Annotated in this window: 51 protein-coding genes and 1 tRNA gene (1 of these 52 running past the window's edge); 21 read left to right on the top strand and 31 right to left on the bottom strand. The window is 63.1% G+C overall.

Annotated elements, in window-relative coordinates; translation table 11 throughout:
• Positions 1-396: 396 nt before the first annotated feature.
• From msrQ to I3253_RS14350, 4 genes are all read right to left on the bottom strand, one after another.
• Complete coding sequence (gene msrQ, locus I3253_RS14340; RefSeq protein WP_197918677.1) at positions 397-993, bottom strand: protein-methionine-sulfoxide reductase heme-binding subunit MsrQ; 597 nt, start codon at positions 991-993, stop codon at positions 397-399.
• Entirely contained in the window at positions 993-1,208 is a 216-nt protein-coding gene (locus I3253_RS20485) for a GDCCVxC domain-containing (seleno)protein (protein ID WP_232237081.1), read from the bottom strand. Before I3253_RS20485 ends, msrQ begins: the two co-directional genes overlap by 1 nt.
• Positions 1,208-2,107, bottom strand: a complete 900-nt coding sequence (gene msrP, locus I3253_RS14345; RefSeq protein ID WP_197918555.1) for a protein-methionine-sulfoxide reductase catalytic subunit MsrP — start codon at positions 2,105-2,107, stop codon at positions 1,208-1,210. Before msrP ends, I3253_RS20485 begins: the two co-directional genes overlap by 1 nt.
• A gap of 63 nt (positions 2,108-2,170) precedes the next feature.
• Positions 2,171-3,664, bottom strand: coding sequence for an FMN-binding glutamate synthase family protein (locus I3253_RS14350; protein ID WP_197918678.1), 1,494 nt, complete (start codon positions 3,662-3,664; stop codon positions 2,171-2,173).
• 124 nt (positions 3,665-3,788) lie between these two features.
• On the opposite strand from I3253_RS14350, the gene I3253_RS14355 reads away from it, so the two are divergent.
• The 3 genes from I3253_RS14355 to I3253_RS14365 all read left to right on the top strand — a co-directional run bounded on the left by I3253_RS14355 (position 3,789) and on the right by I3253_RS14365 (position 5,917).
• Positions 3,789-4,226 carry a DUF302 domain-containing protein gene (locus I3253_RS14355; RefSeq protein WP_197918557.1) on the top strand — a complete coding sequence of 146 codons (438 nt, stop codon included), beginning with the start codon at positions 3,789-3,791 and terminating at the stop codon, positions 4,224-4,226.
• Between the two features lie 112 nt (positions 4,227-4,338).
• Positions 4,339-4,713 (top strand): hypothetical protein, encoded by a 375-nt coding sequence (locus I3253_RS14360; protein ID WP_197918559.1) that lies wholly within the window; start codon positions 4,339-4,341, stop codon positions 4,711-4,713.
• 7 nt (positions 4,714-4,720) lie between these two features.
• Positions 4,721-5,917 carry an HlyD family secretion protein gene (locus I3253_RS14365; protein ID WP_197918561.1) on the top strand — a complete coding sequence of 399 codons (1,197 nt, stop codon included), beginning with the start codon at positions 4,721-4,723 and terminating at the stop codon, positions 5,915-5,917.
• Positions 5,918-6,070: 153 nt separating this feature from the next.
• Here I3253_RS14365 and clpB read toward each other — a convergent pair whose 3' ends face one another.
• A complete protein-coding gene (gene clpB / locus I3253_RS14370) occupies positions 6,071-8,686 on the bottom strand; it encodes an ATP-dependent chaperone ClpB (RefSeq protein WP_197918563.1) in 2,616 nt (871 codons plus the stop codon).
• Positions 8,687-8,928: 242 nt separating this feature from the next.
• On the opposite strand from clpB, the gene I3253_RS14375 reads away from it, so the two are divergent.
• The 3 genes from I3253_RS14375 (at position 8,929) to I3253_RS14385 (ending at position 11,413) form a co-directional block, all read left to right on the top strand.
• The gene (locus I3253_RS14375) at positions 8,929-9,189 is read left to right on the top strand and encodes a hypothetical protein (protein ID WP_197918565.1); all 261 of its coding nucleotides are present in this window, start codon (positions 8,929-8,931) and stop codon (positions 9,187-9,189) included.
• Between the two features lie 65 nt (positions 9,190-9,254).
• Positions 9,255-9,950 (top strand): orotidine-5'-phosphate decarboxylase, encoded by a 696-nt coding sequence (pyrF, locus tag I3253_RS14380; RefSeq protein WP_197918567.1) that lies wholly within the window; start codon positions 9,255-9,257, stop codon positions 9,948-9,950.
• Positions 9,951-10,159: 209 nt separating this feature from the next.
• Positions 10,160-11,413, top strand: coding sequence for a DNA polymerase IV (locus I3253_RS14385; protein ID WP_197918569.1), 1,254 nt, complete (start codon positions 10,160-10,162; stop codon positions 11,411-11,413).
• A gap of 10 nt (positions 11,414-11,423) precedes the next feature.
• On the opposite strand, the gene I3253_RS14390 is transcribed toward I3253_RS14385, so the two are convergent.
• Positions 11,424-12,494: a winged helix-turn-helix domain-containing protein gene (locus I3253_RS14390; protein WP_232237079.1), complete on the bottom strand. Its 1,071-nt coding sequence runs from the start codon at positions 12,492-12,494 to the stop codon at positions 11,424-11,426.
• A gap of 108 nt (positions 12,495-12,602) precedes the next feature.
• Complete coding sequence (locus I3253_RS14395) at positions 12,603-13,466, bottom strand: N-formylglutamate amidohydrolase (protein ID WP_197918573.1); 864 nt, start codon at positions 13,464-13,466, stop codon at positions 12,603-12,605.
• Between the two features lie 149 nt (positions 13,467-13,615).
• Here I3253_RS14395 and I3253_RS14400 point away from each other — a divergent pair.
• Both I3253_RS14400 and ykgO read left to right on the top strand, forming a co-directional pair.
• Positions 13,616-13,690 (top strand) — tRNA-Val (locus tag I3253_RS14400).
• A 77-nt stretch (positions 13,691-13,767) separates the two neighbouring features.
• Positions 13,768-13,893: a type B 50S ribosomal protein L36 gene (gene ykgO / locus I3253_RS14405; RefSeq protein WP_008562923.1), complete on the top strand. Its 126-nt coding sequence runs from the start codon at positions 13,768-13,770 to the stop codon at positions 13,891-13,893.
• A gap of 74 nt (positions 13,894-13,967) precedes the next feature.
• Here ykgO and I3253_RS14410 read toward each other — a convergent pair whose 3' ends face one another.
• Both I3253_RS14410 and I3253_RS14415 read right to left on the bottom strand, forming a co-directional pair.
• Positions 13,968-15,176, bottom strand: a complete 1,209-nt coding sequence (locus tag I3253_RS14410; protein ID WP_197918578.1) for a peptidoglycan-binding protein — start codon at positions 15,174-15,176, stop codon at positions 13,968-13,970.
• 122 nt (positions 15,177-15,298) lie between these two features.
• Entirely contained in the window at positions 15,299-16,519 is a 1,221-nt protein-coding gene (locus I3253_RS14415) for a phenylacetate--CoA ligase family protein (RefSeq protein ID WP_197918579.1), read from the bottom strand.
• A 117-nt stretch (positions 16,520-16,636) separates the two neighbouring features.
• Between I3253_RS14415 and I3253_RS14420 the strand changes: the two genes are divergently transcribed.
• A complete protein-coding gene (locus I3253_RS14420; protein WP_197918580.1) occupies positions 16,637-17,503 on the top strand; it encodes a hypothetical protein in 867 nt (288 codons plus the stop codon).
• 100 nt (positions 17,504-17,603) lie between these two features.
• Here the strand turns inward: I3253_RS14420 and I3253_RS14425 are convergent, their stop codons facing one another.
• From I3253_RS14425 to I3253_RS14455, 7 genes are all read right to left on the bottom strand, one after another.
• Positions 17,604-18,428: an ABC transporter ATP-binding protein gene (locus I3253_RS14425; protein WP_197918581.1), complete on the bottom strand. Its 825-nt coding sequence runs from the start codon at positions 18,426-18,428 to the stop codon at positions 17,604-17,606.
• A gap of 71 nt (positions 18,429-18,499) precedes the next feature.
• Positions 18,500-19,780, bottom strand: a complete 1,281-nt coding sequence (locus I3253_RS14430; protein WP_197918582.1) for an ABC transporter substrate-binding protein — start codon at positions 19,778-19,780, stop codon at positions 18,500-18,502.
• Between the two features lie 85 nt (positions 19,781-19,865).
• Positions 19,866-20,942 carry a branched-chain amino acid ABC transporter permease gene (locus tag I3253_RS14435; protein WP_197918583.1) on the bottom strand — a complete coding sequence of 359 codons (1,077 nt, stop codon included), beginning with the start codon at positions 20,940-20,942 and terminating at the stop codon, positions 19,866-19,868.
• Positions 20,942-21,196: a hypothetical protein gene (locus I3253_RS14440; protein ID WP_197918584.1), complete on the bottom strand. Its 255-nt coding sequence runs from the start codon at positions 21,194-21,196 to the stop codon at positions 20,942-20,944. Before I3253_RS14440 ends, I3253_RS14435 begins: the two co-directional genes overlap by 1 nt.
• 6 nt (positions 21,197-21,202) lie before the next feature.
• On the bottom strand, positions 21,203-22,207 hold the full coding sequence (locus I3253_RS14445) for a branched-chain amino acid ABC transporter permease (RefSeq protein ID WP_197918585.1): 1,005 nt from the start codon (positions 22,205-22,207) through the stop codon (positions 21,203-21,205).
• A gap of 119 nt (positions 22,208-22,326) precedes the next feature.
• The gene (locus tag I3253_RS14450; RefSeq protein ID WP_197918586.1) at positions 22,327-23,148 is read right to left on the bottom strand and encodes an ABC transporter ATP-binding protein; all 822 of its coding nucleotides are present in this window, start codon (positions 23,146-23,148) and stop codon (positions 22,327-22,329) included.
• Complete coding sequence (locus tag I3253_RS14455; protein ID WP_197918679.1) at positions 23,145-25,082, bottom strand: AMP-binding protein; 1,938 nt, start codon at positions 25,080-25,082, stop codon at positions 23,145-23,147. The genes I3253_RS14450 and I3253_RS14455 overlap by 4 nt, the downstream gene beginning before the upstream one ends.
• Before the next feature lie 228 nt (positions 25,083-25,310).
• Here I3253_RS14455 and I3253_RS14460 point away from each other — a divergent pair, with 228 nt between their 5' ends.
• From I3253_RS14460 to I3253_RS14470, 3 genes are all read left to right on the top strand, one after another.
• Positions 25,311-27,224 (top strand): hybrid sensor histidine kinase/response regulator, encoded by a 1,914-nt coding sequence (locus I3253_RS14460; protein ID WP_197918587.1) that lies wholly within the window; start codon positions 25,311-25,313, stop codon positions 27,222-27,224.
• Positions 27,225-27,229: 5 nt separating this feature from the next.
• Entirely contained in the window at positions 27,230-27,934 is a 705-nt protein-coding gene (locus tag I3253_RS14465) for a response regulator transcription factor (protein WP_197918588.1), read from the top strand.
• A gap of 483 nt (positions 27,935-28,417) precedes the next feature.
• The gene (locus tag I3253_RS14470; protein WP_197918589.1) at positions 28,418-28,645 is read left to right on the top strand and encodes a WGR domain-containing protein; all 228 of its coding nucleotides are present in this window, start codon (positions 28,418-28,420) and stop codon (positions 28,643-28,645) included.
• A 10-nt stretch (positions 28,646-28,655) separates the two neighbouring features.
• Here the strand turns inward: I3253_RS14470 and I3253_RS14475 are convergent, their stop codons facing one another.
• A complete protein-coding gene (locus I3253_RS14475; RefSeq protein ID WP_197918590.1) occupies positions 28,656-29,852 on the bottom strand; it encodes a hydantoinase/carbamoylase family amidase in 1,197 nt (398 codons plus the stop codon).
• Between the two features lie 125 nt (positions 29,853-29,977).
• Here I3253_RS14475 and I3253_RS14480 point away from each other — a divergent pair, with 125 nt between their 5' ends.
• Positions 29,978-30,637, top strand: coding sequence for a histidine phosphatase family protein (locus I3253_RS14480; RefSeq protein WP_197918591.1), 660 nt, complete (start codon positions 29,978-29,980; stop codon positions 30,635-30,637).
• A gap of 52 nt (positions 30,638-30,689) precedes the next feature.
• Here the strand turns inward: I3253_RS14480 and I3253_RS14485 are convergent, their stop codons facing one another.
• Positions 30,690-30,872: a zinc-finger domain-containing protein gene (locus tag I3253_RS14485; RefSeq protein ID WP_197918592.1), complete on the bottom strand. Its 183-nt coding sequence runs from the start codon at positions 30,870-30,872 to the stop codon at positions 30,690-30,692.
• Positions 30,873-30,978: 106 nt separating this feature from the next.
• On the opposite strand from I3253_RS14485, the gene I3253_RS14490 reads away from it, so the two are divergent.
• Positions 30,979-31,914: an ABC transporter ATP-binding protein gene (locus I3253_RS14490; protein ID WP_197918593.1), complete on the top strand. Its 936-nt coding sequence runs from the start codon at positions 30,979-30,981 to the stop codon at positions 31,912-31,914.
• A 36-nt stretch (positions 31,915-31,950) separates the two neighbouring features.
• Here I3253_RS14490 and I3253_RS14495 read toward each other — a convergent pair whose 3' ends face one another.
• The 4 genes from I3253_RS14495 to serB form a co-directional block, all read right to left on the bottom strand.
• Positions 31,951-32,265, bottom strand: coding sequence for a YciI family protein (locus I3253_RS14495; RefSeq protein ID WP_197918594.1), 315 nt, complete (start codon positions 32,263-32,265; stop codon positions 31,951-31,953).
• 27 nt (positions 32,266-32,292) lie between these two features.
• A complete protein-coding gene (locus tag I3253_RS14500) occupies positions 32,293-32,721 on the bottom strand; it encodes an SRPBCC family protein (RefSeq protein ID WP_197918595.1) in 429 nt (142 codons plus the stop codon).
• A complete protein-coding gene (locus tag I3253_RS14505; RefSeq protein ID WP_197918596.1) occupies positions 32,718-33,038 on the bottom strand; it encodes an ArsR/SmtB family transcription factor in 321 nt (106 codons plus the stop codon). The genes I3253_RS14500 and I3253_RS14505 overlap by 4 nt, the downstream gene beginning before the upstream one ends.
• Positions 33,039-33,131: 93 nt before the next feature.
• Positions 33,132-34,007 (bottom strand): phosphoserine phosphatase SerB, encoded by an 876-nt coding sequence (gene serB, locus I3253_RS14510; protein WP_197918680.1) that lies wholly within the window; start codon positions 34,005-34,007, stop codon positions 33,132-33,134.
• A gap of 158 nt (positions 34,008-34,165) precedes the next feature.
• Between serB and I3253_RS14515 the strand changes: the two genes are divergently transcribed.
• The 4 genes from I3253_RS14515 to I3253_RS14530 all read left to right on the top strand — a co-directional run bounded on the left by I3253_RS14515 (position 34,166) and on the right by I3253_RS14530 (position 38,074).
• Positions 34,166-35,320, top strand: a complete 1,155-nt coding sequence (locus tag I3253_RS14515; protein ID WP_197918597.1) for a phosphoserine transaminase — start codon at positions 34,166-34,168, stop codon at positions 35,318-35,320.
• An 82-nt stretch (positions 35,321-35,402) separates the two neighbouring features.
• Positions 35,403-36,998 (top strand): phosphoglycerate dehydrogenase, encoded by a 1,596-nt coding sequence (serA, locus tag I3253_RS14520; protein ID WP_197918598.1) that lies wholly within the window; start codon positions 35,403-35,405, stop codon positions 36,996-36,998.
• Positions 36,999-37,102: 104 nt separating this feature from the next.
• Positions 37,103-37,831, top strand: coding sequence for a metallophosphoesterase family protein (locus I3253_RS14525; protein WP_197918599.1), 729 nt, complete (start codon positions 37,103-37,105; stop codon positions 37,829-37,831).
• A gap of 102 nt (positions 37,832-37,933) precedes the next feature.
• Positions 37,934-38,074, top strand: a complete 141-nt coding sequence (locus I3253_RS14530) for a hypothetical protein (protein ID WP_197918600.1) — start codon at positions 37,934-37,936, stop codon at positions 38,072-38,074.
• Here the strand turns inward: I3253_RS14530 and I3253_RS14535 are convergent.
• The 4 genes from I3253_RS14535 to I3253_RS14550 all read right to left on the bottom strand — a co-directional run bounded on the left by I3253_RS14535 (position 38,071) and on the right by I3253_RS14550 (position 42,049).
• On the bottom strand, positions 38,071-39,033 hold the full coding sequence (locus I3253_RS14535) for a PLP-dependent cysteine synthase family protein (RefSeq protein ID WP_197918601.1): 963 nt from the start codon (positions 39,031-39,033) through the stop codon (positions 38,071-38,073). The two genes, I3253_RS14530 and I3253_RS14535, sit on opposite strands and share 4 nt — an antisense overlap.
• 68 nt (positions 39,034-39,101) lie before the next feature.
• Entirely contained in the window at positions 39,102-40,130 is a 1,029-nt protein-coding gene (gene tdh, locus I3253_RS14540; protein WP_197918681.1) for an L-threonine 3-dehydrogenase, read from the bottom strand.
• 14 nt (positions 40,131-40,144) lie between these two features.
• The gene (locus I3253_RS14545; RefSeq protein WP_197918602.1) at positions 40,145-41,332 is read right to left on the bottom strand and encodes a glycine C-acetyltransferase; all 1,188 of its coding nucleotides are present in this window, start codon (positions 41,330-41,332) and stop codon (positions 40,145-40,147) included.
• 153 nt (positions 41,333-41,485) lie between these two features.
• A complete protein-coding gene (locus I3253_RS14550) occupies positions 41,486-42,049 on the bottom strand; it encodes a helix-turn-helix domain-containing protein (RefSeq protein WP_197918603.1) in 564 nt (187 codons plus the stop codon).
• Between the two features lie 138 nt (positions 42,050-42,187).
• On the opposite strand from I3253_RS14550, the gene I3253_RS14555 reads away from it, so the two are divergent.
• Positions 42,188-43,363 (top strand): acetyl-CoA C-acyltransferase family protein, encoded by a 1,176-nt coding sequence (locus I3253_RS14555; RefSeq protein WP_197918604.1) that lies wholly within the window; start codon positions 42,188-42,190, stop codon positions 43,361-43,363.
• A gap of 95 nt (positions 43,364-43,458) precedes the next feature.
• On the opposite strand, the gene pbpC is transcribed toward I3253_RS14555, so the two are convergent.
• Together pbpC and I3253_RS14565 are read right to left on the bottom strand one after the other, a co-directional pair.
• On the bottom strand, positions 43,459-45,501 hold the full coding sequence (gene pbpC, locus I3253_RS14560) for a penicillin-binding protein 1C (RefSeq protein ID WP_197918605.1): 2,043 nt from the start codon (positions 45,499-45,501) through the stop codon (positions 43,459-43,461).
• Positions 45,501-50,936 (bottom strand): alpha-2-macroglobulin family protein, encoded by a 5,436-nt coding sequence (locus tag I3253_RS14565; RefSeq protein ID WP_197918606.1) that lies wholly within the window; start codon positions 50,934-50,936, stop codon positions 45,501-45,503. Before I3253_RS14565 ends, pbpC begins: the two co-directional genes overlap by 1 nt.
• 148 nt (positions 50,937-51,084) lie before the next feature.
• On the opposite strand from I3253_RS14565, the gene I3253_RS14570 reads away from it, so the two are divergent.
• Positions 51,085-53,286 (top strand): response regulator, encoded by a 2,202-nt coding sequence (locus I3253_RS14570; RefSeq protein ID WP_197918607.1) that lies wholly within the window; start codon positions 51,085-51,087, stop codon positions 53,284-53,286.
• Here the strand turns inward: I3253_RS14570 and yaaA are convergent.
• The 3 genes from yaaA to I3253_RS14585 all read right to left on the bottom strand — a co-directional run bounded on the left by yaaA (position 53,271) and on the right by I3253_RS14585 (position 56,482).
• Entirely contained in the window at positions 53,271-54,044 is a 774-nt protein-coding gene (gene yaaA, locus I3253_RS14575; RefSeq protein ID WP_197918608.1) for a peroxide stress protein YaaA, read from the bottom strand. The two genes, I3253_RS14570 and yaaA, sit on opposite strands and share 16 nt — an antisense overlap.
• 30 nt (positions 54,045-54,074) lie before the next feature.
• Positions 54,075-56,117, bottom strand: coding sequence for a DNA helicase RecQ (recQ, locus tag I3253_RS14580; RefSeq protein WP_197918609.1), 2,043 nt, complete (start codon positions 56,115-56,117; stop codon positions 54,075-54,077).
• Positions 56,118-56,200: 83 nt separating this feature from the next.
• Entirely contained in the window at positions 56,201-56,482 is a 282-nt protein-coding gene (locus I3253_RS14585) for a YggT family protein (RefSeq protein WP_197918610.1), read from the bottom strand.
• Between the two features lie 126 nt (positions 56,483-56,608).
• On the opposite strand from I3253_RS14585, the gene I3253_RS14590 reads away from it, so the two are divergent.
• On the top strand, positions 56,609-57,110 hold the 5' portion of the coding sequence (locus I3253_RS14590) for an acyl-CoA thioesterase (RefSeq protein ID WP_197918611.1). The gene runs 47 nt beyond the window's last position; 502 of the gene's 549 nt are visible here — the first part of the coding sequence; it begins with the start codon at positions 56,609-56,611; the stop codon falls past the right edge of the window.

The raw sequence follows: 57,110 nt of genomic DNA on the forward strand, positions 1-57,110 counted from the left end.
CGCTCCGTCTGGCGTCCCAACCGCGCCTCAGCGCCGCCGGTGAAGGGGTATTTACGGTTACTCCAATAAACCCGCAACCCCTAAATTTCAAAAATGTCATCTTTTTCTGAATTTCCCGATTTTTCGTGGAAAATGAACATGTTACGCAAGGTCAGTTTCAAAAACGCCACCTGTAGGGCAATTTTATTACCCGCCGCTTACCGGCCGAAATGCTGCAACTGCACTTATCCACAGGGTGATCCACATATCAGCGCCTTTTCATTGCCGTTTCCCATCTCGCGCAGCGGTGAATCGGCGGAATTACCCGGCAAGACGGTCTTGTTTGCGAGGGTGATTCAGCGCCTCGGCAAAGCGTCGGTATTACGTCGGTATTGTGTCGTGCGAAAACCGGCGAGATCAAGCGCGCTGCATACGCTGACGCGGCACCGCGCGCAGGGCCAGCAATGCCAACACCACCCCAAGATAAACCAGCGGTTCGATCTGGAAACCCTTCACCAGAATCGTGAAATGCAGCGCCCCGAGAACAGCCGCCACATAGACCAGCCGGTGAAGCCGGTTCCAGGACCGCCCCAATCGGCGCAGCGACCAATTGTTCGATGTCAGCGCAAGCGGCAGCAAAAGCGCAAATCCGGCCATGCCGATCGTGACGAAGGGGCGTTTGACAATGTCGGCCCAGACCATGGCAAGGATCTGCACATCCAGAACCAGCCAGATCAGCAGGTGCAACAGGACATAAAAGAACGCGATCACCCCGATCGCCCGCCGGAACCGCATCAGGTTCAGCCCCACATACCGGCGCAGGGGCGTAACGCACAGACCGGCGATGATCAGCTGCAACGCCTTGCGGCCCATATCCTGTTCCATTGCCTTGACCGGGTCCACACCCAGCCCGCCAGTGACGCCTGAGTAGAACAGCCACACCGGATAGATCGCCGCCACGACATAAAGCATCCACGGAGGCAAACTGCGCAGCGATTGGTTCAGCCGGTCAATCACGCATCATCCCCGCAACAGCCTGCCCCGGACTGTACCGGGGGACAGGGCGCCGTTCCGTATGAACAGAAGACACAGCAATCCCCGGCAAGCGGCTTCAAAAGCGCCTTGCATCCGGGGCATTCCAGAAAATACTGGCAGCTGTCTGTCGGCATCTCGAACGTCTCCTCGTGCCCGCATTTCGGACAGGTCAGCAAGCTGCGGGTCAACAGCATCAAAAATACTTTCTCAGATCCATGCCTTCATAAAGGGCCCCAACCTCTTTCTCATAGCCATTGAACATCAGCGTCGGCTGACGCTTGGTCAACAGCCCGCCGCCGATGGGGCGCTCGGTGGCCTGGCTCCAGCGGGGATGGTCCACCTCGGGATTCACGTTCGAATAGAACTTGTACTCGTTCGGAAGGGCCCGGTTCCAGCTTGTGGGCGGTTCCTGGTCCACCAACGAGATGCGCACCACGGACTTGATCGACTTGAAGCCGTATTTCCACGGAACCACCAGCCGCAGCGGCGCGCCGTTCTGGTTGGGGATCGGTTTGCCGTATATGCCGTTTGCCATGATCGTCAGCGGGTGCATGGCCTCGTCCAGCCGCAACCCCTCGACATAGGGCCACTGGATGATCGGGTACCGCTGGCCCCGCATCTCTTCGGGGCGCAGCAGGGTTTCCATCGCCACGTATTTCGCGTCTGCCTTTACACCCGCCAGATCCAGCAGATCCTTGAGTTCAAACCCGTTCCACGGCACCACCATGGACCAGCCCTCGACACAGCGAAGCCGGTAGATGCGTTCCTCGATCGTCATTTTCGACAGGATGTCTTCCAGCGCGTAGTCACCGGGGCGCTCTACCATGCCGTCGATACGGATCGTCCAGGGCGCGGTGGTCAGCCGGTGCGCGTTCTTGGCCGGGTCATCCTTGCCGGTGCCGAATTCATAAAAGTTGTTGTATTGCGTGATGGCTTCATAGTTGGTCGGCTTCAGGACGGCCGCATCGGCGGGACGCGCCATTCCGGCAAGCCCAAGGCCAGCCAGGCCGGCCATGACCTGGCGGCGGTTCATATACGCCGCCTGCGGGGTCACGTCAGCTTGGGTCAGTTCATTCTTCCAGCGCCGGGCCATGGCATCCTCCGTCGTTTTTTCCGTCCTAGCTCAGGTTGGAGCGCAAAGGCCAAACACGTCGACTCACGATGGCGTGGTCGTATTGTAACCTGGATACAGTTTGTTCATCGGCACAGACCGCCCGTTGGGTTGCACGATCCGCACGTGACGGCGGCGCATCAGGCGCGGTTCGGACACGCCAACCGAATGGGCGATGGTTTCCACCTCGCTCTGGATAGCCTTGGCATAGCGCGCCACGCGCTTGTATTTCTTTTTGACCACCAGACCCTTCTGGAAACGGGGATCATGGGTGGTGATGCCCGTGGGGCAGGTGTTCTTGTTGCATTTCAGCGCCTGGATACAGCCCAGCGCGAACATGAACCCGCGCGCCGAGGCCACGTAATCGGCGCCCGACGCAATCGCCCAGGCCACATCGCCGGGATTGACCAGCTTGCCGCTGGCGATGATGCGCACCCGTTCGCGCAGGTGAAACTCGTCGCGCAGATTGACAACCAGGGGCAGCGCCTCGCGAATGGGCATCCCGACCAGATCGATCAGCGGCATGGGCGCCGCGCCGGTCCCGCCTTCGCCGCCATCGATGGTGATAAAATCGGGCGCGGCATCCGAACCACGCCGGGCTATGGTTTCGAACAGTTCGCGGAATGGCTCTTCCGCGCCCACCACCGTCTTGATTCCCACCGGCTTGCCCGTCACCTCGCGGATATGGCTGACCATGTCCAGCAGATGATCAAACGAATCGATCTCGCGGTGACGGTTCGGAGATATCCCGTCCTGCCCCACATCCAGCCCGCGAATGCGCGCGATCTCTTCGTTCACCTTGGCTCCGGGCAGGATACCGCCCTTGCCCGGCTTGGCCCCCTGCGCCATCTTGATTTCGAACATGCGGATCGTGTCATGCGCGGCCACGGCGCGCAGCTTTTCGTCGCTGAGCCCGCCATTCTGGTCGCGCACCCCGAATTTTGCGGTGCCGATCTGGAACACCAGATCACAGCCGCCTTCCAGGTGAAAGGGCGACACGCCGCCCTCGCCTGTGTTCAGCCAGACCCCCGCCTCTTTCGCGCCCCGGCTCAGTGCCTGCACCGCCGGCCTGGAGATCGCGCCGTAACTCATGCCCGAAATATTGAAGATCGACGGTGCAAGATAAGGTTTGCGCGCCGTGGGGCCGATCATCAGCGGCTCCGTGCTGGCATATTGATCGTCCAGCGGCGGGAATGGCGCGTTCACGAAAATCGGCGTGCCCGGCAGCGCCAGATTGCGTGTGGAACCAAAGGCGACCGTGTTGCTTTTGCCACCCCCGGCGCGGCCCACCCAATCCCGCTGAGCCCGGTTGAAGGGCAGTTCCTCGCGGTCCATGGCAAAGAAATACTGGCGGAAGAACTCGCCCAGTTCCGAGAACAGATGCCGGAACCGCCCAATCACCGGATAGTTGCGGCGAATGGCGTCTTCGGTCTGGGTGCGGTCGACAATGAACAGGATGACAACAGCCACGGCCATCAGCCCCGCGACCACCACAAAGATCAGCGCAAGGAATTCAACCACGCCGAAGGCTTGTTCCATAGAGACATTCATATATCATGTTCCTTGTTGATGTGGTTCTAGGCCGTCGGTTCGCAAGGGCAAGAGTGGAACGCGACCCCCTTTGCTGCAAGTCACTTTTGAGGATGAAACAGGGAGATACATGATGAAAAGGATTATGTTGGCCGCCGGGCTGGTGATCGCTGCAAGCGTTGCGGTGGCTGAAACCGCTGTCACCTATACAGTGGATCAGGAATTTGACGACGTTACCTTTGGGCTGGAAAGCGCGATCACCGATCGCGGTCTGGTGATCGACGCGGTCAGCTATGTGGGTGACATGCTGGAACGCACCAGGGCGGATGTGGGATCGGACGTGACGCTGTTTGAACAGGCCAGGGTTTACAGCTTCTGCTCGGCCAGCCTGTCACGCAAGGTAATGGAGGCCGACCCGATGAACCTGCAATTCTGCCCCTACGACATTTTCGTGATGCAGAAACCGGGCGAGGACATGACGACCATCGGATTTCGCGCCATGCCCGACGGCGTGATGCAAGAGGTCCAGACGATGCTGGACCAGATCGTGCAGGACGCCATTGCCGATTGAGACCGGCAGCGCGGCACGATCGCCGCAGTGGACGCCGCCACGCCATTTGAACTAACCTGTTTTCAGGGCCGGGCGAGCATGTGTTTTCGGCCGGCTACACGCGAGGGTTCAAATGGCCGTTGAAAGCACCGGCGAGCAAGCCGTTCCATCCTGGTTCGTTCCACCTGGCGAAAGCGACAGCTTTGCCATCATCGCGATTGTCTTCGTGATCGGGGCGATTTACGGGCTGGTGTATCTTTATGCCACCTTCGATCGCTGGGCCGAGCATCAGTCCAAGGGCACGCCGCTGGCCAAGACCATTCCCACAATGCTGGCCATCGCCCTGCTATACGAGTTGTTCCCGCTTAGCCATTTCAATGTCCTGTTGCCCATCAGCGCGATTCTGATTGCCCTGATGGCGGACTGGTCCCGGTTCCATCTGAATTTCGGGCCCGGCGGCACCCGCGCGGCTGCTCCTGAAACCGCTCACGACTCAAAAAAGGACTAGGCAGACCGTGTTCGAACTCCTTTTTACATCCTTCCCCGCGCTCATCCGTTACTGGATGCTCAAACGCCGGGGCGAGCCGATCACCGTCTGGAACATGAAAACCGCCGTGTTCATGTGGGCGGTTCTGGCCTTTGGCCTGTTTCTGGTTATTTTCTATTACCATCCAAAGACTTACGCCGCCACCGTGCCGTTTCGCACCGTGTCCGTTGTACCCCAGACAGCGGGCCCGGTTACAGAGATCGCCGTGGAAAACGGGCAGCATGTCGAGCCCGGAGATCTGCTGTTCCGGATCGACGACAGCGCACAGCAGGCTGCCCTGGCCGAGGCCAACGCACAACTGGCCGTGATTGCTGCCGCAGAGGCCAAGGCACAAGACACCCTGATCGTCGCCCAATCCGGCGTCGATTCGGCCAAAGCGCAGCTGAAGCGGCTGAGCGACAACCTGTCGGATGCGCGAATTCTTGTCAGCCGAGGCACCGGCCGTGACGACGAGGTGCAGCGGCTCGAGGCGTCCGTCGCCTCTACCGAGGCCGAATTGCGGGCCGCCGAGGCCCAGCTGGACCTTGCCCGCATCGATATCGAGGAATCGCTGCCGGCCCAAAGGCAGGCCGCGCAAACGACAATCGACAGGGCGCGGGTGGCGCTGGATTTCACCAGCGTCAAAAGCGAAATCGCTGGAACCGTCACCCAGCTGACGCTGAGCATCGGAAGCCCGGCAACCACGCTTGTTCTGCGGCCGGCCATGATCCTCATACCTGACCGCGCCAAAGACCTTCCCGTGCGCATCACCGCCGGTTTCAGCCAGGTGGCGCGCAGCACGATCTATGACGGTATGCCGGCCGAGATCGCCTGTGAAAGCAACGCCAATCTGGCGTTTCGAAATTCGGTGATGCCGGCCCGAATAGTTTCGGTCCAACCGGCGATTGCCACCGGCCAGGTGGTTCCCGACAGCCAGCTGGTAGACATGCAGATGGCGGCACAGCGCGGCACGGTTCTGGTGTTCCTGGAGCTATTGTACAAGGAACACGAGGCTCTGTTGCTGGACGGCTCGGGCTGTATGGTTCAGGCCTATACCACAAATATCGAAGGCACCGCGGGCCACATGATTGCCGCCACCGGCATCATCAAGGCCGTGGGGCTGCGCGCCAAGGTGCTTGGATCGATCCTGTCAGGCGTCGGGCTTGTGGGCGGCAGCGAACACTAACCCTCTCATATGGACCAGCCGGTCCACAGTTGCGGATAGTTTGTCCCACGCGGACACGGCCGCCCGTTGGGCGCAGGCGACTCATAGGAAACGCCGCCCCGATCAGGGGGCGGCGCTGAGTGTCAAAGCCTGACGGCCGGGCCGCGCAGGGTGTCAGTGGATCACGGCATCGTCCGGCTTGGGCCGGTCGGTGGTGCCAACCCGATCGCCGATGATCAGCCCTTCGGCCCCGGCGCTGACCGGAACGGTATCGCCATCGCGGATGTCCCCGGCCAAAAGCGCCTCGGCCAGAGGGTTCTGCAATGCGCGCTGGATCACCCGTTTCAAGGGCCGTGCGCCGAACACCGGGTCATACCCCTCGTCCGCCAGCCATTTCCTGGCTGTTTCGTCCAGAACAATGTCGATCTTGCGCCCGGCCAGCCGTTTGCGCAGACGCGCCATCTGGATGTCGACGATGCCGTCCATATCCGCACGGGCCAGACGATCAAAGATGATGGTCTCGTCCAGACGGTTCAGGAATTCGGGCCGGAAATGGGCGCGGACCGCGTCCATCACGTCGCGCTTGGCCTCGCTGGCATCCGCGCTTTCGGGCAACTGGCTGAGCGCCTGTGCCCCAAGGTTCGAGGTCAGCACAATCAGCGTCTGCTTGAAATCGACCCTGTGACCCTGGCCATCGGTCAGCACCCCGTCATCCAGCACCTGCAACAGCACGTTGAACACATCCGGGTGCGCCTTTTCGACCTCGTCAAACAGCACCACCTGATAAGGGCGCCGCCGCACGGCCTCGGTCAGAACACCGCCTTCGTCATAGCCCACATAGCCCGGAGGCGCGCCGATCAGGCGGGCAACCGAATGCTTCTCCATGAACTCGGACATGTCGACACGTACCATGGCGTTCTCGTCGTCAAACAGGAACTCGGCCACGGCCTTGGTCAGCTCGGTCTTGCCCACACCCGTCGGCCCAAGGAACAGGAAAGAGCCAAGCGGGCGGTTCTCGTCGTTCAGTCCGGCCCGGGCGCGGCGAACGGCATTGGCCACGGCGGTCACAGCGCTGTTCTGCCCGATGACACGGGCATGCAGGTCGTCTTCCATCCGCAACAGCTTTTCCCGCTCGCCTTCCAGCATTCTGGACGTGGGAACACCGGTCCAGCGCTCGACCACGGCGGCAATCTGCTCGGGGCGCACGGCCTCTTCGATGGTCATGTCGTCTTCGGTGTCTTCCGCATCGGCCAGCTTTTTCTCAAGCTCGGGGATCACGCCATAGGACAGCTCTCCGGCCTTGGCCAGATTGCCCTCGCGCTTGGCGATATCCAGATCGGCGCGCGCCTGATCAAGCTGTTCCTTGATGTCGCGGGCCGAGGCCAGCTTGTCACGCCCGGCCTGCCACTGAGCCGTCATCTCCGAGGATTTCTCCTGAAGATCGGCCAGATCCTTTTGCAGGGTCTCAAGCCGATCCTTGGAGGCCTGGTCATCCTCCAGCTTCAACGCCTCTTCCTCGATCTGCAATTGCAGGATCTGACGGTCCAGCGCGTCCAGCTCTTCGGGCTTGCTGTCCACCTCCATGCGCAACCGCGCGGCGGCCTCGTCCACAAGGTCGATCGCCTTGTCGGGCAGGAACCGATCGGTGATATAGCGGTGGCTCAGCGTCGATGCCGCCACCAGCGCGCTGTCAGAGATCCGCACGCCGTGGTGCAGCTCGTATTTCTCCTTGATGCCGCGCAGGATCGAGATCGTGTCCTCCACCGTCGGTTCGGCGATCATCACCGGCTGGAAGCGACGCGCAAGCGCGGCGTCCTTTTCCACGTATTTGCGATACTCGTCCAGCGTGGTGGCACCGATACAATGCAATTCACCCCGCGCCAGCGCCGGCTTGATCAGGTTGGCCGCATCCATGGCGCCATCCGTCTTGCCCGCGCCGACAAGCGTGTGCATCTCGTCGATGAACAGGATGATTTCGCCCGCCGCCTCGGTGACTTCGGTCAGAACGGCCTTGAGCCGCTCCTCGAATTCGCCGCGATATTTCGCCCCGGCGATCAGCGCGCCCATGTCCAGCGCCAGCAGCTTCTTGTTGCGCAGGGATTCGGGTACGTCGCCATTGACGATACGCAGCGCCATGCCCTCGGCGATCGCGGTCTTGCCGACCCCCGGCTCGCCGATCAGAACCGGGTTGTTCTTGGTCCGGCGGGACAGCACCTGCATCGCCCGGCGAATCTCGTCGTCGCGCCCGATGATCGGGTCGATCTTGCCTTCGCTGGCGGCCTCGGTCAGATCACGCGCATATTTCTTGAGCGCATCATAACCCTCTTCGGCGCTTGCGCTATCGGCGGTGCGCCCCTTGCGAATGTCATTGATCGCGCCGTTCAGCGCCTGTGCGCTGATTGCCCCGGCCTCCAGCGCCTCGCGCGCCGCGGATTTCACCATGACCAGCGCCATCAGCATCCGTTCGACCGGAACAAAGCTGTCTCCGGCCTTTTTGGCCACCTTGGCCGCTTCGTCCAGAACCCGCGCGGTGGCGTTGTCCAGATACGGCTGACCAGTGTCGCCGCTGACCTGCGGCACCTTGGCTATGGCGGCGTCCACCGCCTCGCGCACACGTTCGGGCGCGCCGCCGGCGCGCTTGATCAGGTTGGCAGCCAGCCCCTGATCGTCATCCATCAACGCCTTCAAAAGATGTTCGGGAAGCAACCGCTGATGGTTTTCCCGCATTGCGATGGTCTGGGCGGCCTGAATGAAACCGCGCGACCGCTCGGTGAACTTGCTCAAGTCCATCGTTCTTCTCCTTCTTGCAAGCGCCCTGTTGTCGGCAGCGCCCGCTTGGCGGCACGCCCCGGTCCGGGCCTCACAAGAATATCTGGTGCGCCCTGGCGTCAGGTTCAAGAGAATTGGACGAGGTTTTTCCCGGCCCAGCCCGCGCCCCTGATTTGCTGGCAAATTGCCCCCACTTCCGACCAGTTTCGCCGCAATTTCGTGGCATCCAGAGACACACGAGCAGATAATGAAGGAAAGACGCCATGTACGTCACCGATATCCAGATCACAAATCCCACCTATCGCCAGTCACTGGGCGAACTCAGCGCGGTCGTTTCCCTGCATGCCGACGCCCGCGATGTCCGCCTGTTGTGCAATGTGCCCACGCAACCTGAAAAACAGGAAGGCGAAGGCCGGCTGGCGCTGATCCGCGAGGCCCTGCGGCAGATCGGTCGGATGCCGGAAATCCGCACCGGGCGCGAAAAACTGAGCTTTGCCCCCGGCGTCTGCCCCTTCGAAGTCTAGACAAGGCTTGACGCACCCCGCCCGGGCGGCAAAAAGGGCGCAATCCCTCAATCAGGAGCGCCCCCATGCCCGATGACCGCTTGATCGTTGCCCTTGACGTGCCCGACGCGCTTCAGGGGCTTCAGTTGACTCAAACCATCGGTGATGCCGTGTCCTTCTACAAGATCGGGCTGGGAATGCTCACTGGTGGCGGGCTGGCGTTGGCCAATGAACTGAAACAGGAACACGGCAAGCGCATTTTTCTTGACATGAAGCTGTTCGATATCGGCGCCACGGTAGAGGCCGCGGTGCGCGGGCTGGCGCAGTTCGATCTGGATTTCCTGACAGTGCATGGCGACCCCTATGTCGTGCAGGCCGCCAAACAAGGCGCAGCGGGCAAGAGCCTGCGGATCCTGGGCGTGACCATCCTCACCTCTCTGGACCGGGGCGATCTGGATAGCGCATTGATCAAACCTGGCACTATCCGGGACCTTGTCCAGGAACGCGCGGGCCGGGCCTTCGAGGCAGGGGCCGACGGTGTCATTGCATCCCCGCAGGAAGCCGCACTGATCCGCGCTCTGCCCGAATCCGCCGGTCGCCTGATCGTGACCCCCGGAGTGCGCCCAGCAGGCGCCGCGCTTGGTGATCAGAAACGCGTCGCCACCCCCGCCAGCGCCATTTCGGACGGGGCCGATCATATCGTGGTGGGCCGCCCGGTCTGGCAGGCTGCCGACCCGCGCGCCGCCGCCCAGGCCATAGCGGGAGAACTGGCGCAGCTTTAGGGGCCTTGCCCCTCTGGGCCTGACGGCCCATTCACCCCAGAGTATTTCTGGAACAATGAAAAGCGCGTTGATCGGTCTTTCATTGTTCTTCAAATACTCAAGTCCGCTCGTGCGGCCGGACGATCCATTGCAAGTCTTGGCGAATTTCGGTGCCGTTGCTGGTGTCAAATGCTAATCTGTTCCCGAACCCGCCCGCAATGAGATGACCAATGCCTGCCCTGTGCCGTGACTGTCTGACCACGCTTACCTCCCAGAGGCGGTGCCCGTCCTGTGGCAGCTTGCGCATCACGCGGCATGACGAACTGTTCGATCTTTCGATCGCGCACATGGATTGCGACGCCTTCTACGCCAGTGTCGAGAAACGCGACAATCCTGAACTGGCCGACAAGCCCGTGATCATCGGCGGCGGGCGGCGCGGGGTTGTCTCGACCGCGTGCTACGTCGCCCGTATCCGCGGTGTACGCTCGGCCATGCCGATGTTCCAGGCGCTGAAGCTGTGCCCGGATGCGGTGGTGATCAAGCCGCGCATGTCCGTTTACGGCGAGGTCAGCCGTGCCATACGTGCCATGATGGACGCGTTGACCCCCGATGTCGAACCTCTGTCGCTGGACGAGGCGTTCATGGATCTGGGTGGCACCGCGCGTCTGCATGGGCACCCGCCTGCGGTGATGTTGGCCCGGCTGGTCAAACGCATGAAGGATGAGCTGGGTGTCACCGGTTCGATCGGTCTTTCCCACAACAAGTTTCTTGCCAAGGTCGCCAGCGATCTGGACAAGCCGCGCGGATTTTCCGTGATCGGCAGGGCTGAAACCGCATCCTTTCTGTCCGACAGACCCGTGCGGTTGATCTGGGGTATCGGACCGGCCGCGCAAGACAGTCTGGAGCGGGCGGGCATTCGCACTTTCACCGATCTTTTGCGGTGGGAGCAGGAGGATCTCGCTGCCCGTTTCGGCGCGACGGGATATCGCCTCTGGCATCTGGCGCGCGGGCAGGACCGGCGCCGCGTGTCGTCCCATACGCCAATAAAGAGCATCTCGAACGAGACCACGTTTTTTGAGGATACCGGCGATCCCGACATTCTGGACGGGCATCTGTGGCGCATGGCCGAGAAAGTATCTGACCGGGCCAAGGCCAAGGACAAGGCCGGGCGGGTGGTGACGCTCAAGCTCAAGCGCGCCAATCACAGCCTGATCTCGCGGCGGCTTTCGCTGCGTGATCCGACACAGATGGCCGATACGCTGTACCGCACCGCGCGCGGGCTGTTCGATCAGGTGGGCAACCAGGGGCCGTATCGCCTGATCGGTGTGGGGCTCGCCGATCTGATCGCCGCCGATCAGGCCGATCTGTCCGGCGACCTGCTGGACCCGCACGCCGCCCAGCGCACCCGCGCGGAACGCGCCACGGACGCGATTCGCAAACGTTTCGGAACGGACGCGATCCTCAAGGGGCGCGCCATGCGGTAGCGTGCTGACTTTATGCGTCGCGCAGCACCCGATCCAGGCCGATGAACCGCCGCATCCGTTCCAGTTCGGCGTCCAGCCGGCTGTCCCGCGCCGCGGTCCAGGCTATCTTGCCTTCGCGCCACAGGTTCAGCACCCGCAGTTCCCCCGTTTTGCGATCCGCCCTGACCTCGATCCGGCCAACGAAACGGTCGCCTTCCAGGATCGGGAAAACGTAATACCCCCAGACGCGCCTGGCCGCCGGCACGAACATCTCGACCCGATAGGTGAAGCCGAACAGCCGTTCCAGCCGGGCGCGATCCCGGATCACCGGATCGAACGGATTGAGGATGCGCAACCGCGCCGTGGGCGGTGACAGCCGTTCAAGCCGCGTTTCGATATCGGGTGGGGCCAGGGCGCCGAACCAATCGCCGGCAGCGGTTTGCACCTGAACCTGCTGTAATTCGACGGCTTGCGTCCCCTCCAGCCAGGCGCGCACTTCCCGCGCGTTCATCGCGTCCCAGAACCGCTGAATATCGCCGGGTGTGCCAAATCCCATCCGATCCAGCGCCGCGCGGCACAGCCAGTCCACCTGACCATTATCAGGCACCATCCGGTCACGCAAATGTGCCGGAAAGATCCGCTCGGCCAGATCGTAGTACTTGGTAAATCCCACCCGGTGGCAAGTTGCCAATTCGCCCGCATACCACATGTAATCCAGCGCCAGCTTGTGCGGCGGGCGCGACCACATTTCTTTTGGACCCTCCACCTTTGTGTCGAACGCATGGGTCGACAGGGGGCCTTCGTCGCGGATACGCGCCTTGATCGCCGCGCGTGCCGGGGCATCGGGCAGGCCCCGCACCCAGCCTGCATTCCCGTATTGCCTTTCCTTTCTGGCAAACTGGCGCTGCCACATCGGCAGGAATTCCATCGGCAACACAGAGGCATCATGGGTGAAATGCTCGAACACTGCCCGGTCCCTGGACAAAAGCTTGTTCAGCATCGGTTCGCGATAATTCTGGTTGCGGCTCCACAGGATGTGATGATGCGCGCGGGCAACCACCTGGATCGAATCCAGTTGCACAAAGCCCAAATCGTGGATCATTCGGCGCAGGTCCAGCGGGCCAGTCGGTGTGGGCGCCAATCCCTGCGCCGCGAGCCACAGGTGCCGGGCCTTCCTGTTGGGGATGCGAAGCGGCGTCACATGCGCGCCCTATTCCGCCGCAAGCGGCAATTCCTCGGGTCTGCCGATGGCTGCGATCTGTCCGATCACGCCGGACAGGCGTGTGCGAAACACATCAAAATCGGAATGCGGCTCGATCCTTGTCTCGTCCATGTAAAGCGAACGGTCAATCTCGATCTGGATTGCGTGCTGGCGACGTGACGGCCGGCCATAGTGCTGGGTTACATAGGCGCCGGCGAAGGGCGTGTTGCGCGAAACGGCAAACCCCGCCCCGGCAAAGGCCGCCTCGATCTGGTCGACAATCTCGGCATGCGCGGCGGCGCCGAACCGGTCGCCCAACACGATCTCGGGGCGGCGTCCCTGGGACCGGGCCACATTCAGCACGGCCTCGCGCGGCATCGAATGGCAATCGATCAGGATCGCCATTCCGAACATCTTGTGCGATTCGGCAAGAAGCGCACCCAAGGCATCGTGATAGGGGCGCCAGTAGGTGTCGATCCGCCGGTTGGCTTCTTCCAGGGCCAGTTTGCCGCGATAAATCGATCGCCCATTGGCGACAACACGCGGAATCACCCCCAGCCCCGAGGCCACGCGCGGATTGTGCCCCACGTTGCGCACACCGTGTATCAGGGCCGGGTCCAGTTCGTCACAGGACCGGTTCAGGTCAAGAATGGCGCGCGGCGCCCGAGCCACAAGGAATGGTGCGCCCATGTCCGGGGCGGTGTCGAACAGGCGATCGACAAACGCATCCTCGGAGGAGCGGATGGAATGAGCATTCAGCAACGATCGCCGGACGAACCATTCCGGGTAGTCGCAACCGCTATGCGGCGAAGCGAAAACAACCGCGGAACGGCGCGTCTCGGGCTGAAGAATGCGAAATGCGTCCTGGGACATTGTCACTCCTGTTCCCGAGAAATATAGCCACAAAAATGAAAGCTTCAAAAGCCCTTGATCCCCCCGTCGACTCCTTTTATAGAAGCCGCCACCGGCGCGGTTTTCCGCGCCCCCTTTTGTTAGGGGACAAGACAGTCAAGCCGGTGTATGGGTGATTAGCTCAGCGGTAGAGCACTTCGTTGACATCGAAGGGGTCACTGGTTCGATCCCAGTATCGCCCACCATGAATTCGCCGCCCCGCAACATCGGGGTGCCCGCAACCCCAAGGCGCACGCCGCGCCGCGAAATGAGGAGAAGGCCCATGAAGGTCAAGAACTCGCTCCGCTCGCTCAAGAACCGGCACCGCGACTGCCGTGTCGTGCGCCGCAAGGGCCGTGTTTACGTGATCAACAAGACCCAGCGCCGGTTCAAGGCGCGCCAAGGCTGATTGCCCGGGTCATTTGACGCGACACAAGACGAAAAAGCCGCCCCAAGGGGCGGCTTTTTGCATTCCCGAACGCTTTAGGGGCGTTTGGTGGCATTGGCATGGGCGGGCCCCCAGACCTTGGGGGTCACAAACCCGGTCTCCGGCAGGCCCCGCTTGCGCTGCATCCAGCGGATGGCATCGCGCACCTTGGGGGTGATCTCGTCAGGCAAGGGTTCCCTGAGATACCCCATCAGGTACAGCCCCTGTATCAGCTGTTCCTTTTTCTTCGGCGTGTCGATCAGACGGTCTTCCACCTGCCGGGGCGTCTCAGCCAAAGGGGCCGATACCGATTTCGTGAGCCCGGTGATTTCCCGGCGCGCAGCCTGGGCGAATTCGCCGTTCGGATAGAGGCGCAGGAACGATTCGTACCCGGCGACCGTGTGGACATTCCTTGCCTGCCGCCATGCCTTGCGTTCACCGGCCTGCTTGCCGTCTGACTGTTCGGCAAGCAGCGCGTTCAGGCGGCTTCGGGCCTCGTCTGCCTTGCCACTATCGGGGTATTTGCGCAAAAACTCCCGGAAGGCGGCGATCGTATTAGCGTCGCGCGCCGCGCGCCACGCCACCAGATCCGGGGCGTTTCGCTTTGTCTCGCGACGATCCAGAATCCGCAGCCGCGCGCGGGCGTCCCTGGCGTAAAACCCGTCGGGATACCGCTCCAGATAGTGACGATATGCCCGCGCAGTGTTGCGGGTGCGGGCCTGTTGCCAGTCATCGCGTTCCGTGGCGAACGGATCGGCCGTCTTGCGCTCGCGCAGCCGCTCGCGGGCCGTGTCGGCATAAAGACCCCCGGGATAGCGTTCCAGATACTGCCGCATTCCGTCCAGGTTTCCCCAAACGGCGCCGCTGCGCGTCCAGAACTGCCGGTCCGCAGTCACGCGGCGCGCCCGGTCCCGCAACACAGACACCTGGCTGCCGGTCAGGAAACCGCTGTCCCAGGCCCTGACCGACCGCTGCCAATCTCTGATCGCATAGCGTGTCAGGCGGCCGAAAATGCCATCCACAGGACCGGGATCAAATCCCAGGGCGGTCAGGTCAGACTGCACTTGCCGACGACCGTAGAACCCAAGCTGCAAGGCGTTTTCCGCAGCCCGCGCCCTGTCCAACGCCCCGGAATACTGGGCCGGGATTGTCCGGACGGGCATCTGTGTGAATTGATAGGCCAGTCCGCTGGCGGGATGGCCGACACTGGCACCCGCCAGAACCGTCACAATCCCCGCGGCAAGACTTAGATGTGAATATCGCATGGCACCCTCCAGAAATCGCGATCCGTGATCCCAGAAAGGCCATGCCCCGTCTGATATTCAATAACAAAGGGGCGCGATCCGATATCGCCCTCGCCTTCAATCTTTGACGGAACGCATTGAAATCAATCGTATTTCCTTTGGTCCTCGATGACAATTCCATCATTCGGAAGGCTTCCCGGCGCCACGATTTCCACCATTCCCTTCAGTTTAAGCGTTTCGGCCACAGACCGGCCAAAGGCTTCTTCGTCGCCACCCGCGCTTTCAACACGTACCGTCATCACATCCATTTCGCCCTCGCGCGTGGCAATCACCCGGGCCTTTGCGATCTCGTCATGCTTGGCCACCAGCGCGGCCACCTGTTCGGGGCGCACGAACATGCCCTTGATCTTGGCGGTCTGGTCAGCGCGCCCCATCCAGCCCTTGATGCGCATGTTGGTCCGCCCGCAAGGGCTTTGCCCTGGCAGAACCGCCGACAGATCGCCCGTGGCAAAGCGGATCAGCGGATAATCCGGGTTCAGCGTGGTCACGACCACTTCGCCCACCTCACCCGGCGCCACCGGCGTGCCGGTGCCCGGTGTCACGATCTCGACAATCACGCCCTCGTCGATGATCATGCCGTCCATGGCCTCGGATTCATAGGCAATCGAGCCAAGATCGGCCGTGCCATATCCCTGAAGACAGCTGATGCCCCGATCGGCATATTCCTGACGCAGCGACGGGAACAGCGCACCGCCGCCCACCGTGGCCTTGGTGATCTTCAGCCGCTCGCCCATCTCCTCGGCCTTGTCGAGAATGATCTTGAGGTAATCGGGCGTCCCGGCATAAGCGGTGGTGCCGATATCGGCAGCGGCGCGGACCTGCAATTCCGTCTGCCCGATGCCGGCCGGCAGCACTTTGGCGCCCACCGCCCGGGCACCGCTTTCGAACATGATGCCCGCCGGGGTCAGGTGATAGGAAAAGCAGTTCTGCACGATGTCCCCCGCGCCGATGCCCACCGCATGCAGCACCCGGCCAAAGCGGAACCAGTCGTTGCCGCTGCTGCCCGGTTCGTAGATCGGGCCGGGCGACTGGAACACGTGGGTGATTCCCGGCTGCGCCATGTCGGCAAACCCGCCGATCGGCGGCAGCGCGGACTGTGCCTTGCTCAATTCCGATTTACGCAGCACAGGCAGCGTGGACAACGCCTGCATGTCGGCAATGGCCGCCGGATCGGTGTCGGCCAACAGCGCGACATACCCCGGCAGCGCCTTGGCGCGCGCGATCTGGGCAGGCAACGCGGCGGCGAGATCGGCGGCGCGCTGATCGGCGCTTCGGGTCTCGAGGTCATCAAAAAACTTGGGCATCGGTTACGTCCTTTGGCTAGCGGGCCCTGCCGCGACAGCATGGCAAATTGATGGGATGCGCGGGCCCTGCGATAAGGTTTCCCCAAGGTTGGCCCGCAGCCGTTGGAGGAGTGGTATATGGGTGATGTCTCGGACCGCACGGACGCGGCCCAAATGGGTAATGAGTTTGACCGCCGTATCCGGTTTCTTGACGATCTCCAGATCATGGATGTCGATTTCCAGGATTTCCGTTTCGACAGTTCGGAGTTGGTGAATCGGTTCTATGACCGGATCGAAGCGCGCATTCGCGACACCGGCGAAGACAAGTGGTTTTTCCTGATCAACTATTCCGCCAGCCGTATCGAGCCCGAAGCCTGGCTGGCGTTTTCGCGGCGTGGCAAGGCGCTGAACCTGGCGCATTCCATGGGCAGCGTGCGTTATGACGCTGGCGAAGAGACCCGCCGCCAGATCGAGCGCGACGCGCAGACCGAACGGTTTGATCCCAACCTGTTTTCCGATCGTGACAGCGCGATTGCCCGGATCGGTCAGATGACCCGCACGCGCCGCGCGCGCGTCAGCCATGATCCGAACTACGCGACAGCCGATTTCGTACGCCGTGTCAGCTTTGATCCGGACGGGCCGATCATGGACGTGGATTTCGCCCATTTCACCTTTTACCACAGCCGGGATGTGGATGATTTCTATGACTATATCGAGGACCGGATCAAGGACAGCGACCGCAAGTGGTTCTTTGTCATCAATTACGAGGATTGCAAGATCCTGCCCGCTGCCTGGGTGCGCTATGCCTATCGTGGCAAGCGTCTGAACAAGGCCGCGTCGCTGGGCACCGTGCGCTATGCGCCGGGCTCGGAAACCGAGGCCGAGATTCGCCTGCGCGCCGAAAGCCAGGATTTTGACCCCAACATCCGCAACACCCGCGCCGAGGCGCTGGAGCGCATCGCCGCGATGAAGGCCGCGATCCTGGCCGGGATGGGCCGCACCTGACCCATCCTGCGAGGCAACGCCGAGCAAGCCAAGAGCGGCCCGCGGCCCTTTTCGCGCGGGAATGCGTGTGTCCATCGAAACGATCATGGTGTAACCGGGGTCAGCTGAGCCAGCGTTTGCGCCGCCGATAAGAGCGTACGTCGCGGAAGGATTTGCGCCCTTCATCCGACATGCCCAGGTAGAATTCCTTGACATCCGGGTTCTCGCGCAGTTCGGCGGCCGGCCCGTCCATCACGACGCGGCCGGATTCCAGAATGTATCCGTAATGGGCAAACCGCAGCGCCACGTTGGTGTTCTGCTCGGCCAGCAGGAACGTATAGCCTTCGTTTTCGTTCAGGGATTTCACGATGCCGAAGATCTGTTCCACCAGCTGTGGCGCCAACCCCATGGACGGCTCGTCCAGAAGGATCGTTTCCGGACGGCTCATCAGCGCGCGGCCAATCGCGACCATCTGCTGTTCCCCGCCCGACGTATAGCCCGCCTGAGATCTGCGGCGCTCCTTGAGACGCGGAAAATAGGTATAGACCATTTCCAGATCCCGGTTGATATCCGCCGTGGAACTGCCGCGCGTATAGGCGCCGGTCAACAGGTTTTCCTCGACGGTGAGGTGCTCAAAGCAATGCCGCCCTTCCATCACCTGGATCACACCGGCCTTGACCATATCGGCCGGATCACGCCCCTGGGTGCTCTTGCCCCGATAGGTGATGCTGCCCTTGGTCACTTCGCCCCGCTCCGAATGCAGCAGGTTGGAGATGGCCTTGAGCGTGGTGGTCTTGCCCGCGCCGTTCCCGCCCAGCAGCGCGGTGATACCCCCCTTGGGAACGCTCAGGCTCACGCCCTTCAAGACGAGGATCACGTGATTGTAGATCACCTCGATATTGTTGACCTCCAGAACGGTCTCTTCGGTGCCACCAGCGTCAAGCATGTCCATAGTCTTTCATGTCGAGTGTATCGGTGTCCCGGCCGTTGCACCGGCCGGGACAGGGTTTCAAACGCTTAGTTGCAGCGCTCTTCGATGTTGTTTTCGGCGGCATAAGCTGCCGAGTCCGCCTCGATCAGCGGGCCAACAACCGACGCATCCGATGCCACGAAATCGGAAATCAGGTTCCATTTCTTGGCGCTGGCATCCCACTGAGCAACAGCCGCCATGCCGTCGCCACCATGGTTTTCACACGTCACCTTGAACTCGGGTCCAAAGTTGGGAAGACCGGCTGCCGCCATCTCTGCCCCGGTGATTTCCAGAGCTTCCATCGCGTCACGCATCATCGCTGGGGTAATGCTTGACGTTCCGTTTGCCGCCTGAGCATCCTTGGCCGCTTCTGCCGCCAGGAAGGCCGCATAGACGCCACGGTTGTACAGAACCGTACCGATCTGGTCGCCCGCGCCGGCGGCTTTGCCCGCGTCGACAACGTATTTCTGGATGTCGCCAAACACCGGGAAATCCGAACCGACATTGTGGAACTGAAGTGCCTTGTAACCATTGGCCCCGTCACCGGCAGGCAACACGTCCTGCTCGGCACCCGACCACCAGATGCCCATGAAGTTCTCCATCGGGAAACGGACATTCGCGGCTTCCTGAACCGCAACCTGGTTCATCACACCCCAGCCCCAGAACAGGACAAAGTCGGGGCGTTCGCGGCGGATTTGCAGCCACTGGGATTTCTGTTCCTGACCGGGATAGTCGATCGGGATCGCGTTGAATTCAAAGCCTTCGATTTCGGCCAGCTTCTCCAGCGTCGGGATCGGCTCTTTGCCGTAGGCGCCGTTGAAGTGCAGAAGGGTGATTTTCTTGCCCTTGAGCGATCCGCCGGCAACTTCCTTGAAGTGTTTGATGCCAACCGACGCGCCGTCCCAATAGTTCACCGGATAGTTGAACACATTGCTGAACACCTTGCCGTTCTTGGCCGAAGTACGCCCATAGCCCATGGTGTGCATCGGAATGCCGTCCGCCGTGGCCTTGGGGATCAGCTGATAGGTGATACCGGTTGACAGCGGCTGATACAGCAACGCGCCCTGATCCTTGGTCGCCTCATAGCATTCCACGCCTTTCTCGGTGTTATAGGCGGTTTCGCATTCGATGACATTCACCATCTCGCCGCCGATCCCGCCGTCACGTTCGTTCAGCAGGGTGAAATAGTCGGCATAGCCGTCTGCAAAAGGGATACCGCTCGCGGCAAACGGACCGGTACGATAGCTCAGCGACGGGAATACAAGCTCCGCCATCGCGGGGGCCGCGGCCATCATGGCGGCAACGGTTGTTACGAGTATTTTCTTCATCGGGTTAATCCTCCCTTGGTTTTTCCGATGTCATTTTCCGGCGGCTCCTCTCCTGCCTCCGGTATGGATTGGTCATGGCCCCGCCTTAGTGCGGGAAGGGCCACAGCCGGAGTTTCTGCTTCGTCACCCGCCACAGCTGGGCAAGCCCGTGCGGCTCCAGGATCAGGAACATGATGATCAGCCCGCCAACGATCACAAGCTGCAAATGCGCCACGATATCGGTTGGCCAGCCCAGCCAGTCCACGCCGACAACCTTGAGCACGACAGGCAACAGCACAAGGAACGCGGCCCCGGCAAAGGAGCCAAAGATCGAACCCAGACCGCCGATGATGATCATGAACAGCACCAGGAACGACTTGGTGATGCCAAAGCTGTCACCGGCTTCCGCGGCGCCCAGATAGACGGCAAAGAACAACGCACCCGAGATGCCGACGAAAAAGCCCGACACGGCAAAGGCGCTGATCTTGGCCTTCAAGGGGCTTACCCCGATGATCTCGGCGGCGATATCCATGTCTCGGATCGCCATCCATTTGCGCCCGGCCATGCCGCGCGTCAGGTTGCGCGCGATCAGCGCGCTGGCGACCAGGAATACCAGGCTGAACAGATAGGTCGCCCAGGCTTCGGCATTGGGGCCGGTCACTTCGATTCCGAATACCGTGCGTTCGGGCGCGTTGATCTGACCCGAGGCGGAATAGTTGTAGAACCACGGCACGCGGTTGAACAGCCACACCAGGAAAAACTGCGCCGCAAGCGTGGCCACAGCCAGGTAGAACCCCTTGATCCGCAGCGACGGCAGTCCAAACAGAACACAGACGATCGCGGTAACGCCCCCGGACAGGATCACATGGAAAAAGATGCTCACATCTGGAAAGGCGGTCATCAGCTTATAGCTGGCATACGCCCCCACCGCCATGAAACCGCCCGTTCCCAGCGAGACCTGGCCGCAATATCCCACCAGGATATTCAGCCCCAACGCGGCAATTGCATAGATCAGGAACGGCAGCAGAATGGCGTTGGCCCAGTAATCGTTGATCACGAAGGGAATCACCAGAAACGCGACAATCAGCGCAACATAATATCCCACCCGGTCGAACTTGATCGGGAAGGTCTGATTGTCCTTGGCATAGCTGGTCTTGAAATCGCCGGCCTCACGATACAGCATCAGGCGCTCTCCCCGTTGAGTTCTTGTTCAATATGCGACCGGTCTGCCCGGTTCGGTTTTCTGGCATAGCCGGTGCGCTCGGAATGGCGCACCAGTTGGAAATAGGCCCACAGCCCGATCGCGGCGCCCAGCGCGGCAAGAATGGCGGCAATGGTCATCTGCTCCGAGCTTCTGTCGGCGCTGATCGCGAGGTAGCCAAAGGCCCAGAACCCGGACCAGGCGATCACATTGAGTATGGCAATCAGCTTTGTCATGTTGCGTCACACCCTCTCGATGATCTTCTCGCCGAACAGGCCCTGCGGCCGGAAGACAAGGAAGAGCAACGCCAGCACATAGGCAAACCAGTTCTCGGTTGCGCCGCCCACCATGGGACCGATCGCAAATTCGAAGAGCTTTTCGCCCACCCCGATGATCAACCCGCCCACAATGGCACCGGGGATCGAGGTAAACCCGCCCAGCATCAGCACCGGCAGCGCCTTGAGCGCGATCAGCGACAGCGAGAACTGCACGCCCGATTTGGCCCCCCACATGATGCCCGCGACCAGCGCGACAAACCCTGCGACCGACCAGACCAGCACCCAGATGAAATCAAGCGAGATGCCCACGGACAGCGCGGCCTGATGGTCGTCCGCCACGGCACGCATCGCGCGGCCATGCTTGGTGTATTGGCTGAATGCCACCAGCGCGCCCACCAGCAGGACGGCGACGATGGCGGCGGTGATGTCAAGATTGTCGATAAAGAAGCCATAGCCGAACCAGTTATACGTCGCCTCGTCGATGGCCAGGTTGATCCCTTGCGGCAAACAGGTTTCAGCCGTCAGGCAGAAATCCAGTTTCTTGATTTCGGACCCCCACATCAGGTCGGCAACCCCTTCCAGGAAGTAGGCAAGCCCGATCGTGGCCATGAAAAGGATGATCGGTTCCTGTCCCACCAGGTGGCGAAACACGAACCTCTGCACCGCCCAGGCGAGAAGGATCATCACCCCGACCGTCAGCGGCAACGAAATCGCGGACGGGAGATTCCACCCGAAGAAATGCGCATTTGTCCCCAAGGTCGCGTTGATCAGTGGCGCGAACGGGATCTGTCCGTTCTGAATACCCACCAGCGTCATGGCCGCAAACAGCGCCATCACGCCCTGGGCAAAGTTGAAGATGCCGGATGCCTTGTAAATCAGGACAAAGCCCAGCGCGACGAGGGCATAAAGCACGCCCGCCATGAGGCCGTTGAGAAAGACCTCCATCGCGAATACGAGTTGTTCAGGCATCGCTCACGCCTCCCAGTTTCAGGTTTGTTGTTGCGGTTCCGGCCTGCGGGGCCAAATTTCTTCGAAGAAATTTGCCAAGAATTTTCGGAAATTCTTGCCCACCCCGAAATGTCGTCGAGTCAATCATGCGCCACCCCCAGATAGGCGTCGATCACCGCCTGATTTGAACGCACTTCGGATGGGGTGCCGTCGCCGATCTTCTTGCCGTAATCCATCACCACGACCCGGTCAGACAAGTCCATCACCACGCCCATGTCATGTTCGATCAGGGCAATCGTGGTGCCAAATTCGTCGTTCACGTCCAGGATAAATCGGCTCATGTCCTCTTTTTCCTCGACATTCATCCCGGCCATCGGCTCGTCCAGCAACAGGATCGATGGCTCGGCCGCGAGCGCACGGGCCAGTTCGACCCGCTTTTTCAGGCCATAGGGCAACCGGCCCACCGGCGTCTTGCGAATGTGCTGGATTTCCAGGAAATCGATGATCTTTTCAACCTGCGCGCGGTTCTCGATCTCTTCCCGCTCCGCCTTGCCCCGCCACAGCGCCTGGCTCAGCAGCCCGGCCTGCATCTGGCGGATGCGGCCGGTCATCACGTTGTCCAGCACGGTCATGCCTTCGAACAGCGCGATATTCTGGAAGGTGCGGGCGATGCCCTGCTGCGCCACCTCGTAGGGCTTCATCGGCGGGCGTTTCCTGCCCTTGTACCAGACCTCGCCTTCCTGGGGCACATAAAACCCGGAAATCACGTTCAGCATCGAGGATTTTCCGGCCCCGTTCGGGCCGATAATGGCGCGGATCTCGCCCTCGCGAATGTCAAAGCTGATGTCGGTGATCGCCTTCACGCCGCCAAAGCGCAGCGTGATGTTCTTCATTTCCATCACCACGCCGCCGATGGTGCGCCCGTCCTCGGTGACGTAGCTGTCATTGCTCATGTCATTCATTCCGCTGCTACCTTGCTGGCGACCTGCACAACCTTGGCATCGCGGATATCCAGCGTTGCCTTGATCGAGCCCTTCCGGCCGTCCTCGTATGTCACTTCGGTTTCGGTGCTGATCTTGTCCGATCCGTCGTACAGCGCCTCGACAATGTCGTTGAACTTGTCGGCGATGATCGCGCGGCGCACCTTGCGGGTACGGGTCAGTTCACCATCATCGGCATCCAGTTCCTTGTGCAACACGACAAAGCGATGGATCTGGCACCCCGACAGCATCGGATCCTCGGCGACGGATTTGTTGACCGCCTCGACATGTTCCTGGATCGTGTCCAGCACGCGCGGATGCCCGGCAAGCTCCTGGTAGGAGGCATAGGCGATATTGTTGCGCTCGGCCCAGTTGCCCACTGCCGACAAGTCGATATTGATGAACGCGACACAGCGGTCCCGGCCATTGCCGAACAGCACGACTTCCAGAATATCGGGATAGAATTTCAGCTTGTTCTCGACATATTTGGGCGCGAACATGCTGCCGTCGGCCATCTTGCCCACGTCCTTGGCCCGGTCGATGATCCGCAAATGGCCCGAGCCTTCCTCTATAAAGCCGGCATCACCCGTATCCACCCAGCCTTCGGCATCCTTGGTGTCAGCGGTGGATTCGGGGTTCTTGTAATACTCCACGAACACGCCGGGGCTGCGGTAATAGATGCGGCCCTCTTCGGTGATGCGCAACTCTACATCAGGGCTGGGCACGCCCACCGTGTCGGCGCGCACCTCGCCATCGGGCTGGGCGGTGATGAACACCGTCGCCTCGGTCTGGCCGTAAAGCTGTTTCAGGTTGATGCCCAGCGAGCGGTAGAAATCAAAGATTTCCGGCCCGATCGCCTCGCCGGCCGTATAGCCCACGCGGATGCGCCCATAGCCAAGCGTATCCTTGAGCGGGCCATAAACCAGCAGGTTGCCAAGCCCGTATTTCAGCCGCTCTCCCAGGCTCACCGGCTTGCCATCCAGAATGCGCCCGCCAACTTTCTTGGCAAATTCCAGAAAGTGCAGGAACATCCTGCGCTTGAATTTGCCCGCGTCTTCCATGCGGATCATCACATTGGTCAGCTGGGTTTCGAACACACGCGGCGGGGCAAAGAAATAGGTCGGCCCGATCTCGCGCAGATCGGTCATCATCGTTTCCGCGCTTTCGGGGCAATTCACGCAGAAGCCGCACCAATAGGCCTGCCCGATCGAAAAGATGAAATCACCCACCCAGGCCATCGGCAGATAGGACAGGATCTCTTCTTCCTGGCGCAGATTGTCGAATTCCGAGCTGTTCTTGGCGCTCTCGACCACGTTGCGGTTGGACAGCACCACGCCCTTGGGCTTGCCGGTGGTGCCCGACGTGTAAAGCATCACGCAGGTGCTGTCATAATCCAGCTTTTCACGGCGACCCTTGAGATCCTCGATCCACTCGTAATAGCTGGCCCGGCCCTGTTCCTGGATATCGGTGAACCGGTGCAGCGCGTGGTGATCGTATTTGCGCAGCCCCCGGGGATCCACATAGATCATGTGCTCGAACTGGTGCAGATGCTCCTGGATGTCGATGATCTTGTCGACCTGCTCCTGGTCCTCGACCACCGCGTATTTGGCGCCGCAATGGGCCAGGATGTATTCCATCTCCTCGGATGCGCTGTCCTGGTACACGGGCACCGGCACCGCGCCCACGGATTGCGCGGCAACCATCGACCAATAGAAATGCGGCCGGTTGCGCCCGATGATGGCGATGAAATCGCCTTCGCTTACACCAAGGTTGATGAACCCCAGCGCCAGCGCCTCGATTTCCTTTTCGGTTTCCGCCCAGGTCCAGCGTTGCCAGATGCCAAACTCTTTTTCCCGATACGCGTCCTTGTCCGCAAACAAGGTGGCGTTACGCTGCAACAGCGCCGGAATGGACATCAGTCCACCCGCCGCCTGTGACGACTGTGCCAAATTCTTTCCTCCCCTTGGACCCGCCAACACGGGCCGAAGCGCCGAAGCGATTCTTCACCCACTAAGGTGCGGGTTTCACGCTGACGGTCAACTTTTTCCTGAACATTTCCCAATCCTTACGAATTGTAACAGCGGGCGATTCAGGCTTTGCGCCCGGTTTTCACGGTGCTAGCGGTAAAGACGAAGGAGACAAGAATGGAGCGTTTGGCCGGTACGTCCCAGGCGATGACGATCGCCGGGCTGAACCTGATCCAGCAGGCCCTGTCGATATATGACAGCGACCTGAAGCTGGTCGTGGCCAATGCGCGGTTTCGCGAAATGTTCCTGATACCGGACCCGCTGATGCAGCCGGGCGCGGATTTTGCCGAAACCATCCGCTTCCTGATCGACAGGGGCGAATATGGCGACATGCCCGAGGATGAGATCGCGGCATTCATTCAGGAACGCGTGGATCGCGCCCTTGCCTTCGAGCCGCATTATTTCGAACGCCAGCGCGCCGATGGCCGCTGGATCAGCGTCGAGGGCGCGCCCTTGCCGCAGGGCGGCTGGGTCGCCGTCTATACCGACATTACCTCGACCAAACGCCAGGAGGCGCTGTTGCGGGCGCGTTCCGAGGAACTCTCGGACCAGCTCTTGCAACATGCCGAGGATCTGGCCGCCGCCAACCGCGAGTTGGAAAGCACTGTCAGCGCGCTGGAGGAGGTCCGGCGCCAGCTTACCGACAGCGAGGCGCGGATGCGCCTGACCGCCGAGATGATGCCGGCCCATATCGCGCATGTCGGCCCCGACAGGCACTATACCTATTCCAACCGCCGGCTCAGTGCGGTCATTCCGGGGCGCCCGTCCAACATTGTCGGGATGCATGTTTCGGATGCGCTGGGCGACAGCGCCTTTCGCGCCATCCGCCCCTATCTGGAACGCGCCTTCAAGGGCAAGGCCTCGGTGTTCGAGTTCAACGAACACCCCAGCACGCGCCGCATTCGGGTGGCCTTTACGCCCGACGGCAACGAAGGTGACAAACGGGGTGTCTACGTTCTGTCGATGGACATTACCGAGGAAACCCAAACCCGTGTGGCGCTGCAACAGACCCGCCGCCGCGAGATCGCAGCCCAGATGACATCCGGTCTGGCACATGATTTTTCCAACCTGCTCACCATCATTCTGGGCACCCAGGCCAAGCTGCACAAGATGGACCTGCCCGCCGAGGCGCGCGCCCTGATCGAGGCTACGCTGGGCGCGGCACGGCGCGGGGGGACGCTTTTGAACCGTCTTGCGGATGTCACCGGCCACCGCGCGCCCAAGCTGGTGCCCACGGACATGACCGCCTTCATCGCCGATCTGGAAACCCTGGCCACGCCAACGCTTGAGGGCAAGGCGCGGCTGAGGATCGAGAACACGATTCCGAATGCGCCCCTGATGCTGGACCCGGCAATGTTGCAGGACACGCTGGTCAACCTTCTGCTCAATGCCCGCGACGCCTGTGGCCCGGGCGGCGACATCCTGTTGTCGGCCGAACTGGTTCAGGAAACCTGGGTCCAGTTGACCGTGCGCGATACCGGGCCGGGCTTTACCGACGAGGCGCTGAAACGCGCGCTTGATCCGTTTTTCACGACCAAGGGCGCCGAAGGCTCGGGGCTGGGGCTGGCGATGGTATATGACATGTCCAAGCTGGCCGGCGGCGACGTTCGGGTATCAAATACCACGACCGGCGGCCAGGTACGTGTGCGCCTGCCCCTGCGCCGCGCGGCACGGGCCAGTGCCCCCGGCCTTGCCCTTCTGGTCGAGGACAACCCCGATCTGCGCCACCTGATCCGGGATATGCTGACCGACATGAAACACACCGTCATCGAAGCCGCCAGCGTGGACGAGGCCCGCACGATCCTCGAGCAGCTGCCCGAAATCAAGCTGGTGCTGTCGGACATCATGCTGGAGGGCGACGCCACCGGGGTCGACCTGATCCGCGACCTGCCCAACGACGCGATCCCGTCCTACCTGATGACTTCGCTGGCCCAGACCCATCCGCTTTTCATCGAGGGCGCCGCTCGCGCGCCAGTGCTGCCCAAGCCCTTCACGGCCGAGCAGCTTGACCAGTTCCTGCATCCGAGGTGACGCCAATGACCGCACCGCTTGTTACCATTCTCGACGACGAACCCGCCATCCGTTCGATCCTGGCCGATGCGCTCGAAGATGCCGGGTTTCGCACCATGGGCTTTTCCCGCGCCACCGAATTCGAGGCGGCGTTGAAATCCACCACTCCCGATGTCTGCCTTGTCGATCTTGGCCTGCCGGACAAGGACGGGCTGACGCTGGTGCACCGGCTTGCGCTGGAACTGGGCGCGGCGGTGATCATCATTTCGGGCCGCGCCCAGGTTCAGGATCGCGTGACCGGTCTGGATCTTGGGGCCGACGACTATATCATCAAACCTTTCGATCCCGCCGAGGTGGTGGCCCGCGTGCGCGCGCGCCTGCGCAAGGACAAACCTGCCGCGCCCAGCGCCGCAAACACCGCGCATTTCAACGGCTGGACCGCCTATTTCGACCGTTACGTGCTAAAGGATGACTCGGGCGGCGAAACCACATTCAGCCATGCCGAGGGCGAAGTACTGCGCCTGTTTCTCGAAAGCCCAAAACGCCTGATCAGCCGTAGCCACATGCAGGAAATGCTGGGTGGCGCAGCGGGCGAAAGCTTTGACCGCGCCATGGATGTGCGCATCTCGCGGCTGCGCACGAAGCTGCGCGAAGACCCGAAAAACCCACGCCTGATCAAAACGATATACGGCGCCGGCTACATTTTTCTGGGCGATGCGCGCTGGGATTGACCCCGGCATCCCCGCGCCAAACCTCGCCAGATTTGGCGGAATTCCGCCACAGTTCCACAAAATGCACCGAATTCCCCCCAGATCAGGTATTGTGGGGGAAATCGGACCCTAGTCATAGTGCCGGGCGTCCGTTTCACGGCAGGATGCCCAATGTCGAGCAACGTGAATTTCAACCCAACAAAAACCGTCGCGGACACGCGATACATCCTGGAATTCGCATAACACCAAAACACGGGACACTCCCAACTCCCCGCGCGCCTGACCACCGGACGCGGGGATTTTTTCGGGCGGAATCCGTTGGCCAAATCGACACTGTTCTTGCGCAAACAGGTGAAAATCATTGCGAGGAGCACCGCCTCTCTTACGCCATGGTTCTTTCCCGACGCCGGCATTTCACCGCCACAGATCGTTCCCCGGACATGCGCATCTCCGGCTTGGCCTTCGCCTATTGCACCTCGGATTCGCCTGAATTAGGGTCACATCATGGCCATCTGCATCCTTTACAAGCCATCCCGGAAAACCCGCCCGCGCTATTACCGCGTCGAATTGGCCATGAACCTGTTCGAAGAGGTTTCGGTATTGCGCGAATGGGGCGTTGCCGGCGGCAAGGGCCGCATGATGGTGAGCATTTTCGCCAACCTGCGCGACGCGTCGAACGCCGCGGACCGATTTCGCCACAAGGCTCTGCGCCGTGGCTACGAGCGCCGCTAGACGCCGGATCCTAATTCGTCAACCGCCCCACCGCCGCCGCCAGCACCTGCAATCCGGTCACAAGATCGCGCTCGTTCGTATCCTCGGCAAAATCGTGGCTGATCCCGCCGATCGACGGCACAAACAGCATCGCGACCGGCATGTGCCGCGCCACATTGGTCGCGTCATGCAGCGCCCCCGAAGGCATTTCACGCCACCTGCCCGGCGCCACACGCTCTGACGCCTCGGCCAAGGCGCCTCGCAGACGCGCATCCATCGCGACGGGCTCCAGCCCCAGCAGATCGCCCCACTCCACATCCAACCCCCGCGCCCCGGCCACATCGCGCACCGTTGTGCGGATGATCTCTTCCATCTCCATCAACCGCCCGGTTGACGCATCCCGCCACTGCATCGAAAACGTCGCCTTGCCCGGCACGATCGAACTGGCATTGGGATGCAGGCGCACATGCCCGATGGTCCACACGGTCGCCGGCGCGACAACCCCGGCAAACGCCGCGTTCAGCCGCGTGTTGATCTCGGACAATGCCTGGAACGCATCCTTGCGCAGATGCATCGGCGTGGTGCCGGCGTGGTTCTGTTCTCCGGACAGCGTGATCCGCATGTCACGAATGCCCACGATGTCGCTCACAACCCCCACCGCCTCGCCCGCCTGGTCCAGCCACGGCCCCTGCTCGATATGCATCTCGATAAATCCGCTGAACCGGCCCGGATCCACCCACCCCTGCGCCAGATGCGCCATCCGCCCCCGCGCCTCGGCAAAGGTCACGCCGTCACGATCGCAAAATCCGTCCGCCACCTCCAGCGAGACCGCGCCTGACCACACAGTGCTGCCAGTGGTCACGCCAAACCGCCCCTCCTCGTCCTGAAAGGACACTACCGACACGGCCGGACCGCCCGCTTCCCGCGCCGCGCGTGCAATCTCCAGCGCCGCGATCACCCCCAGCGCCCCGTCCAGCCAGCCGCCCTCGGGCTGGCTGTCGGAATGCGAGCCTAACAGGATCGACGGCCCGTCCACCAGTCCCCAGACCGATCCGACGGGATCGACATGCACCCGCAACCCGGCCTCGTCCATCCGGCCCATCAACCATTGCCGCGCGGCAATATCGGCATCCGAATAGGCCGGACGTATCACGCCCTTGCCCGCGCCACTGGCACCGAACCGGCGCAGGCTGTGCAGGTCGTCCAGGAAACGCTCCGGTCTGATCATGCGCGACACTCCCTCTTCATCTTGCCAAAATACTCAATTCCGCGCCCGCAACAATCGCCGCATGTTCGCCTCTTTCCCCCAAGCCCTGCCTGCCCTACACACGGGACCAGGAAAAGAGGTCTTTCATGCCCCACATCACACTCGTCCGCCACGGCCAGGCCAATACTATGGCGCGCGACGAAATCTCCTATGACAAACTTTCGCCGCTGGGCCACCAACAGGCGCGCTGGCTGGGCGGGCATATGCAATCCACCGGCGACCGGTTTCAAAGGGTCTATACCGGCACCATGCGCCGGCATGTGGAAACCGCGCACAGCATGGGCGCACCGGATCACGCCGCCATCATTCAGGATGCGCGCCTCAACGAATTTGCCTATTTCACCCTCTCGCAGCTGATGGAGGAACAGCACGGCCTGCCCGTGCCCACCGAACGCGAAGGCTTTGTCAGCCACCTGCCCGCCGTTCTGGGCGCCTGGGAACGCGGTGAAATCGAAGGCGCTCCCGAAACCCACGATGCCTTTGCCGCGCGGATCCGCGACGCGATGGACGAAATCGCGGCCGGTCAGGGGCGGGCGCTCGTGGTCACGTCAGGCGGGCTGATCGGCACGGTGCTGCGCCAGACACTGGCGCTGGATGTCTCGGGCTGGTCGCAGATGTGCCTGGCCATCATGAACACATCGGTCCACCGCTGGCAGATGGTCCTGGGCCGCCCGCTCCTGACCCAGTTCAACAACGTGTCTCACCTGGAACACCCTGATCGGCACCACGCACAGACACATCTTTGAAAAGGCGCCCGGCCCTTTCAGTGTTCCAAGAATACTCAAAAAAGGATTTGCGTCAGGCCGCCGTGTCTGCGTGATCCTTCTGCACGTACTTGCAGTCGCAATACGGGCATTCCACCCAACCGGTCGCGCTCGGGATCTGCAACCAGACGCGCGGATGCCCCAGCGCGCCTTCGCCGCCGTCACAGGCCACGCGATAGCTGTCGACAATCTTGGTTTCGGGCGCTTGGATGGTCATTGCAGGCTGGTCCTCTGATTGAAAACACCGCATCCCGGTTGTTGTTCGGGGCCGGTTTCTTTAGGTGCGAATATGATTGAATGCGCAGCCGGGAGCAAGTGCAGCCATGACGCAGAACGCCATCGAAATCCGCCGCCTGACCAAGACCTACCGCGCCGGGCGCGGCGCTCCGGAAAAACAGGCGCTCAGGGGGATCGATCTCGACATCCCCGCCGGCTCGATCTTTGGCCTTCTCGGCCCCAATGGCGCGGGCAAATCCACCATGATCAACATCATGGCCGGGCTTGTCACGAAAACCTCCGGCAGCGTGTGCATCTGGGGCTTTGATCAGGACGAAAACCCGCGCCAGTCCCGCGCCGCCATCGGGGTGATGCCACAGGAGCTGAATCTGGATCCCTTTTTCACCCCGCGCGGCGCGCTCGAAGTCCAGGCCGGGCTGTACGGCGTTCCCAAATCCCAGCGCCGGAGCGATGAAATCCTTGAAATGGTCGGCCTGACGGACAAGGCCGAAGCCTATGCCCGCACGCTTTCGGGCGGGATGCGGCGGCGGCTGTTGCTGGGCAAGGCGCTGGTGCATCACCCGCGCATCCTGGTGCTGGACGAACCGACCGCCGGGGTGGATATCGAGCTGCGCCGGATGCTCTGGACCAATATCCGCAAGCTCAACGCCGAACGCGGCATGACCATCATCCTGACCACCCATTATCTGGAAGAGGCCGAAGAGATGTGCGACGAAATCGCCATCATCCATCACGGTGCGCTGGTCGCGCGCGACAGCACCGCCAACCTGCTGGGTCAGATGGACGCCAAATGCATGGTGATCGACCCGGTCGATCCGCCGGCCCGCCTGCCCGTTGGCGCCGGGCTTGACGTCAGCACACGCCCTGACGGCGCGCTGGTGATCAGCTATCGCGCCAGCCACACCACCGCCGAGGACGTGCTGCGCGCCGTGCACGCGGCCGGCATCGCGATTCGCGACGTGAAAACCCAACAGGCCGATCTGGAAGACGTTTTCCTGGAACTGACCCGCAGCCGCGCATGAACCCGGCGGGGCGGCACTGCCCCCCGCCGCGCCTGATCACATCTCCATCGCTTCCGCGATTTCGACGGTGCCCTGACCGCCTTCCAGGATCGGGCACCCCTTGGCAATCTCGATCGCCGCGTCCATGTCGGCGGCATTGATCAGCGTGTAGCCCGATACCGGGTTGGCCCCGCCATTGTCCTCGACACCAGTGGCGGTCACGGTCTTGCTCATGCCCGCCGGATTGCCCCCGTCCACGAGGTTTTCGCCAATTCCGCCCATCCAGGCCATCCAGGCGGCCATCACCTTTTCACCTTCTTCCGGTGAGTCGGGACGGCCGCCGCCGTGGTAGATCATCATGAATTTCGGCATTTCAATTCTCCCTGTTTTCAGTTGGTTCTAGGTAAAAAGTGCTTCCAGCTTGTTGAGCGACGATCCCCAGCCGCTTTCGTGGTTCCTGGCGGCGTCATCGCTGCTCAATTCACGATGATCCACGATCAGCCGTGCCCCCTCGGGGGTCTCTGCAATCGTGAATGTCACATGGCTTTCCGGCCCGCGTGCATCACCCTCGTCATGCCAGGCCCAGGTGAACCCGACGGAACGGGGTGGATCATAGCTGGTCACATGGCCCGAGACCTTGAACCGCTGCCCCTCGTCGTTCACCATGACGGAAAACCACGGCCCCGGGCGCGACAGGTCCAGATCATGTTCCGGCACATGCAGCCCTTCCGGCCCCCACCATTGCAGCAGATCCGCCTGCCGGGTCACGGCCGCAAAAAGCCGCTCGGGGGCCACGGAAAAACTGCGCTCCAGCCGAATATCGCTCATGTATCCTCCTCGTTCAGCATCGCTTCAAGCCGGTCCAGGCCCGCTTGCCAGAAGCTGCGATGATCCATCGTCCAGTTTGAAATGGCCCGTAACGCCTCCGGGCGCACGGAATACAGACGCCGCGTGCCCTCGGCCCGCTGCTGCACCAGCCCCGCATTGCGTAAAACCTTGAGATGACGCGACACCGCCGGCCCGCTGATATGCGCATCCTGAACCAGCGCGCCCGCCGGCAGTTCCCCTTCGGCCATCATGCGCTCCACCATGGCCAGCCGGGTCTGATCCGCAAGCGCGGCAAAAGTATCGGTAAGTCGGGTCATGTCCTACTATTTAACATTATTGTTAATTAATAGGTAGCCCCCTTCGTTCACGAAACCGTGAACACCGCACGGGCACAAGGCCGATCCCGAAAATCACGCCACGAAATCCGCGTGCCCATATCCCTGAATGAACAAAAGCGCGCTCAGGTCGCCATGGTTGATCCGGATGTCACACTCGGCCGCCACCGACGGTTTGGCGTGCAGCGCCACCCCGGCCCCGGCCAGCCCCAGCATTCCCAGATCATTGGCCCCGTCGCCCACGGCCATCACGTCATCATGGGCCAGCCCCAGCCGGGCGGTGATCTCCCTGAGCGCCTGCACCTTGGCCTCGCGCCCCAGGATGGGCCGCGCCACATCGCCGCTCAGCACACCGTTTTCTACCAACAGCGTATTGGCCCGGTTCTCGTCAAAGCCCAGCTCCTCCGCCACACGGGCCGTGAACGCCGTGAACCCGCCCGACACCAGCGCCGCATAGGCTCCGTGCGCCTTCATCGTCGCCAGCAAAGCCTTGCCCCCCGGCATAAGCGTGATCCGCTCGGCCAGAACCTTGCCAATCACGCCCTCGTCCAGCCCTTTCAGCAATCCAACCCGTTCCGTCAGCGCGCCTTCGAAATCCAACTCGCCATTCATTGCCCGCGCGGTGATATCCTTGACCCGCTCGCCAACGCCCGCCTCGTCCGCCAGCTCATCAATGCATTCCTGCCGGATCATGGTGCTGTCCATATCCGCCAGCAGCATTTTCTTGCGCCGCCCGGCAACCGGCTGAATCACAAGATCCACGCCCATGCCCTGAAGATCCGCCCAGACATCCCAGCGATTGTCCGGCATCACCTCCAGGGTGAAATCGGCGGCCTCATCCACCGCCAGCCAGTTCGCATCCCCCCCGCCCCAGGCATTGCGCAACGACTCGATCAGCGCAGGGTCAAGCGAAGGCGTGGCGGGCGAGGTCAGAAGCGTCGCAACATACATGGGAAAGTTTCCGATAGTGGTCATTCAGGGTCGCTTTTCAGCTTTCAAGCGGCGCTATAGCGACATTTTTGCGGTTGTGGAACCGCAATCCCCCGTCTATTCCCGGCGGCGGGACACCTCTCCCCAACGAGAGGCATTTATCTGTAAGGATAGCATTGATGGCTACTCAGCAACCGGCAACGCGGCCGGCAAATCCGCGTTTTTCCTCTGGCCCCTGCGCCAAACCCCCCACATTCACGCTCGAAAAGCTCGCCGATGCCGCGTTGGGCCGCAGCCACCGTGCCGCCGTTGGCAAGGACAAGCTGAAGGCCGCGATCGAAGGCACGCGCGAGGTGCTGGGCATCCCGGCCGATTACAAGATCGGCATTGTTCCCGCGTCGGATACCGGTGCGGTCGAGATGGCGCTGTGGTCGCTTCTGGGCGAGCGCAAGGTCGAGATGCTGGCCTGGGAAAGCTTTGGCGCGGGTTGGGTCACGGATGTCGTGAAACAGCTCAAGATCGACGCAGACGTCAAAACCGCCGATTATGGCCAGATCGTCAATCTCGCTTCGGTCGATTTCAACAACGATGTCGTGTTTACCTGGAATGGCACCACGTCGGGCGTGCGCGTTCCCGATGGCGACTGGATTGCCGACAACCGCACCGGCCTGACCATCTGCGATGCCACCTCGGCGGCCTTCGCGATGGACCTGCCCTGGGACAAGCTCGATGTGACCACCTTCTCCTGGCAGAAAGTGCTGGGCGGCGAAGCGGCCCACGGTATGGTGATCCTGTCCCCGCGCGCGGTGGAACGTCTTGAATCCTACACACCCGCATGGCCGCTGCCGAAAATCTTTCGCCTGACAAAAGGCGGCAAGCTGATTGACGGCATCTTCACCGGCGCCACCATCAACACGCCGTCGATGCTGGCGGTCGAAGATTACCTCTTCGCGCTGGACTGGGCGCGCTCGGTGGGCGGCCTGAAAGGCCTGATCGCTCGGGCGGATGCCAACGCGCAGGCCGTGTTCGATTTCTGCGACGCCAACGACTGGATCGCCAACCTGGCCAAGGATGACGCGACCCGCTCGAACACCTCGGTATGCCTGAAATTCACCGATGACCGCATCGCCGACGGTGCGGCATTCGCCAAGGCCGTGGCCAAGCGCCTGGAGAACGAAAACATCGCTCTGGACATCGGCGCCTACCGCGACGCGCCCGCGGGCCTGCGCATCTGGTGCGGCGGTACGGTCGAAACCTCGGATATTCAGGCCATGCTGCCCTGGCTGGCCTGGGCATTCGAAGCCGAGATCACCGCCCAGACCAAAGCCGCCTGATCGGTGCGCCCCCAACACGACACCGCAGGGTGCGCATTCACTGCGCATCCCCCCTCTCTCTCAGTTTCAAAGGACCATCACCATGGCCCCCAAAGTGCTTATCTCCGACAAGCTCTCCCAAGCCGCCGTTCAGATCTTTCGCGATCGCGGCATCGACGTGGATTTCATGCCCGACCTGGGCAAGGACAAGGACAAGCTGGCCGAAATCATCGGCCAGTATGACGGCCTCGCCATCCGCTCGGCCACCCGCGTCACCCCGACCATCCTGGAGAACGCGACCAATCTGAAGGTCATTGGCCGCGCCGGGATCGGCACCGACAATATCGACAAGGAAGCGGCGTCGAAAAAAGGCGTGATCGTGATGAACACGCCGTTTGGCAACATGATCACCACCGCCGAACATGCGATTGCGATGATGTTCGCCGTTGCCCGCCAGATCCCCGAGGCCAGCGCCTCGACCCATGCGGGCAAATGGGAAAAGTCGAAATTCATGGGTGTCGAGCTGACCAACAAGACCCTTGGCGTGATCGGAGCGGGCAATATCGGCGGTATCGTCTGTGATCGCGCCCGGGGGCTGAAGATGAAGGTCATCGCCTACGATCCCTTCCTCAGCGAGGAAAAGGCCAACAAGATGGGTGTCGAAAAGGTTGAGCTGGACGCTCTTCTGACGCGCGCCGATTTCATCACCCTGCACGTCCCGCTGACGGATCAGACCCGCAATATCCTGTCGGCGGAAAACCTCGCCAAGACCAGGAAAGGCGTGCGCATCATCAACTGTGCCCGTGGCGGTCTTGTCGACGAAACAGCACTCGCCGAACTGCTGAAATCCGGTCATGTCGCCGGCGCCGCCTTTGATGTGTTCTCGCAGGAACCCGCCAGGGAAAACCCGCTGTTCGGGCTGCCCAACGTGGTGTGCACGCCCCACCTTGGCGCCGCCACCACCGAGGCTCAGGAAAACGTCGCCCTGCAAGTGGCCGATCAGATGTCGAACTATCTCCTTACCGGTGCCGTGGAAAACGCGCTGAACATGCCATCGGTCACGGCCGAAGAGGCCAAGATCATGGGCCCGTGGATCAAGCTGGCCGATCACCTTGGTGCCTTTGCCGGGCAGCTCACGGATGAACCGATCAAGGCGATCAACATCCTGTATGACGGTGTCGCGTCCAAGATGAACCTTGATGCGCTGAACTGCTCGGTCATCGCGGGGATCATGAAGCGCGTGAACCCCGATGTGAACATGGTCTCGGCCCCGGTTGTGGCCAAGGAACGCGGCATCCAGCTGTCCACCACCAACCAGGACAAATCCGGCGCGTTTGATGGCTATATCAAGGTCACAGTCGTCACCGATCAGCGCGAACGCTCTGTCGCCGGTACCGTCTTCTCGGACGGCAAGCCGCGCTTTATTCAGATCAAGGGCATCAATATCGATGCCGAGGTGGGCGCGCATATGCTCTACACCACCAACGAGGACACGCCCGGCATCATCGGCACACTGGGCCAGACCATGGGCGAAAACGGCGTCAACATCGCCAACTTTACCCTGGGCCGCGCCGATCGCGGCGGCGAAGCCATCGCACTGCTTTATGTGGATGACGTGGTCCCCGCCCCGATCGTCGACAAGCTGTGCCAGACAGGCATGTTCCGGCAGGTCAAGCCGCTGCAATTCGACGTCGCCTGACACGATCACATCGTTCCCACAAGGGCCGCTCTCAACCGGGGCGGCCTTTTCTCTTTGTGCCCGACGCTCTAACAATCGATCCACAGGCGCAAAGGACGACCCCAATGACATCCCGCATCTACGCCATCGGCGACATTCACGGCCATCTCGACAAACTGACCGACGCTCTGGCGCGGATCGAACGGGACGGCGGCCCGGATGCTCAGGTCGTGTTCCTCGGCGATCTTGTCGATCGGGGCCCCGACAGCCGTGGCGTAATCGATCTGCTGATGCAGGGCATCGCCGGGGGGCGCAACTGGACGGTTCTGCGCGGCAACCATGACCGCATGATGGGCTACTGGCTAAAAAACCACCGCCCCGACCCGCATCTGCTGGTGGGGTATCACTGGCTGCACGAACGCATCGGTGGGGTGGAAACCCTCGCTTCCTACGGCGTTTCAGTCCCTGATCCGGTGCGCTATCATCAGGTCCATCCCCAGGCCCGGGCTGCCGTGCCCCGATCCCATCGCGACTTTCTGGCAAACCTGCCCTACCACCACCAGATCGGCGATCTGCTTTTCGTTCACGCCGGCATCCGCCCCGGAATCCCGCTGGCGGACCAGTCCAACAGCGATTTCTGCTGGATTCGCCGGGATTTTCTCGACTTCACCGATCCCCACCCCTGGCTGGTCGTGCACGGCCACACCCACCGCCCCACACCGGAACATCACGGCAATCGCGTCAATCTTGACACCGGCGCTGGCCACGGCCGCGCGCTCACCGCCGCCGTTTTCGAAGGGCGCGATTGCTGGGTGCTCGGGGACAAGGGCCGCGAGAGGCTGACGCCGCGCTGACGGTTCAAATTGTCGGTATTCACTCCGGCGCGCGTTAACCGCCGCTTCAGGTTTTCGCCCCAGGCTCGACAGCGTGGGGGCCCTTTTCGAAAGGGCATCAAGATGTACCAGACACCATACCGGGCCCCGGCCCCGACGGGCATGGCCACACGCCGCCAACAGATGGATCAGCCGTTGGGCGGGCTGGTCCGGCTCCTCTCCGAACTTGGGCAATCCACCCTGTTCCGGCCCTGGACGCCCTAGTCCAGGCCCCACAAGTCCGTCGACAGATACTTCAAACCGCTATCGCAAATCACGATGCCGATGACACCGCCGCGTTCCGGCCCGGCCAACAACTCCAACGCGGCCGCCGCGTTGGCCCCGGCGGAGAACCCGCCGAAAATTCCTTCTTCGCGCGCCAGCGCCCGCGCCGCATCGCGCGCCGCCGCACCGCTGACAGACAGGTAGCCGTCCACAGGGCACGTCTTCAGGAACTCCAGGACCGAGATCGCATAGCCGCCGCCCTGAATCGGATGGTCCGGGCTCAGAACGGAACGCCCCGCCAGTGCCTCGGCGCCCTCCGGCTCCACAACATACCCCCGCAAATCCGGGCTGCGCGCCTTCAACGCGCGCACGGTTCCCGCATACGTCCCGCCCGACCCGGCAAAATCCACGAAAGCGGTCAGCGACCGGTCGCTATCGGCCCACATCTCGGGCCCCGTGGTCTCGTAATGCGCCCGGGTGTTCCCCGCATGATGAAACTGATCGGCCCGAAACGCCCCGCGCGCGGTCACAATCTCACGTGCCACCCGGTCCACCTCCGCCAGATCGCCGCCCGACACCTGCCCCGGCACCGATCCCGGCAACTGATCCACCAGAACCACTTCGGCCCCCAATGCCGCCATCATCCGCGCCCGCTCGACCGAATTGCCCCGGCTCATCACCGCCACGAACGGATAGCCCTTCAACCCGCACACAATCGCCAGACCGGTCCCCATATTGCCACTGGTCAGCTCGACCACTGTCTGGCCCGGCGCCAATTCCCCGTCGGCCTCCGCCGCCTCGATGATCCCCCTCGCCGCGCGATCCTTCTTGGAAAACCCTGGGTTCAGATAATCCAGCTTGGCCAGGATCCGCCCCTCCAACCCCCGCGCCGCCACCATCCGGTCCAGCCAGACCGCCGGCGTCCCGCCAATCACGTCCATCAACGAATTTGCCGCCACGCCCACCTCTTCTTTTGGCCCCAAATATCCCGGGGGAGTCGCCATAGGCGACGGGGGCAGCGCCCCCTTTACCGCCAGTTCAGCACCACCTTGCCCGAGGCCCCGGATTTCATCGCCGAAAACCCCTCGCCAAAGGCATCCACACCAAATTCGTGCGTGATCACCCGGCTCACATCAAGCCCGTTCTGCAACATTGCGATCATCTTGTACCAGGTCTCGAACATCTCGCGGCCATAAACACCCTTGATCGTGATCGCCTTGAACACGATGCGGCTCCAGTCCACCGGCGACTTTCCCGGCGGAATACCCAGCAACGCGATCTTGCCCCCCATGACCAGCGCCTCCACCATCTGGTCCAGCGCCGCCTGCGACCCCGACATCTCCAGGCCCACATCAAAGCCCTGCTTCATCTTCAGCGCCGCAATCACATCCTGCAAATCCTCATTGCGCACATCCACGGCCCGCACCGTGGGCACCACATGTTCCGCAAGTTTCAACCGGTCCGGGTTGATATCCGTGATCACCACATGCCGCGCCCCGGCATGGCGCGCCACCGCCGCGGCCATGATCCCGATAGGCCCCGCGCCGGTAATCAGCACATCTTCTCCCAGCAGATCGAAACTCAGCGCCGTGTGCACGGCATTGCCCAGCGGGTCCAGTATCGCCCCGATCTCGTCGGGAATGTCATCGGGCAAGGGCACCACGTTGAACGCGGGCAGGCGCAGATACTCGGCAAAGGCGCCCTGTTCGTTCACTCCGATACCCCGTGTGCCGGGATCAAGGTGAAACTTCCCGGCGCGGCTCTGGCGGCTTTCGGTGCCGATCAGATGCCCCTCGCCCGACACGCGCTGGCCGATTTCAAGCCCGGTCACATCCCGCCCGATCTCGACGATTTCACCGGCAAATTCATGCCCGGTGATCAACGGCACCGGAACCGTATGCGCGGCCCATTCATCCCAGTTCCAGATATGGATATCCGTGCCGCAGATACCGGTCTTGTTGACGCGGATCAGCACATCATCCGGACCGATCTCGGGCACCGGCGCGCGCACCATCCACAGCCCCTCGCGCGGCTCTGATTTCTCCAGCGCCTTCATCGTGTTGGGTCTGGTCATTGGATCACCCCCAAATCGCGTCCCACCTTTGCAAACGCCGCCAATGCCCGGTCCAGTTCGTCCCGCGTCAGCGCGGCATTCATCTGGGTGCGGATGCGCGCCTGCCCCCGTGGTACAACCGGAAAGAAGAACCCGCTCACATAAACGCCTTCCTCGAACAGCCGGGCCGCCATGTCCTGTGCCAGCTGCGCCTCGCCCAGCATGACAGGAATGATCGGATGTTCGCCCGGCAGAATGTCAAACCCCAGCTTTTCCAGACCTGCCCGCCAATAGGCGGCGTTCGCGAACAGGCGGGCGCGCAACGCGGCACCCTCCTCGACCAGCCGGATCGCCTCGATCCCCGCCGCCACGATACCGGGGGGCAGCGAGTTGGAAAACAGGTAGGGCCGCGCGCGCTGGCGCAACAGATCGACCACCGGCTGCGGCCCGGCGATATAGCCCCCGATCGCCCCGCCCAGCGCCTTGCCCAGCGTTCCGGTCAGGATATCCACATCCACCCCGAAATGATCCGGCGTGCCGGCCCCGTTGGGGCCCATGAACCCTGTGGCGTGGCAGTCATCCACCATCACCAGCGCGTCATGATCGCGCGCCAGCCGGGTTATTTCGGGCAGGTTGGCCAGATAGCCATCCATGGAAAACACCCCATCCGTGGCAATCATCACATGCCGCGCACCTTCGGTGCGGGCCTGTGTCAGCTTTGCCTCCAGGTCGGCCATGTCGTTGTTGGCATAACGATAACGCCTGGCCTTGCACAACCGAACGCCGTCTATGATCGACGCGTGGTTCAGGCTGTCCGAGACAATCGCGTCTTCCGGCCCCAGCAGCGGCTCGAACAGCCCGCCATTGGCGTCAAAACAGGCCGCGAACAGGATCGCGTCCTCCTTGTTCAGGAACTGCGCCAGCGTCTGTTCGAGGTCGCGATGTATGTCCTGCGTGCCACAGATGAACCGCACCGAAGCCATGCCAAATCCGCGCGGCGCCATAGCGCCCTGTGCGGCCGCGATCAGCGCGGGGTGATCCGCCAGCCCCAGATAGTTGTTGGCGCACAGATTGATGACCCGGCGCGCGCCCACCATGATCTCGCCGCCCTGGGGCGAGGTGATCAGGCGTTCGCGTTTCATCAGCCCTTCGGCCTGGATGGTGGTCAGCGTATCCCGGATATGGGTCAGAAAGGCATCCGACATGGGTTCCTCCATGATTCTGGAGATCAATCTACCATAACGGAGAGCGCTCTGGAACCGGAAATTTTCGTTATAACGGAATATCTCCACAATAACGGAAGGTGTCACCCGCGGGCAGGGCGCGATGAGTATTTTTGGCAAAATGAAGAATGGGACTCAGGCGTCCCGCACCACCAGGAACGCGCGCGCCGGGCCATTCATGGCGCGGATGCAATGCGCGACATCGGCGGCGTAGCGGGCCGTGTCTCCGGCGCCAAGGCTTTGTGTTGCATCGCCCGAGGTGACGTTCACCTGGCCTTCGATCACGCTTAGCTGTTCGCGCGCGCCTCGGGCATGGGGTTTGCTGTCCAGCGAGCCATCCGGGGCGAAGCGGATATCATAAATCTCGTGTTTCCCGGCATCCGCGGGTGGCGACAGGATACGGATGGTGCAGCCTTCGCCGCGATTCTCGATTGTCGGCACCTGGCCGTCACGCAGCACTTCGATCCGGTCGGCGGTGCTGGAGTCGTCCAGCAGACCTGCAAAATCCACCTGCAACGCCCTGGTCAGATTCCAAAGCGTTGCAATCGTCGGGCTCGATTCGCCGCGTTCGATCTGGCTGACCATGGACCGCGACACGCCCGACAGTTTTGCCACCGCGTCAAGCGACAGGCCCTGCTGGCGCCGCGCCTCTTTCAGGCGGCTGGGCAAAAGGCCGAGGATATGGGAATCGCTGGACATTTCCCATACCTGCCCGTGACGCGGCGTCCGTGTCAATGCACGCCGCGTCGCAGCGACCATTCGCGCCTTAACAGGGTTGCGTCAAATCAGTAGGGTGCGCGTGCTTGAGAGTATCTGTCACCACAAAGGACATCATTCATGTCGGATATCGTAATTCTGGGCGGCGCCCGTACAGCCATTGGCACTTTTGGCGGCGCGCTGGCCAACACCCCCCCCATCGAACTTGCCAGGATCGCTTCCGAGGCCGCCATGCAGCGCGCAGGCGTTGAGCCGGGTCAGATCGGCAATGTCGTATTTGGCCATGTGATCAACACCGAACCGCGCGATGCCTACCTGTCGCGCGCCGCAGCGATCGAAGCCGGCGTGTCCAACACCGCCCCGGCAATGAACGTCAACCGGCTGTGTGGTTCCGGCGCACAGGCCATTGCCTCGGCCACGCAGTCGCTGATGCTGGGCGATGCCGATTTCGCATTGGCCGGCGGCGCCGAAAGCATGTCGCGCGCGCCCTATATCGTGCCCTCGCAACGGTTTGGCGCCAAGATGGGCGATGTACAGACGCTCGACATGATGCTTGGGGCACTGACCTGCCCGTTCGGCACCGGCCACATGGGTGTAACCGCCGAGAACGTGGCCGACGAACATGACGTATCGCGCGAGGACATGGATGGCTTTGCCGTTGAATCCCAGCGCCGCGCGCTGGCGGCCATCGAAGCCGGGTATTTCAGGGAGCAGATCGTTCCGGTCCAGGTCAGGGTGCGCCGCGACATGGTGCCGTTCGACACTGACGAACATCCCAAGGCCTCGACCATGGATTCACTGGGCAAGCTGCGCGCGGTGTTCAAGAAAGACGGGCGTGTGACCGCCGGAAACGCGTCGGGCATCAATGATGGCGCCGCCGCCATCGTGCTGGCCCGTGCCGAGGCCGCCGAGAAGGCCGGGCTGACGCCGAAATTCCGCGTGCTGGGATATGCCCATGCCGGTGTCCGCCCCGAGGTGATGGGCATCGGGCCGGTTCCGGCGGTGGAAAACCTGCTGGCGCGCACCGGCCTGTCGATTGCCGATTTCGACGTGATCGAATCCAACGAAGCCTTTGCCGCGCAGGCGATTGCCGTGAACAAGGGCCTTGGCCTGGACACTGCCAAGGTGAACCCCAATGGCGGCGCCATCGCGCTGGGACACCCGGTGGGGGCCACCGGCGCGATCATTACCGTCAAGGCGATGTACGAGCTGGAGCGGATCGGCGGTTCCAAGGCGCTGATCACCATGTGCATCGGTGGCGGCCAGGGCATCGCGCTGGCGATCGAGCGTATCTGACAAAGGCGGCCCGGCGGGATTTGCGCCGGGCCTGCCAAACGGGGCGCGGCCCCAACCCGGAACCGACGCTGCACCGGCGTCGGTTTCCCTTTGCCTCACTCCATCCAGAACCGCACCCGGTCCGACTGTCCGGTCGCGTCGATCACCGTGACAACCGACGCTCCGGCGCCGATCCCCGGCAGGTGGACCTCCTGACGGCGTATGCCGGTGGCCACCGGCGCGCCGTTGGCCAGCACGGTAAACGGGCGGGTGCCGTTGCGCAGCTTGATCGTCAGCCCCGCACCACGATCCGCCAGCCGCGCGCCGTCGGGCGGAAAACTGACCGTCAGCGCATCCGGCGCGGCGACAAACACGCCATTGCGCCCCCGAAACTGCCGCAGCGGCGCGGGCAAGAGCGCGTTGCTGCTCAGGATGGTTTCCGGCGGCGGCGGGCCCAGCGGCGTCAACTCGGGTGTGAGGCGCTGGAACATGTCAAACAACACCGGCGCGGCCACCCCGGCGCCAAAGGCACCGGGCACCGGCGTGCCGTCGGGCCGCCCGATCCACACACCGGCCACATATTTTCCGTCAAACCCGATGGCCCAGCTGTCGCGATACCCATAGCTGGTGCCGGTCTTGTAGGCCAACCGGGTCTGCGCCGCCCCCGGTGGCGGCGCGATCCCCGACAGGATATGGCCCAACTGCCATGCCGCGGACCGGCTGATCACCCGTGGCCCGGCCGTGCCATTCTCGCCCAGCCGCCAGCTTAGCGGCTGCGCGATACCGCCCCGCGCCAGCATGCCATATAGCTGCACCAGTTCTTCCAGCGTGACACCCACACCGCCCAGCGAAATCGCCAGACCCGGCGCACCGCCGGGCAGTTGCGGATCGGTGCCCGCCTTTTTCAACGCCGCCATCAGATTGGCCGGGCCGATCTCGTCGGTCAGCATCACCACCGGGATATTCAGCGACTGGCGCAGCGCCTCGGCCACGCTCAGCTCGCCCCGGAACGTGCCGTCGAAATTGCGCGGCGCATAGCTGGCGAACCGTACCGGCGCATCATTGATACGGGTTTCGGGATGCACCAGCCCCCGATCGAAGGCCAGCCCGTATACCAGCGGTTTCAGCGTCGATCCCGGCGAGCGGCGCGCGCGGGTCATGTCCACAAAACCACTGCGCAGATCGCCGCCGCCATAGCCCGCCGATCCGACCGATGCGAGGATTTCGCCGGTGGTGTGATCGGCCACCACCATGGCAATCGAAAGCCGCTCGCCCAGACCGAACAACGCCTGTCCGGCCAGCGCCTCAAGCGATTTCTGCAATGCCCCGTCAAGGCTCAGCCAGTGGCGACGCGTATCGGGCTGCGCGGCCACGGCCCGGTCGGCCAGATGTGCCGCCAGTGTCGGAAAGCCATACCGGACCGCCGGCACCGGCTCGGTTTTGGCGGCGCGCCGGGCCTCGGCGCTCAGTACGCCGGCCGTCACGGCCCGGTCCAGCACCCGGTCCCGCGCCGCCGTGGCCGCTGCGCGATTGCGGTCCGGGCGGCGCGCGTTCGGGCTTTGCGGCAGGGCCACCAACAAGGCCGCCTGCGCCGGGGTCAGCCGCGCCGGTTCCTTGCGAAACCACGCCAGCGAGGCCGCGCGGATGCCTTCCAGATTGCCGCCAAACGGCGCGTGGGTCAGGTACAGCGCCAGGATCTGGTTCTTGCTCAGCTGCCGTTCCAGCGCCAGCGCCACCCGCATCTGCCGCAGCTTGCCCGCCCAGCGCCCGGTGCTGCCATCCTCCAGCAGCCGCGCCACCTGCATGGTCAGGGTCGATCCCCCCGACACGACCCGCCCCTGCATCAGCGCCTGCCACCCGGCCCGCAGCAGGGCGCGCGGGTCCACCCCGGCATGATCCGCAAAGCGCCGGTCCTCATAGGCCAGCAGCAGGTCCAGATAGGTGGCGTCCACCTGCTCGGGCGCCGCGCCCAACCGCCAGATGCCGCCCGCCACGGTATAGGCGCGCAACAGATCGCCATTGCGGTCGCGCACCTCTGTCGATGTGTCGGCCAGCAGGGGCGGCAGGCTGGTCGCGTCCACCCAGGCGTCGAACCCATCCCGCAGCCCCGCCCCGATCAGAAGCAGACCCACCAGCACAAAGGGCGCGAACCGGCGCATCACTCGGCGACGATCAGCTGCCCGGCGGCGGTGCGTGCACGATACTGCGGGCGGTACATGTCCTCGACCACGGCCGCCGGATGGTGATAGCTGCCCGGCGTGACCGCACGCACGATATAGGCCAGCCGGAACGGCGCGTCCGAGCGCCAGTCGACCGCCGCAAGGAACCGGTCCGAGCGGAATTCGCTGTGCTCGGCGCTGACCGGATCAAGCCAGTCCAGCGCGGCCACATCGCCGCTGGCCAACAGGTTGGGATTGTCGATCTCGAACCCGGCGGGCAGCGGATCATTCACCATCAGCCGCGCGCCCCCCTGCTCGAACGGGTCCACTGTAAGCACCACGACAAACCGGTCGCCCGACCGGATCGTATCGGGGTTCATCGGCTGGCCATCCGTGGTGAAATACTGCCGCGTCAGATCATAGCCATAGCCGCCCTTTTCCACCTTGTAGGCCGGCACGCCGATCGTGGTCAGGGTCACGTCCGTGGGCCGGCTTCCGGTATTGCTCAGCACCATGGGCGCGCCCGGCATGTCCTGCTCCAGCCTGCGCAGCAGCGGCCCGTTGACCGGCACGCCATCCAGCGACAGATCGGTCAGATCGTCATCGTCGATCAGGGCATGCGCCGCCATCAGCGACCACACGCTTTCCTGTGTCGACAGGCTCTGCCCCGGTGCCGAAATCCGCTGTGCCAGCGCCGCGCGGTCAAGGGCCGTGCTCCCGGCTTCCACGGCCAGCGTCAGCACACCCGCCGCGTCCCGCAGCCGCGTGCCATAATCGGCGCGCCAGTATTGCGACCGCGTCGCGTCCCAGCCGTCCTCGATCTGCGCCGCCGCCTTCCGAAACATGGCATCCGCCCGTGTCTGATCGCCGTAAAACGCCAGCGCCGCGCCCAGCTGCGCCGCCGCCAGCGGCGTGGCAAAGGCATCGGCCTTTACATCGGCATAATAGCGCAGGTCGCCCATCGCCGCCGCGCCTTCCCGCGCCAACACCAGCAGGGCATAGGCAATGTCTTCGCCCCCCTTGTCGAAATCGGGCGCATAGTTGATCCGGTTGCGCAGGTTGTCCATTGCCTGGCGGAACGCCAGGTCGGGCACGTCATAGCCCTTGGCCCGCGCCCGCGACAGGAAATCGCTGACATAGGCGTCCAGCCAGAAATCGCCACTGCCCACCCGCCACAGACCAAAGGCACCATTGCCCGCCTGCCGCGTCAGCACCCGCCGGATCGCCTCGTCGATCCGTGCCTGCACCCTGTCCCGGCTGGCCAGCCCCAGCGCGCTTGTCACGGTATCGAAATACAACAGCGGCAGGGCGCGCGATGTCACCTGTTCGGTGCAGCCATAAGGATAGCGGTCCAGCGCCTGCAACAGCCCCGGCGCGTCAAACCGCGCCAGAGCACCGGACGAGATCACCGCCGATCCCGTGCCTTGCCGCAGATTGGCGAACATGTCGTCATTCAGCGTCAGGCTGTCCCCGGCGGCCAGATCGATCCGCTGGGTGGTGCTGATCTCGGGGTCATTCGCCCGCACCGGCAATGTCAGCGACTTCAAAAGCTGCCTGCCATCCGGCGTGGTCAACGCCACCCGCAATTCGTACTCACCCACATCGCCCGCCGTCACCGGGATCGACAAACGCTCTGTGCCGTTCTCGGCCAGCGTGATGCCCGACGGCACCGCCCCTGCGGCCAGCGTCACGCCCGGTGCGCTGACATCCAGCCCCATCCGGCCCGCCGGCCCTTCGGCATGGACAATCTCCAACAACAACCGGCTCTGGTCCCCCGGGGCCAGAAAGCGCGGCAGGCTCGCTGTCACCACCACCGGATCACGCACCAGCACCTCGGCCTCGGCCTGTCCGACCGCGGTCGCACTCCAGGCCACCGCCATCAGCCGCACCGCCCCGTTGAACTGCGGCAGATCGAACCGGATCCGCGCGGTCCCGTCCGCCCCGATTTCCACCGGCCCGCTGAAATAGGCCACCAGTTCCTCGGTCGGGGGGGGCGAGTTGAACCGCCCCTGCGCGCTGGCATCGCCACCCGACCGGAGCGCCCCCATCGCGCCATTCATTCCGTCAATCAGGCGGCCATAGATGTCACGAATTTCCATGCCCAGCCGCCGCTGGCCAAAATAATGTCCCGCCGGATCGGGGCTAGGGAATGCGGTCAGGTTCAGGATACCCACATCGACCGCCGCCAGCGTGACAAAGGCGGTCTCGCCCCGCGCCACCCCATCCACTTTCACCGCCACGTCCAAAGGTCCGCGCGGCGCGATCTTTTCAGGGGCCTGCAATGCCACCTGCAACTGCTTCGTGCCCGGATCGATCGGCGCATAGCTCAGCCCCAGCGCGCGCGACGGGTTCTGCCCAGCGGGCAGATCCGCCGGGCGGATCACCGACGCGCTGACATACGCCCCCGCGCCCCATTCATCCGTCACATCCAGCGGGATCAGGTTTTCCCCTTCCTGCACCTGGACCGCCCGCATCGCGATCAGCCGGTTGGACATGACCGTCACCAAAGCCGTGCCCGCAAACCGCGGCACCACGCGCAAGATCGCCGTATCTCCGCTGCGATAGCCGGGCTTGTCCAGCGACAGGTCCAGCGTGTCGGGCGTGTCCGACGCATCCGCCGGGGCATACCACCCGGCCTGGAATGCGCGCGAGCTGGCCACGTAATCGCCGCCGATCTGTTCCACCACGATCTCGTAGCGCCCCCAGTCCACCGGGGCGCTGATCTCGACGGGCTGTCCTGTCGCGGCCACTTCGCCCCCCGCAACGCGGGTGCGGGTTGTTGTCGGCTCCCATTCCCAGTTGCCGTAAAGCTGGTACCATTGATAGGTCGTGCGCACGCGGTTCACACTCCAACGAAGCCGCATCGGCTGCTGGCTCAGATCCGCGCCCAGCGCGACCACCTGGAAACGCGCCTCGGCACCTTCGGGCACAACGTCGTCGCCAAAGGCGCTCTTGATCCCGATCATCGGGCCGTTGGGTGCCACCGGATGCACGATCTGCCGCTCGACCGGCCGGCCAGAGCCCTCCATCACCCGAACCGTGACCGCTGCTTCCAGCGGCTGACCGGTTGCCTCGACCTCGGGCAGGACCAGCGCCACCTCGGCGCGCCCGTCCGCGCCGGTTTCGTCACCGCCGAAATATTCGGTCCGACGGTCGAACCGCGCGTCGTGACGGCCAAAGCCGTAACCCTCGAAACCGGCCACCGCGCTGCGCGCGCGCAAAGTCAGATTGCCATCGATCGTCAGCCCCGCGCCCGGTGCGCCAAACAGATAGCGCGCCGCGATCCGCAAGGGGGCCGGGTTTTCCATGTCCAGCGGCGCCTCGGGCAGGCTCAGGTCAAAATCGATCCGTTCGGGCAGGAAATCCTCGATCAGCACCTTGGCGGTGGCCAGCGGCGGCGCATCCAGATCGGACTTGAACGCAATGCGCCACGCGCCGCGCGGCACCGTCGCCCCGGTGGGCAGCGCAAACACATGCCCGCCCGCCGCGTCCGCCGTGGACACCTGGCGCGAATATTCCACCCCGTCCGGGCGCGTCAGGATCGCCGTCACCGGCAGGCCTGCAATGGCCTGCGCCACATCGCCCCGCGCCAGCGCCGTGACGTAGATGGTTTCTCCCGCGCGATAGGCCCCGCGATCCGTGGTCACAAACAGATCCACCGGCGGCGCCGGGGGCCGCCCCTCGACCCCGCGATCCGACAGGTCAAAGGCCGGATCGGTCAGCGACAGGAACGAAAAATCCTCGCCATCCTGCAACAGGATCAGCGCCGGGGCCGCGCCCTCGGTGCCACGGGTCAGCCCCGCCCCGAACAGCGCGTATCCGCGCGCGTCTGTGGTGGCCGTGCCCAGCACCCGGTTGGCCCGCGACAACAGCGTGACCACGGCGCCTTCGCGCGCTTCGGCCTGCATCAGGCCGCGCACGAACACATGCAGCCCGTCGATGCCCGACAGTGTTGTTACCCCCAGATCGGACAGCACAAACCACTGTGTCGTGGATGTCTCGTCATAGGGTTCGGCCCCCGGAATATCCGCCGTCAGCGCATAAACTCCGGGCGGCTGATCCGCGACCGCCTCGCCGATCGGCAGGCGGGTCGTCATCGTGCGGTTCAGCGTATTCTGCACCTGGCCGGTGCCTTGCCACACGGTTTCCGCCACATCGCGGCTGAAATCCTCGATCTGCCAATAGCTCAGAGGCTTGCCGAAATAGCTGTCCTGAATGGCGCGCAGCAGGTTGCGGTCGCTGACCCGTTGCAGGGTCAGTTGCACCGTATCCAGGTTAACGGTCTCGATCGGCAGTCCCGCGTCGGCGGTGCGCGGCAGAACATAGGCCCGCCCGGCAAAGCCCACCGACGGGCCGCGATCCCGCACATAGGCTGAGATCCCGATATCCCGGATCAGCTTTTCGCCGCTCGCCGCCGGCAGCCCCTCGCGGAACGTCAACCTGTAGCGCTCGCCATGTGTAACCCCGTCCACACAGATCGTCCGGTCACTGACCTGTACCGCCAGCCGCTGATCGGGCAGTTTGACATAGGGCGCGTAATCCACCCCCGCCTTGACCAATGGCTCGTTGAACTCGGCACAGATGCGCGGTTGCTCGGCGTCGCTCTCCACCCTGTGTTCGGTGATGCGGAACCCGTATTTGCCAATCGCGCCTTCCAACATCGAAACAACATCGCCGCGCGGCTGGATCTTCTCGGCCAGCCGCAGCGCGCGCAGCATCAACGGCCCCTGATTGCGGGTTTCCAGCAAACCGGCCAATTGCACCAGCGTGCTCACCCGCGCCGGATCGTTGGGCGCGCGCAGATAGGCGTTGATCGTCGCCAGATAGGCGCGGTCGCGGAAATTGCGCGTTTCGCTGTCAGTCTTGCCCTCGGCGACAGAGTTCAGCCGCCCGTATTCCAGCCATTGATCGCTGGCATCGGTCTTGCTGACCGCGCCACCCGTCCAGCGCATCGCGCTGACCAGGTTGCCGTCGCGGGCGCGCTGGCGCGCCGTGTCGATCATCCCGGCCACGTCCCAGGGACCGGCCGCGTGAATGCGCCCGATATTCGCCGCCAGGTCGCGCGCCCGGTTCAGATCGGAGACACTCAGAAACGCCAGGTCGCCCGCGCGGGCCGTGGCCAGCTTTTGCGCGCCCGGCGCGGCCCGGTACACCCTGGCGGAAATCGCGCCCTCATAGGGTTGCGTATCATTCACCGCGCTCTTGGGAAAACAGGCGTTAGAGCGCGAATTGAAGGTGAACGCCGCGCAATTGTCATCCGCCAGACAGGACTGCACACAGGCGTCATAGGTCGTATCGAACATGCTTTGCAGATCGGCCCCGTAGAAATCCACGTCCCGGCTCACGACAATGCGCCGGTCAGGCACGTAGGATTGCTGGGCGGTTGCGGCCTGAACGAAAAACAGGCCCGTCAGGACCAGGACAAACCAACGCATCTCTATCTCCCCGTCATTCAATGCCTGCATCGTGCCACGCGCCTTCACGATGACGCAACGATCAAATGCCGTGGCCGGGTTTAAGCGGATGTTCACCCGCTATGCGCACTCTGCCCGTCAACGATCTGATGATTCCGGGAATCGGGTGATGTCGCTTGCTCAGAAACTGGCCGATGAACGCAGGGCGCGCCTGGCGGCCGAACGGCTGTTGGAGCTGAAGCAGGCCGAGCTGTTCTCTGCCAACCGCAAACTGGGCAAACACGCCGCCGAACTGTCGAACGAAATTGTCGAGACGCGGGCCGGCCTGGCCAATGTCATCAGCGAAAACCAGAAAGTGAAATCCGATCTTCAGGTCGCCAACCAGAAGATCGAGATCGCCGAACGGCGGCTGTGGCTTTCCATCGCCTCGATCCGCGACGGGTTTGCCTTTTTCGATGTCGAAGGCCGCATGATCGCCGCCAATCCCTCCTACCTGGCCGTGTTCGACGGTCTGGAGGATCTGAAACCCGGCATCACCTATGCCGAGATCCTGCAAATCATCACCGAAGAGGGAATATTCAACATCGGCGACACGCCCGCGGCGGACTGGCGGCAACGGATGCTGACACGCTGGCAGCAACCCACACCCGAACCGGTGGTGCTGCGCCTGTGGAACGGCGAATACATCAAGATGATCGATCAGCGCGGCCATGGCGGCGACATCGTCAGCCTGGCATTGAACATCACCGATACCGTCCGCTATGAGGCGCAGCTGAAAAGCGAACAGCAAAAGGCCGAGGCCGCCAGCCGCTCGAAATCCGCCTTCCTGGCCAACATGAGCCACGAAATCCGCACGCCGATGAACGGCGTCGTCGGCATGGCCGATCTGTTGATGGACACCACCCTGTCCGAGGAACAGCGCCTGTTTGTCTCGACCATCAAGAACTCGGGCGAGGCGCTTCTGGTGATCATCAACGACGTGCTGGATTATTCCAAGATCGAGGCCGACAAGCTGGAACTGCGCCCCGAACCCTTCGATCTGGAACGCTGCATTCACGAGGTCATGACCCTGCTTCAGCTCTCCGCCCGCCAGAAAGGGGTAGAGATGATCGTGGACTACGATCTGTTCCTGCCCACCCTGTTTGTCGGCGATCCGGGGCGGATGCGCCAGGTGCTGACCAACCTTGTCGGCAACGCGGTCAAATTCACTTCCCAGGGCCACGTTCTGGTGCGGGTTGTCGGGGTCGTACGCAAAGGCGGCGCCGAGGCCGAACTGCACGTCACCGTGCAGGATACCGGCATCGGCATCCCCGCCGACAAGGTCGATCACATCTTTGGCGAGTTCAACCAGGTCGACGAGGCGCGCAACCGCCAGTTCGAAGGCACCGGGCTGGGCCTGGCAATCACCCGCCGACTGATCGATCTGATGTCGGGTGAAATCTGGGTCGACTCGACCGAGGGTGAGGGATCAAGTTTTGGGTTCCGCCTGACCCTGCCAATTGATGAAAACTGTGACAGCCTGCCCACGCCGCTGCCGCCGGGTGTCCGCCACGTGCTGATCGCGGATGAGGTCGAGATCAACGGTCAGCTCCTGCGGCGCCAGCTGGAACAGATGGGCGCGCGCGTCACCCTGTCCAGCGATGCCGAACGGGTTGCGGCACAGGCTGCCAGTGTCGATCTTGTCCTGCTGGACCGGAACCTGTCCGACGGTGGCGCGCTGGAACTGGTGGACACGCTGCGCACCCGCGCCATCGACGTACCGGTGATCGTGCTGGGCGCCGATATTGCCGACATCTCCGCCGATCCGCGCAGCAAGCTGACACAGGGCATTCTGGCCAAGCCGATTTCGCGCGGCGATCTGTTTGCCCGCATCGCCCAATCGGTCGAGGATGGCCCGCAAACCGGCGACACCGCGCCGCCGCCCCCCAGCGGCGTTCCGTCCCGCGCCATGCGCCTGCTGGCTGCCGAGGATAACAAGACCAATCGCCTGGTTCTTGGCAAGCTGCTGAAATCCCTGGATATCGAGATCGAATTCGCCACCAACGGGCTGGAGGCGGTAGACCTGTTCCAAAGCTTCCGTCCCGACATGATCTTCATGGACATTTCCATGCCCAGGATGGACGGCAAAGAGGCCACCGCCCGCATTCGCGAGATCGAGTCATCCGGCCAGGGCCACACCCCGATCGTTGCCCTCACCGCCCATGCGGTGGAGGGCGACAAAGAGGGGATTCTGGCCTCGGGGCTGGATCACTACCTGACCAAACCGCTGCGCAAACCGGCCATTTTCGACATGATCGCGCAGCACCGCCCGCCCGAGGCACGCGATCCTTTTCCGCGCGAAGCGCAGATGCCGGATCAGGCGTCTGGATAATCCCGCAGGAACACCCAGCGGTCGCCGTCGGACAGGTCCGCGCGATAGCCATAGCCGCCCAGATCGAAATCCTTGATCCCCTCGGGATCTGTCAGGCGGCGCTGGATCACGAACCGCGCCATGGCGCCGCGCGCCTTCTTGGCGAAAAACGATACGATCTTCGCCTTGCCGCCGCGTTCTTCCATGAACACCGGGGTGATCACCCGCAGCTTCAGCGCCGTCAGGTCCACCGCGCCGAAATATTCCTGGCTGGCACAGTTGATCAGCGTTTCGGTGCCCAGCGCCCCGGCCTGGTGCCGCAGCGCCCTGGCGGGCGCGTCGCGCCAATAGTCATACAGGGTCTTGCCACGCCGGGTTTTCAGGCGGCTACCCATTTCCAGCCGATAGGGCTGAATCGCGTCCATCGGGCGCAGCACCCCATACAGGCCCGACAGGATGCGCAAATGATCCTGCGCCCAGAGCATTTCCTCGGGGTCCAGGCTTCCGGCATCCAGCCCGATATAGGTGTCGCCGGCAAAGGCATGGACCGCGGGCCGGGTGGCATGGGCGTCCGGCGCCGCCTCGAACGCCCTGAACCGGTCGCGGCTCAGCCGCGCCAGATCCGGGCTCAGGTCCATCAGCTTGCGCAGATCGCCCAGGGTCAGGTTGCGCGCCGTCCGGGCCAGCCGCACGGCGTCTTCCTGGAAATCCGGCGCCGTCATCTGGCCGGGCACGTGGTTCCAGTTCAGGCGTTTGGCCGGGGATACGACGATCAGCATGGCAACTCTCCGAATATGCGAAATGCAGTCCTAGCCTGCCTCGGCGATCACGTCCAGAAACGCCTCGGCAAACCGTTCCGCGCGCTTTTCGCCCAACAGCCGCGCCATGTCGCCAGGCGCGCCGGGGCGCTGGCGCGCCACCTTGGCCAACAGCGAGGCCGAACAGGTCATCGGCTTGTCGATCCCCTCGGGTCCGCGCATCAGATCGGCCTGCACCTCCAGCAGCCGGTCATACAGCGCCGCCTCGCCGCGCCCGGCGATCTTGCGGCGGCTGGGATGCATCCCGGCCGCCTCGCCGTTGATCACCGCCAGGAACGCGTCACCGTAATTGGCCAGCTTCTTGGCCCCCACCCCGTTGACATGCGCCATGTCATCCAGCGTCGCAGGGCGGGTTTCGGCCATCTCGATCAAGGTGCGGTCATTGAAGATCACATAGGCCGGCACCCTGGCCGCCTCGGCCAGCGCCCGCCGCTTGGCCTTGAGCGCCGAGAGCAACGGCGCGTCTTCCTCGCTCACCAGCATCCTGGCCGCCGGGCGGCTTGCCTTGGCCGTCCTGATCGTGTCCCGGCGCAACGAAACACGCTCTTCACCGCGCAGAACCGGCAGCGCCGTGTCGGTCATGCGCAGGGCGCCGTGGCGCTCCGGGTCCGGGCGGATCAGGTCATGCCCCATCATCTGCCGGAACACCGCCTGCCACTGACGCTTGTCATACTCGCGCCCCACGCCAAAGGTGGGCAGCCCGTCATGGCCGCGCTGGCGCACCTTGTCGGTCTCGTTGCCCAGCAGGATGTCGATCAGGTGCCCGGCGCCAAACCACTCATCCGTGCGCAGGATCGCCGACAACGCCTTGCGCACCGCCTCGGTCCCGTCAAACACCTCTGCCGGACTGTCACACAGATCGCACGCACCGCACGTCACCCCGGTTTCCCCGAAATAACCCAGCAGGGTTTCGCGCCGGCAGGTCAGCGCCTCGGCCAGCCCCAGCAGCGCGTTCAGCCGCCCGTGATCGGCCGCGCGGCGTTCGGGCGGCGCCAGCCCCTCGTCGATCTGGGCACGGCGCAGGCGGATGTCGTCGGCACCGAACAGGGTAAGCGTTTCCGCCGGGGCCCCGTCGCGCCCGGCACGCCCGATTTCCTGGTAATAGCTTTCGATGGATTTGGGCAGGTCCGCATGGGCCACCCAACGGATATCGGGCTTGTCCACCCCCATGCCAAAGGCCACCGTCGCCACCACGATCAGACCGTCGTCGCGCTGAAACCGCATTTCGGTGTCGCGGCGCGCGTCCGGGTCCATGCCACCATGGTAATGCAACGCCGCATGGCCAGCCTCGCGCAGCGCCGAAGCCAGCGATTCCGTCTTGGCGCGCGTGCCGCAATACACGATCCCCGACTGCCCCTTGCGCGCGGCGGCGAAATGCAGGATCTGGCGGCGCGGATTGTCCTTGGCGGCAAAGGCCAGGTGGATATTGGGCCGGTCAAACCCGTGCAGGAAAGTCTGCGGCGCCTGCCCGTCAAACAGCCGCGCCACGATCTCTTCGCGGGTCTCGCCATCCGCCGTCGCGGTAAAGGCCGCCAGCGGCACATCCAGCGCGCGGCGCAACTCTCCGATCCGCAGATAATCGGGGCGGAAATCATGGCCCCACTGGCTGACGCAATGCGCCTCGTCCACGGCGATCAGCGCCACGCCGATGCGCCGCAACATGCCCAGCGCCGCCCCCGAGGCCAGCCGTTCGGGCGCGATATACAACAGCTTGAGCCGCCCGGCCTCCAGCGCATCCCACACTTCGGCGGTCTCTTCCTCGGTATTGCCCGAGGTCAGCGCTCCGGCCTCTACCCCGGCCTCGCGCAGCGCGCGCACCTGGTCGCGCATCAGCGCAATCAGCGGCGAAATCACCAGCGTCACTCCGTCGCGCATCAGCGCGGGCAACTGAAAACACAACGACTTGCCGCCGCCCGTGGGCATGATCGCCAGCACGTTGTCGCCGCGCGTCACGGCATCGATGATATCCTGCTGACCGGGCCGAAAGCTGTCGAACCCGAAAACATCACGCAGAACCGTGGCAGCGGCGCACATGAATGGAACCCGTTATTGTTGGTCTGTCTGCTCGTTGACGCAGACCATCCCACAACCGGATTCGCGGAACAAGCCCCAAGCCGTCAGAACAGGATCGCGGGCAGGATATAATCGCGCAGGCTGATGATGATGATGAACGCGACCAGCGGCGCCAGGTCCAGCGGGCGCGTATCGGGCAGAATGCGCCGGATCGGCGTATAGATCGGCTCCAGCAGGCGGTTCAGCCCCTGCCAGATCTGCGCCACCAGCGGCTGGCCCAGATTCAGCACCTGAAAGCTGATCAGCCAACTCATGATGATATGCGCCAGCATAATGAAAAAGGCCACGTCCAGTATCAGCCGCAAGGGACCATAGATCGCCATCATGAGGGTGTTCCTTCAAGTTTCTCGCGCCACAGTTAAGCACCCGGCGGCAAAAGCTCAACCCTGCCGCAAGAGTATGGTTGACCTTGCCGCCCCGTCGCCGAAAAAGACGATCAAAGGAGAAGCCGCATGTACCCCTATATCCGCATGGTCAAGGAACTGATCAAATATCGCCGTGCCGCGCCCCTGCCGCTGACCGGCACGCATGTCTCGGTCCATCGCTGCTGGCCCTGGGATATCGACATGTGGGCCGAACTCAACAATGGCCGCACGCTTACCCTGTATGATCTGGGCCGCATCCCCATGGCCCGGCGGATCGGCCTGATCGGCGTGCTGCGCAAAACCGGCTGGGGGCTGACAATGGCGGGCGTATCCGTACGCTATCGCCGCCGCATCCGCACTTTCGAGAAATTCACCGTGAAATCCCGCGCCGTCTGCTGGGACGACCGGTTCGTCTATATCGAACAGTCGATGTGGAAAAAGAACGGCGACTGCGCCAATCACGCTCTCTATCGCGCGGCTGTCACCGACAAGGCCGGGATCGTGCCCCCCGCGCGCGTACTGGAAAAGATGGGCCGCACCGACGCAACACCGCCCACGCCGGACTGGGTGCGCCTCTGGATCGAGGCCG

The organism is Thiosulfatihalobacter marinus (assembly GCF_016019955.1).
GTDB lineage: Bacteria > Pseudomonadota > Alphaproteobacteria > Rhodobacterales > Rhodobacteraceae > Shimia > Shimia marinus_A.

Coding starts and splice junctions, on each gene's coding strand:
- I3253_RS20485 (WP_232237081.1), bottom strand. CDS start 1,208: ATGCTGTTGACCCGCAGCTTGCTGACCTGTCCGAAATGCGGGCACGAG.
- msrP (WP_197918555.1), bottom strand. CDS start 2,107: ATGGCCCGGCGCTGGAAGAATGAACTGACCCAAGCTGACGTGACCCCG.
- I3253_RS14350 (WP_197918678.1), bottom strand. CDS start 3,664: ATGGAACAAGCCTTCGGCGTGGTTGAATTCCTTGCGCTGATCTTTGTG.
- I3253_RS14355 (WP_197918557.1), top strand. CDS start 3,789: ATGAAAAGGATTATGTTGGCCGCCGGGCTGGTGATCGCTGCAAGCGTT.
- I3253_RS14360 (WP_197918559.1), top strand. CDS start 4,339: ATGGCCGTTGAAAGCACCGGCGAGCAAGCCGTTCCATCCTGGTTCGTT.
- clpB (WP_197918563.1), bottom strand. CDS start 8,686: ATGGACTTGAGCAAGTTCACCGAGCGGTCGCGCGGTTTCATTCAGGCC.
- I3253_RS14375 (WP_197918565.1), top strand. CDS start 8,929: ATGTACGTCACCGATATCCAGATCACAAATCCCACCTATCGCCAGTCA.
- pyrF (WP_197918567.1), top strand. CDS start 9,255: ATGCCCGATGACCGCTTGATCGTTGCCCTTGACGTGCCCGACGCGCTT.
- I3253_RS14385 (WP_197918569.1), top strand. CDS start 10,160: ATGCCTGCCCTGTGCCGTGACTGTCTGACCACGCTTACCTCCCAGAGG.
- I3253_RS14390 (WP_232237079.1), bottom strand. CDS start 12,494: ATGATCCACGATTTGGGCTTTGTGCAACTGGATTCGATCCAGGTGGTT.
- I3253_RS14395 (WP_197918573.1), bottom strand. CDS start 13,466: ATGTCCCAGGACGCATTTCGCATTCTTCAGCCCGAGACGCGCCGTTCC.
- ykgO (WP_008562923.1), top strand. CDS start 13,768: ATGAAGGTCAAGAACTCGCTCCGCTCGCTCAAGAACCGGCACCGCGAC.
- I3253_RS14410 (WP_197918578.1), bottom strand. CDS start 15,176: ATGCGATATTCACATCTAAGTCTTGCCGCGGGGATTGTGACGGTTCTG.
- I3253_RS14415 (WP_197918579.1), bottom strand. CDS start 16,519: ATGCCCAAGTTTTTTGATGACCTCGAGACCCGAAGCGCCGATCAGCGC.
- I3253_RS14420 (WP_197918580.1), top strand. CDS start 16,637: ATGGGTGATGTCTCGGACCGCACGGACGCGGCCCAAATGGGTAATGAG.
- I3253_RS14425 (WP_197918581.1), bottom strand. CDS start 18,428: ATGCTTGACGCTGGTGGCACCGAAGAGACCGTTCTGGAGGTCAACAAT.
- I3253_RS14430 (WP_197918582.1), bottom strand. CDS start 19,780: ATGAAGAAAATACTCGTAACAACCGTTGCCGCCATGATGGCCGCGGCC.
- I3253_RS14435 (WP_197918583.1), bottom strand. CDS start 20,942: ATGCTGTATCGTGAGGCCGGCGATTTCAAGACCAGCTATGCCAAGGAC.
- I3253_RS14440 (WP_197918584.1), bottom strand. CDS start 21,196: ATGACAAAGCTGATTGCCATACTCAATGTGATCGCCTGGTCCGGGTTC.
- I3253_RS14445 (WP_197918585.1), bottom strand. CDS start 22,207: ATGCCTGAACAACTCGTATTCGCGATGGAGGTCTTTCTCAACGGCCTC.
- I3253_RS14450 (WP_197918586.1), bottom strand. CDS start 23,148: ATGAATGACATGAGCAATGACAGCTACGTCACCGAGGACGGGCGCACC.
- I3253_RS14455 (WP_197918679.1), bottom strand. CDS start 25,082: ATGTCCATTCCGGCGCTGTTGCAGCGTAACGCCACCTTGTTTGCGGAC.
- I3253_RS14460 (WP_197918587.1), top strand. CDS start 25,311: ATGGAGCGTTTGGCCGGTACGTCCCAGGCGATGACGATCGCCGGGCTG.
- I3253_RS14465 (WP_197918588.1), top strand. CDS start 27,230: ATGACCGCACCGCTTGTTACCATTCTCGACGACGAACCCGCCATCCGT.
- I3253_RS14470 (WP_197918589.1), top strand. CDS start 28,418: ATGGCCATCTGCATCCTTTACAAGCCATCCCGGAAAACCCGCCCGCGC.
- I3253_RS14475 (WP_197918590.1), bottom strand. CDS start 29,852: ATGATCAGACCGGAGCGTTTCCTGGACGACCTGCACAGCCTGCGCCGG.
- I3253_RS14480 (WP_197918591.1), top strand. CDS start 29,978: ATGCCCCACATCACACTCGTCCGCCACGGCCAGGCCAATACTATGGCG.
- I3253_RS14485 (WP_197918592.1), bottom strand. CDS start 30,872: ATGACCATCCAAGCGCCCGAAACCAAGATTGTCGACAGCTATCGCGTG.
- I3253_RS14490 (WP_197918593.1), top strand. CDS start 30,979: ATGACGCAGAACGCCATCGAAATCCGCCGCCTGACCAAGACCTACCGC.
- I3253_RS14495 (WP_197918594.1), bottom strand. CDS start 32,265: ATGCCGAAATTCATGATGATCTACCACGGCGGCGGCCGTCCCGACTCA.
- I3253_RS14500 (WP_197918595.1), bottom strand. CDS start 32,721: ATGAGCGATATTCGGCTGGAGCGCAGTTTTTCCGTGGCCCCCGAGCGG.
- I3253_RS14505 (WP_197918596.1), bottom strand. CDS start 33,038: ATGACCCGACTTACCGATACTTTTGCCGCGCTTGCGGATCAGACCCGG.
- serB (WP_197918680.1), bottom strand. CDS start 34,007: ATGTATGTTGCGACGCTTCTGACCTCGCCCGCCACGCCTTCGCTTGAC.
- I3253_RS14515 (WP_197918597.1), top strand. CDS start 34,166: ATGGCTACTCAGCAACCGGCAACGCGGCCGGCAAATCCGCGTTTTTCC.
- serA (WP_197918598.1), top strand. CDS start 35,403: ATGGCCCCCAAAGTGCTTATCTCCGACAAGCTCTCCCAAGCCGCCGTT.
- I3253_RS14525 (WP_197918599.1), top strand. CDS start 37,103: ATGACATCCCGCATCTACGCCATCGGCGACATTCACGGCCATCTCGAC.
- I3253_RS14530 (WP_197918600.1), top strand. CDS start 37,934: ATGTACCAGACACCATACCGGGCCCCGGCCCCGACGGGCATGGCCACA.
- tdh (WP_197918681.1), bottom strand. CDS start 40,130: ATGAAGGCGCTGGAGAAATCAGAGCCGCGCGAGGGGCTGTGGATGGTG.
- I3253_RS14545 (WP_197918602.1), bottom strand. CDS start 41,332: ATGTCGGATGCCTTTCTGACCCATATCCGGGATACGCTGACCACCATC.
- I3253_RS14550 (WP_197918603.1), bottom strand. CDS start 42,049: ATGTCCAGCGATTCCCATATCCTCGGCCTTTTGCCCAGCCGCCTGAAA.
- I3253_RS14555 (WP_197918604.1), top strand. CDS start 42,188: ATGTCGGATATCGTAATTCTGGGCGGCGCCCGTACAGCCATTGGCACT.
- pbpC (WP_197918605.1), bottom strand. CDS start 45,501: ATGCGCCGGTTCGCGCCCTTTGTGCTGGTGGGTCTGCTTCTGATCGGG.
- I3253_RS14565 (WP_197918606.1), bottom strand. CDS start 50,936: ATGCGTTGGTTTGTCCTGGTCCTGACGGGCCTGTTTTTCGTTCAGGCC.
- I3253_RS14570 (WP_197918607.1), top strand. CDS start 51,085: ATGTCGCTTGCTCAGAAACTGGCCGATGAACGCAGGGCGCGCCTGGCG.
- yaaA (WP_197918608.1), bottom strand. CDS start 54,044: ATGCTGATCGTCGTATCCCCGGCCAAACGCCTGAACTGGAACCACGTG.
- recQ (WP_197918609.1), bottom strand. CDS start 56,117: ATGTGCGCCGCTGCCACGGTTCTGCGTGATGTTTTCGGGTTCGACAGC.
- I3253_RS14585 (WP_197918610.1), bottom strand. CDS start 56,482: ATGATGGCGATCTATGGTCCCTTGCGGCTGATACTGGACGTGGCCTTT.